Consider the following 47,456-nt stretch of genomic DNA (forward strand, 5'->3'; position numbering starts at 1 on the left):
CTGCGCCTCGATGCCGATCTTGCCGACCTCGAAGCCCATGGTCTTCTCGATCTGGGTGAGCAGCAGGTCCAGGGCGACGACCTGCTGGGCCGTCTGGACCTTCGGCAGCATGATGCAGTCGAGGTTCTGGCCGGCGCCCTCGACGACCGTGACGACGTCACGGTACGTCCACTCGGTCGTCCAGTCGTTGACCCGGACCACGCGCGTCTTGCCGGTCCAGTCGCCCTCGTTGAGGAACTTGACGATGGTGTGCCGCGCCTCGGGCTTGGCGAGCGGCGCGCACGCGTCCTCCAGGTCGAGGAAGACCTGGTCCGCCGGGAGACCCTGCGCCTTCTCCAGGAAGCGGGGGTTCGAACCGGGTACTGCCAGGCACGAGCGCCGCGGGCGGAGACGGTTGACGGTCATGCGGGGACCTCCAGGGGGTCGAGCTTGTTCGCTTTCCGGATCTCGTCGACGATGCGGCCGATGATTCCGGTGATGTCGAAGTCCTTCGGGGTGAAGACCGCGGCCACTCCGGCTTCCCTGAGCTTCGCGGCATCTCCATTCGGGATGATGCCACCGGCGATCACCGGTATATCTGTGGCACCGGCCACACGGAGTCGTTCCAGGACGTCCGGGACCAGCTGGGCGTGCGACCCGGAGAGGATCGACAGACCGACCGCGTGCACGTCCTCGGCGAGGGCGGCGTCCACGATCTGCTCGGGCGTCAGCCGGATGCCCTGGTAGACCACCTCGAAGCCGGCGTCACGCGCGCGCACGGCGATCTGCTCGGCGCCGTTGGAGTGCCCGTCAAGACCGGGCTTGCCGACGAGAAACCTCAACTTGCCGGAGCCCAGGTCGCGGGCGGTCGCGTCCACCTTGTCGCGTACCTCGGCGAGCGCCGAGCCCGGCTCGACGGGGACCGTTATGGGAGCCGAGGAGACCCCGGTGGGTGCCCGGAACTCGCCGAACACCTCGCGCAGCGCCCCGGCCCACTCACCGGTCGTCACGCCCGCGCGGGCGCACTCGAGGGTGGCCTCCATGAGGTTGTCGGTGCCCTTGGCGGCCACCTTCAGCCGCTCCAGGGCCTTGCAGGGCCGCGGGTGGTTGAACGGCGGCTGGTAGCGCGTGTCGCGCCAGTGCCCGATCGCCGCCACGACCCGGGCCTCGACCGCCGGGTCGACCGTCTGGATCGCGGTGTCCAGGTCGGCGGTCAGCGGGTTCGGCTCGGTCGTCTCGAAGATGTTGACGCCGACGATCTTCTCCTGGCCGGACTCGATCCGGGCCCGCCGCTCCGCGTGGGACGAAACCAGCTGCGACTTCAGGTAGCCGGACTCGACGGCGGCCATCGCGCCGCCCATCTCCTGGATCCGGTCCATCTCCGCCAGCGAGTCCTCGACCAGCTGGGCCACCTTCGCCTCGACGACGTGCGAGCCCTCGAAGATGTCCTCGTACTCCAGCAGGTCGCTCTCATGGGCGAGCACCTGCTGGATACGCAGCGACCACTGCTGGTCCCAGGGCGTCGGCAGGCCAAGGGCCTCGTTCCACGCGGGCAACTGCACGGCACGCGCGCGTGCGTCCTTCGACAGCGTCACGGCGAGCATCTCGAGGACGATCCGCTGGACGTTGTTCTCCGGCTGCGCCTCGGTCAGGCCGAGGGAGTTGACCTGGACGCCGTACCGGAAGCGCCGCTGCTTGGGGTTCTCGATGCCGTACCGCTCGCGGGTGACCTTGTCCCAGATGCGGCCGAACGCCCGCATCTTGCACATCTCCTCGACGAACCGGACGCCCGCGTTCACGAAGAAGGAGATACGGGCGACGACGTCACCCATGCGCTCCTGCGGCACCTGGCCGCTGTCGCGCACCGCGTCGAGGACGGCGATGGCGGTGGACATCGCGTACGCGATCTCCTGGACCGGCGTGGCGCCCGCCTCCTGCAGGTGGTAGCTGCAGATGTTGATCGGGTTCCACTTCGGGATGTGGGAGACCGTGTACGCGATCATGTCCGTCGTCAGGCGGAGGCTCGGTCCAGGGGGGAAGACGTGCGTCCCCCGGGACAGGTACTCCTTGACGATGTCGTTCTGGGTCGTGCCCTGGAGCTGGGTGATGTCCGCGCCCTGCTCCTCCGCGACCACCTGGTAGAGCGCCAGCAGCCACATGGCGGTGGCGTTGATCGTCATCGAGGTGTTCATCTGTTCCAGGGGGATGTCCTGGAAAAGCCGGCGCATGTCACCGAGGTGCGAGACGGGCACGCCCACCCGGCCGACCTCGCCGCGGGCGAGGATGTGGTCGGGGTCGTAACCGGTCTGCGTCGGCAGGTCGAACGCCACCGACAGGCCGGTCTGGCCCTTGGCGAGGTTGCGCCGGTACAGCTCGTTGGACGCCTCGGCCGTGGAGTGTCCGGCGTACGTGCGCATGAGCCACGGCCGGTCCTTCTCCCGCTTGCCTTCGGCGATCTGACGCTCAGTCATCTATGACCTCGGGTGTCTCAGATGTTGCGGAAGCGGTTGATGGCGTCGAGGTGCTTGGCACGCATCTCCTCGTCGCGCACGCCGAGGCCCTCCTCGGGGGCGAGGCAGAGCACGCCGACCTTGCCCTGGTGGAGGTTGCGGTGCACGTCGTACGCGGCCTGGCCGGTCTCCTCCAGGGAGTAGACCTTCGACAGGGTGGGGTGGATCTTGCCCTTCGCGATCAGCCGGTTGGCCTCCCAGGCCTCGCGGTAGTTGGCGAAGTGCGAGCCGATGATCCGCTTCAGGGACATCCACAGGTAGCGGTTGTCGTACTCGTGGTTGTAGCCGGAGGTGGAGGCGCAGGTGACGATCGTGCCGCCCTTGCGGGTCACGTAGACCGAGGCGCCGAAGGTCTCGCGGCCGGGGTGCTCGAAGACGATGTCGACGTCCTCGCCGCCGGTCAGCTCACGGATGCGCTTGCCGAAGCGCTTCCATTCCCTCGGATCCTGCTCGTGCTCGTTCTTCCAGAACCTGTAGCCCTCGGCGTTGCGGTCGATGATCGCCTCGGCGCCCATGGCCCGGCAGATCTCCGCCTTCTGCGGCGAGGACACGACACAGATCGGGTTGGCGCCGCCGGCCAGCGCGAACTGGGTGGCGTACGAGCCGAGACCGCCGCTCGCGCCCCAGATCAGCACGTTGTCGCCCTGCTTCATGCCGGCGCCGTTGCGGGAGACCAGCTGCCGGTAGGCGGTGGAGTTCACCAGGCCGGGGGCGGCGGCCTCCTCCCAGCTGAGATGGTTCGGCTTCGGCATCAGCTGGTTGGACTTGACCAGCGCGATCTCGGCGAGGCCGCCGAAGTTGGTCTCGAAGCCCCAGATCCGCTGCTCGGGGTCGAGCATGGTGTCGTTGTGGCCGTCGGACGACTCCAGCTCCACGCTCAGGCAGTGCGCGACGACCTCGTCACCGGGCTTCCAGGCGTTGACGCCGGGGCCGGTGCGAAGGACGACGCCCGCGAGGTCGGAGCCGATGACGTGGTAGGGCAGGTCGTGCCGCTTGGTCAGCTCGCTGAGGCGGCCGTAGCGCTCCAGGAAACCGAAGGTCGACAGCGGCTCGAAGATCGAGGTCCACACCGAGTTGTAGTTGACACTCGATGCCATGACGGCGACCAGGGCCTCGCCCGGGCCGAGCTCGGGCAGGGGGACCTCGTCGAGGTGGATCGACTTGCGCGGGTCCTTGTCGCGGGTCTCCAGACCCGCGAACATGTCCGTCTCGTCCTTGTGCACGGTGATCGCGCGGTACGACTCGGGAAGCGGCAGGGCGGCGAAGTCGGCCGGCGTCGATTCCGGCGACTGGATCGCGTCCAGAATGGCCTGAGTGGTCACGGTGTTGCCTCCGGCGATGCGCGCCCCCGAGGGAAGGGGCGCTGAGGGTTACGTCGGTGCTGCTGAGGGTTTTGGGAAAGATGCCGTCGGTTCGGCGGGGGTGGTGCTTCGGCAGCGCTTTGTGGCGCGGGAGGTTGCCTGTGACGCAGGCGTCCGGCGGGCGAACTGGTGGGTTCGCCGGGACAGGCCGGACACCATCAACGTATGACACCGCGTGTCAGGTGGCAAGGCACTGAGTGCCAGGAATCGCTCTCAGATGAAATCTTTACGTAACAAATGAGCGATGATCGATCAAACCTACTGACGAGTAGGGGAAAATGGACCGTCTTGCGGGAGACGTCCGGATGCCGGTGACGGGGCGCGAGGCGTGGATCACACAGGGCGCGGGCGTAGAAGATCCAGCCCGTCCGGCGTTTGAGGACGAGCGGCGGAGCCGCGGTGCTGTCACCGCAGCCCGGCCACTACCGTCGCTTTACGACCGCTCCTTCAGCGCCTGCTCAATCGTGCGCATCACCTCGTCCAGCGGCGCATCCGTGCGCGCCACCGTCACCAGCACTTCACCCTGCGAGGCGACCGAGGCCGACGCCGGGCGAGGCGCGGCCTCCCGGCCCGCCCCGATCCCGTTCCCGAACGTCTTGCGGACGATCGCGAAGGCGTGGTCCAGCTGGGTCTCCACGTCCCCCTGCCCGCCGGCCCGCAGCCAGCGCCGCAGCACGTGGTTGTGGGCGGTGACCACCGCCGACGCCGCGACCTCGGCCAGCAACGGGTCGTCGTTCGCGTCGTCCGCGTGGGCGTGCTCGTCGAAGTGGCCGAGGAGGTAGCGGGTGAAGAGCCGCTCGTAACGGGCCACCGACGCGATCTCGGCCTCGCGGAGGGTGGGCACCTCGCGGGTGAGCTTGTAGCGGGCGACCGAGATCTCCGGCCGGGCCGCGTACATCTTCATGACTTCCTTGATGCCACGGCACACCGTGTCGAGCGGATGCTCATGGGCCGGGGCGGCGTTCAGCACGGCCTCGGCGCGGATCAGCGTGTCGTCGTGGTCGGGGAAGATCGCCTCTTCCTTGGAGCGGAAGTGACGGAAGAAGGTGCGGCGGGCGACCCCGGCCGCGGCCGCGATCTCGTCGACGGTGGTCGCCTCGTACCCCTTCGTCGCGAAGAGCTCCATCGCGGCTGCCGCCAGCTCCCGGCGCATCTTGAGCCGCTGGGCCGCCGCACGGCTGCCCGCGGCACTCTCCGGCGCGTCGGACGTGGCGGCGGTACGTGAGGACTTCGCGGGCTGGGGCATGACCCGAACGTACTGCATGTGCGCAGCTTGATGCGCATGTCCGGGGTTTCCCCCGCCCGCGAAGGGCGGGGGGCCGGCGGCGGGGTCGAGCAGCCCGCCCCACTCCTTCTCGTCCCGGAACCAGTCGCCGACGCCGTCAGCGGCGGGCATATTCGCGGAAGCCACGGCCGGTCTTGCGGCCGAGGCAGCCCGCGGCCACCAGGTGCTCCAGGAGCGGCGCGGGCGCGAGGCCCGGGTCGCGGAACTCCCGGTGCAGCACCTTCTCGATGGCGAGCGAGACGTCCAGGCCGACCACGTCGAGGAGCTCGAACGGACCCATCGGATAGCCGCCGCCGAGCTTCATCGCCGCGTCGATGTCGTCGAGGGACGCGTAGTGCTCCTCGACCATCTTGATCGCGTTGTTCAGATACGGGAACAGCAGCGCGTTGACGATGAACCCGGCCCGGTCGCCGCAGTCGACCGCGTGCTTGCGGATCTTCGCGCAGACCTCGCGGACGGTGGCGTGGACGTCCTCCGCCGTCAGCACGGTACGGACGACCTCGACCAGCTTCATGGCCGGCGCCGGGTTGAAGAAGTGCATGCCGATCACGTCCTGCGGACGCGAGGTGGCGCGGGCGCAGGCGACGACCGGCAGCGAGGAGGTGGTGGTGGCGAGCACCGCGCCCGGCTTGCAGACCTTGTCCAGGGTCGCGAACAGCTGCCGCTTGACCTCCAGGTCCTCGGCGACCGCCTCCACGGCCAGGTCGACGTCCGCGAAGGCGTCGTACGAGCCTGCCGGGGTGATCAGGTCCAGGGTCTGCGCGGCCGCGTCGGCGGTCATCCGGCCCTTGCCGACGGAGCGGTCCAGCGACTTGCCGATGCGGGCCTTCGCCGCCTGTGCCTTCTCCTCGCTGCGGGCGGCGAGGACGACCTCGTACCCGGCCTTGGCGAAGACCTCGGCGATGCCGGAGGCCATGGTGCCGGAGCCGGCGACGCCGACCGAGCGGACCGTACGGCCCGGGGTGAGCGCGGCGCCGTCCAGCGGGGTGAGGGCGTCCCGGACGACGGTGGCGCTGCCCGCGGCCTCGTAGGTGTAGAAGCCGCGGCCCGACTTGCGGCCGGTCAGGCCCGCCTCGCTGAGCTGCTTGAGGATGGGCGCCGGGGCGTGCAGGCGGTCGCGGGACTCGGCGTACATGGCCTCCAGGACCGTACGCGCCGTGTCGATGCCGATCAGGTCGAGCAGGGCCAGCGGGCCCATCGGCAGGCCGCAGCCGAGCCGCATGGCCGCGTCGATGTCCTCGCGGGAGGCGTACTTCGCCTCGTACATCGCGGCGGCCTGGTTGAGGTAGCCGAACAGCAGGCCGTCCGCGACGAACCCGGGGCGGTCGCCGACCGCGACCGGCTCCTTGCCCAGCTCGATCGCCAGGTCGGTGACGGCGGCGACGGCGCCCGGCGCGGTGAGGACCGAGGAGACGACCTCGACCAGCTTCATCGCCGGGGCCGGGTTGAAGAAGTGCAGGCCGAGGACGCGCTCGGGGCGGGCCGAGTCGGCGGCCAGCCGGGTCACGGAGAGCGCGTTGGTGCCGGTCGCCAGGATGGTCTCGGGGCGGACGATGCGGTCCAGCTCCCGGAGCACCTGGTGCTTGACGTCGTACGACTCCGGGACCACCTCGATGACGAGGTCGGCGTCGGCCGCCGCCGACAGGTCGGTGCCGGTGCGGACCCGGCCGAGGACGTCGGCGCGCTCCTGCTCGGTGAGCCTGCCGCGCGCCACGGCACGGGCGGTGGAGGTCTCCAGCGCGGCGACGGACCTGGCGGCCTGGGCCTCGCTGACGTCGATGCCGATCACCTCGCGGCCGGCCTTCGCCAGGACCTCGGTGATACCGGTGCCCATGGTGCCGAGGCCGACGACGGCGATCGTCTTGAGCGGGGACAGAGAAGGGTCGGACTGGGGAGTGGCCATCGCGGGACTCCAGGAATGAGGGTGACGACTGGAAACGCGCCCGGGTGCGCCGAGGGGGCGCACCGAGTGCGGAGAGAGCTGCGTGAATGCGGGTGTCGCCGGGCTGCGAGCGCACACGCCCGGTGCTGCTGCCGCGGGCGTGCACACGCCCGGGAGCGGCGGATTCCGACCGGCCCTGTCCCAAAGCCGGGTCGTACTGCGGTACCGAGGTACCGAACCGACCTGATACTCACGCGGCTGCGTCACCAAACCGGCGTGAGCGTTACTGCGAGTGGGTGACTCGCTCGATTGAGCTTAACCGGCGGGTAACGAGCGCGCCAGCCCCCCGACTTTGTGATGTACGTCCCCCCGCCCCCGCGACCCCTGTTAGAGCCTGTCCGGCGGATCCTGCCGCAGACGCGGGGTGTGGTGCGCACATCTGCCGCGTTGTCGTCACTCGCCGAAGCTCCGCTTCGACTCCCTCCTCCGCCTTGCAACTGCACGCACCACACCCCGCTCACCGGTGTTCGATTGCCTCAGTTTCTTTACTGCGACCTGATCCGCCGGACAGGCTCTACGCTGGGCTTCGTGGACGAAGAGTTGCGATCACTCACGGAGCGTTTGCGGCAGGAGTCGCAGGGAACGGCCGCCTACGACCGGCTCCTGGCCACCGAGGACCATGACGAACTGGCGGAGGTGCTCACCGCCGCCGGGCAGCCCCTGTGGGCCCGGGAGCTGGCGGCGTTCCGGCTGGGGTCGGCCGGTGACCGGCGGGCCTTCGAGACCCTGGTGCTTCTGCTCAACCACCGTGACCCGCCCCGCTGCGCCTCCGCCGCCTGCGCCCTGGCCCGGCTGCACGACCCGCGCACCGCCCGCGCGGCCGCCGCCCTCGCCACCAACGAACTCCGCGTCGCCTACGCCCTGCACCCCGTCCGCCTCCTGGTCCAACTCCGGGCCCCGGAGTCCGTCCCCGCCCTGATCACCACCCTGGAACGCCGCCTGCGCCCGCACGATCCCTACCGCAAGGTCGCCCTCGCCTGCGTGGACGGCCTCGGCTCCCTCGGTGACACCCGCGCCCGCCGCGTCCTGAACGAGGCCCTGGCCCACCCCACCCTCGCCGAAGCGGCGGTCCAGGCCCTGGCCCGCATCCCTAGGCCGAGGTGACGCCGGGCTCCTTGACGTACCGCATCTCGGGCACCGCCACCCCGCCGACCTCGTACGGCTCCTCGGTGCCGTCGGCCGCGAAGCCCGCGATCTCGTAGAACCGCCGGGCGCGCGCATTGCCCTTCAGCACCCACAGGTACACGCGCGCGTACCCGGCGCACTGCTCAAGCACCGTCGCGAGCAGCGCCCGCCCGGCGCCGGTGCCCAGGTGCGCCGCGGCCACGTAGACGGCGTACAACTCGGCGTCGCCGGTGCGCACTTCGCCGTCCCGGTACGGCCCGTGCGCCGCCCACCCCACGATCGTCCCGCCCCGCTCGGCGACCAGCTCCGTCACCCCGTCGCCGCCGTCCAGGAACCGGGCCCGGCGCCGCTCGGCGTCCCGCTCGACACTGAGCCCGTCCAGGAACGGCTGAGGCATGAGGCCCCGGTAGGCGTACTGCCAGCCCCGGACGCGTATCTCCGAGACCCGGTCGCAGTCGTCGAGCGTCATCGGGCGGACACGGAGGGAGGAGCCGTCGGGGGAGGGGTCGTGGAGCGGGTTTTCGGCGTTCATGACGGCACCCTAGGGAGCGGACGGCTGCCCCCGCCCGGATTTCGCGTCAGCCGGCCACCACCGCCAGGGCCTCGATCTCCGTCAGGAACTGCGGGATCAGGAACCGCGGGCCGACCGGCGCGGCCACCTGGACGGCGGAGGAGGCCGGGAGGCGGTCGTCGGGTACGGCGCCCCCGACGGGACGTCAGGACCGGCTCAGCCGCGGAAGCCCAGCAGGCCGTGGAGGGTCGAGCCGCGGGACGACGTCGAGGCCGCCTTGGTGGTGAGGGGCTTGGGGTCGGGGGTCTTGCGGCAGACCGCGTCCGCGGTGCCGTCGCCGTGCGGGACCTTGCCGTCGGTCAGGTAGGCGGCGAGGTACTTGTCCAGGCAGGTGTTGCCGCTGAGGGTGATGCCGTGGTTGCCGCCGCCCTGCTCCACGACCAGGCCGGAGCCGGCCAGCAGCCGGTGGACCGTGACGCCGCCCTGGTAGGGCGTGGCCGCGTCGTCCGTCGCCTGGAAGAGGAGCGCCGGCGGGAGCTTGCCGTTGGCGATGTTCGGCGCCTTCAGCGTCTTCGTCGGCCAGTACGCGCACGCCGCGTTGTACCAGGCGTTGTTCCAGACCATGAACGGCGCCTTCTCGTACGCCGCCCAGTTGTCCTTGCGCCACTGGTCCCAGTCCCGCGGCCAGGAGGAGTCCCGGCACTGGACGGCCGCGTAGACGCTGTAGCCGTTGTCGCCGGACGCGTCGACGGCGGCGAAGTTCTCGTACGCCTCGACCAGCGCCGCCGTCTTCTTGCCGTTGACGTAGGCGGAGAACGCGTCGGCCAGGTAGGGCCAGTAGCCGTTGTAGTAGCCGCCCGGGATGAAGGTGTCCTCCAGTTCGGAGGCGCCCACCTTGCCGCCCGCCGGCTTCTTCGCCAGCGCGGCCCGCATCGCGTACCACGCGGCCTCGACCTTCTCCGGGTCGGTGCCGAGCTTGTACGTCGAGTTGTACTTCGCGATCCACGCCATCAGGGCGCGCTGGCGCTCGTTGAACGCGTAGTCCTGGCTCAGGTTGTCCTCGTACCAGACGCCCGTGGGGTCGACGATCGAGTCCAGGACCAGGCGGCGGACCCGGTCCGGGTGCAGCTTCGCGTAGACCGCGCCCAGGTAGGTGCCGTAGGAGTAGCCGAAGTAGCTGATCTGCCGGGCCCCGAGGGCCTGGCGGACCGAGTCCATGTCCTGTGCGGCGCTGACCGTGTCGAGGTACGGCAGCACGCTCGCGTACTTCTTGCCGCAGGCCGCCGCGAACGACTGCACCCGCTTGAGGTTCGCCTGTTCGAGAGCGGGGGTGGCCGGGACCGAGTCGGGGCGCACCGGCTTGAAGTAGCCGGGTGCGCAGTCGATCGCCGGGCTGCTCCTTCCGACCCCGCGCGGGTCGAAGCCGATGATGTCGTACTGGGCCGCCACCTTCTTGGGCAGCGCGGACGCCACGAAGCCGGCGAGGGCCAGCCCGCTGCCGCCGGGGCCGCCCGGGTTGACCAGCAGCGGGCCCTGAGAGGCCGACGCGGTGTGCGGGACGCGGGCGAGGGCGAGGGCGATCTGCTTCCCGCGCGGGTTCCGGTGGTCGAGGGGCACCTTGACCGAGCCGCACTGGAGCGTCGGGTAGTCGGTGGTGCCGCACTTCTTCCAGGTCACCGGGGACACCTGGACGGGGGCTCGGGCGGCGGCGCTCGCGGGCAGGGCGGTGACCGAACCGGCCACGACAGCGGCGGCGGCGCACAGCACGGCTGCGCGTGTTCGCATGGGGTCCTCCCAGGACGGAGGGTCGCGGACCGCACGTGTCACGGTCCTCGCCGCATCGTCCCGGAAACAGGACCCGGAAGAACCCATTCTGACGATTAATGACCCAATTGGTCCGAGGCTTGCGCCCGAACGCCCCCTGCCGCGAACGCTCTCCGGACCGGCCGCGCTCAGAGCAGCGTGAGCTGGGTCGGCTCCGGCAGCGCGGGCTCCTCGGCCGCCGCCGGTGCCGGGATCCGGCGGGGGGTGCCCGCGCGGTTCGGCCCGATGCCGTACTCCTGGGCCAGCTCGTGCACCTGACGGGTGATCCGGCGCTGGTACCACTTGGGCGCGTAGGCACCCTCCGCGTACAGCCGCTCGTAGCGCCGCACCAGATGCGGGTGATGCGCCGCGAGCCAGCTCATGAACCACTCGCGGGCGCCGGGCCGCAGATGCAGCACCAGGGGCGTCACCGAGGTGGCCCCGGCCGCCGCGATCGCCCGTACGGTGGCCCGGAGCTGGGCCGGGTGGTCGCCGAGGAAGGGGATCACCGGAGCCATCAGGACCCCGCAGCCGATGCCGGCCTCGGCGAGGGCGCGTACGACGTCCAGTCGGCGCTCGGGGGCCGGGGTGCCCGGCTCCACCGTGCGCCACAGCTCGGGGTCGACGAAGCCGACCGAGACCGAGATGCCGACGTCCGTGACGTCCGCCGCCCGGCGCAGCAGGTCGAGGTCGCGCAGGATCAGGGTGCCCTTGGTCAGGATCGAGAACGGATTCGCGTGCTCGGTGAGGGCGGACAGGATCCCCGGCATCAGCCGGTAGCGGCCCTCGGCGCGCTGGTAGCAGTCGACGTTGGTGCCCATCGCGATGTGGTCGCCGAGCCAGCGACGTGAGCCCAGCTGGCGGCGGAGCAGCTCCGGCGCGTTCACCTTGACCACGATCTGGCTGTCGAAGCCGATCCCGGTGTCCAGGTCCAGATAGCTGTGGGTCTTGCGGGCGAAGCAGTACACGCACGCGTGCGTGCAGCCCCGGTACGGGTTCACCGTCCACTCGAACGGCATCCGCGAGGCGCCCGGCACCTGGTTGATGATCGACCGCGCCCGCACCTCGTGAAAGGTGATTCCGCGAAATTCAGGCGTGTCGAAGGTCCGGGTCGTGACCACGTCCGCGCCGAACAGCGCGGTGCCGGCCCGGCCGGGTCCGGTCTCCTCGGTGAGGTTCTCCCAGCGCATGACACCTCCTCGGTAGCACTGCCCAGAGAATAGAACATCTGTTCCCATGATCGTGCGAACGATCTGTGGAGACCGCGCGGACGCCGATTCCGATCGCTTCCGGCACCCCGATTTGGGCGGCCGGGTGCCGGGGTGATTGGCTTGGCGCAATCCCGAGAACTCAGGTGCTGGAGGAAAGCGATGGCGCAGGTCGAGGCCACTACGGAACGGGTCGTCGCCGCGGACGCGGAGACGGTGTTCGACGCGATCGCCGACTACAGCGGCACGCGCGCGAAGCTGCTGCCCGAGCACTTCAGCGAGTACGAGGTGCGCGAGGGCGGCGACGGCGAGGGCACCCTGGTCCACTGGAAGCTCCAGGCCACCAGCAAGCGCGTCCGCGACTGCCTCCTGGAGGTCAGCGAGCCCACGGACGGCGAGCTGGTCGAGAAGGACCGCAACTCCTCCATGGTCACCACCTGGCGCGTCACCCCGGCCGGCGAGGGCCGGTCCAAGGTCGTCGTGCACACCACCTGGCAGGGTGCCGGCGGTATCGGCGGCTTCTTCGAGAAGACCTTCGCGCCCAAGGGCCTCGGCCGGATCTACGACGAGGTGCTCGACAAGCTTGCTGCCGAGGTCGGGAAGTAACCTCCCGGGGATCCAGGCCTGTTGGCCCCTCACCGGTTCGAGTGGATCTCCGGCTCGGCCGTTCTCGTGCCGTAACTCGTCGTGCTTGCTCGCAGTTGTCGCCCTATGGGAAATAAGGCGGCAATTGTGCGCAGGCGCGACGAGGGGAGCGGTACGTGGGCGGAACGACGCTGGTGCAGTACGAGGAACCGGCCGCGGCGCCCGCGGACGCCCCCGTGCCGGAACCCGCCCCGGCCTCCGGACTCGGGCCGCGCCGCACCCGGTTGGTGTTCTGCGGGCTGATGCTCGCCCTGCTCCTCGCCGCGCTGGACCAGATGATCGTGGCCACCGCGCTGCCGAAGATCGTCGGCGAGCTGCACGGCCTGGACAAGATGTCCTGGGCGATCACCGCCTACCTGCTCACCGCCACCGTCGGCCTCCCCGTCTACGGCAAACTCGGCGACCTCATCGGCCGCAAGGGCGTCTTCCAGTTCGCGATCCTGGTCTTCGCCGTCGGCTCCGCGCTGGCCGGACGGGCGCAGAGCATGGACCAGCTGATCGCCTTCCGCGCCGTCCAGGGCATCGGCGCGGGCGGGTTGATGATCGGGGTGCAGGCGATCATCGCCGACATCGTGCCGCCCCGGCAGCGCGGCCGCTTCATGGGCCTGATCGGCGCCGCCTTCGGCCTCGCCTCCGTCGCCGGGCCGCTGCTCGGCGGCTACTTCACCGACCACCTCTCCTGGCGCTGGTGCTTCTACGTCAACGTGCCCTTCGGGCTCGTCACCCTGGCCGTCATCACCGTCGTACTGAAGCTGCCGAAGCCCCGGCCCCGCGCCCGTTTCGACGTGCTCGGCGCCCTGTTGCTCGCCGCCGCCTCCACCTGCCTTGTACTGCTGACCAGTTGGGGAGGCACGGAGTACGCGTGGGGCTCGCGCGTCATCATCGGGCTGGGGGCCGGTGCGGTGGTCGCCGCCGGGCTGTTCCTCGTCGTCGAGCACCACGCGGTCGAACCCCTCATCCCGCTCCGGCTGTTCCGGGACTCCGTCTTCAACGTGAGCGGTCTGGTGGGACTGGTCGTCGGCGTCGCCCTGTTCGGTGCCGCCAGCTATCTGCCGACCTTCCTGCAGATGGTCGACGGCGCCTCGGCGACCGAGTCCGGGCTGCTGATGCTGCCCATGATGGGCGGGATCGTCGGCGCCTCGATCATCGCGGGGCAGCTCATCAGCCACACCGGGCACTACCGGATCCACCCGGTGCTCGGCGGGGGCCTGTCGGTGGTCGGCATGTGGCTCCTGTCCCGGCTCGAAGTCGGCACCCCGCGCTGGCAGTACAGCCTCTGGATGGCCGTGCTCGGCGCCGGGATCGGCATGGTGATGCCGGTGCTCGTCCTCGCCGTCCAGAACTCCGTACGGCCCGCCGACCTCGGCACCGCCACCAGCGCCAACAACTACTTCCGGCAGATCGGCGGCAGCGTCGGCGCCGCCGTCTTCGGCACCCTCTTCGCCGACCGGCTCACCGACGCCCTGCACAAACGTCTCCCCGCCCACGCCGGCGCCCGCCTGCCCGACCCCGAGTCCCTCACCCCGCAGCTCGTCCACGCGCTGCCCCCGGCGCTGCGCGACGCCTACATCCGCGCCTACGCCGACGCGATGCCCCGGATCTTCCTCTACCTGGTCCCGGTGCTCCTCCTCGGCCTGCTCATCGCCTGCTTCCTCAAGGAGAAACCGCTGGTGTCCCACCCCATCGCCGAAACGGAGTCCGGAGCCGTGAACGCTCCGATCCCGCAGGCCCGGTCGCCGCACACCGGCGCCGGGATCCCCGTCTGCGGCACGGTGCAGCATCCCGACGGGACCGTGGTGCCGCGCGCCGCGCTCACCCTCATCGACGCCGTCGGCCGGCAGGTCGGCCGGGGCGCCAGCGGCGAGGACGGCCGGTACGCCCTGGCCACGCCCGGCTCCGGGTCGTACGTCCTGATCGCCGCCGCCGGCGGGCACCAGCCGCAGGCCGTCACGGTGACCGTCGGCGAGCGGCCCGTCGAGCTGGACGTCGTCCTCGGCGGCGCCGGGCGGCTCGCGGGCAGCGTGCTCACCGCCGACGGCACACCGGTACGGGACGCCACCGTCACCCTCACCAACGTGCACGGCGAGGTCGTCGCCAGTGTGCGCAGCGGACGAGAGGGCGGCTATGTCATGAGCGAGCTGGTGGCCGGCGAGTACACCCTCGCCGCCAGCGCCCCCGCCTTCCGCCCGGCCGCTCTCCCGGTCACCGTCCAGGCCTCCCGGGAGACCCGGCAGAACGTCGAACTCGCGGGCGGCGCCGTGCTGAAGGGCACCGTCCGGGCCGGCGGAGGCCGACCCGTGGAGGACGCGCGGGTGACCTTGCTCGACGCCGCCGGGAACGTCGTGGACACCCACACCACCGGCGCCGACGGAACGTTCCGGTTCGTGGACCTGTCCTCCGGCGAGTACACGGTCATCGCCGCCGGTTACCCGCCGGTCGCCACCGTGCTCCAGGTCGCGGGCGGCGGCCGCACGGAACGAGATCTCCAGCTCGGCCACGAGGACTGAGCGAGGACTGAGCGAGGGCTGAGCGGGAGGACCGGGTGCGGACCGGGCGCTGATGCGGCGAACCCGGTTCGCGCACCGCACAGGGGCGCGGACCTGCGCGTCGGTGCGATCCGGTGAAACCAATTCCAGGATTGCCACACATCGCAACCGGCGGCCACCGTACGGTAGTGACGGGCGGCACAGATCTTTTGCGGAGCCGTGGGGAGAGAGGGCCTGGGCCATGGACCATGGCAGCGAGCGGGACGCACATCCCAGCCTCGATGCTGGGGACGGCGCTCCGGGCCGCATCCCCCTGGCCGTTGTCGTCGTCGACCGTGACGGCCAGGTCTCCCACTGGAGCACCGGCGCCCGGCGGCTCTTCGGCGCCGCCAAGGAGGACGCCATCGGCCGTTCCGTCCTCGACCTGCTGCCCGTCTCCGGCGCGCTCCCCGATGACGACGAGATCACCCCGTACGGCGCCTACGCGGCCTACGACGGACTCGGCCCCGACCTGGAGTCCTCCCTCGACGGCAGGCTGAACTTCCCGGCCGCCGGCCGCGCCCGGCTCACCGTCCCCGACCGCGACCGCGCCGATGTGCTCTGGTGGGCGTATCCCCTGGTCGGCCCCGGGAACGAGCGGCTGCTGGTGCTCGCCGCCGACGCCGAGCGCCTGCGCCGGTCCGAGCGCGACGAGGGCATCGCCTTCGAGCGCATCGCGCCCGGCTTCGCCCTGCACACCGACTTCCCCGGCGCCGAGGAGCTGGCCCGCAGGCTCCCCGAGATCCTGCCCAGCATGAGCGTCGACGAGAGCGCCCGGATCGTCGCCCAGGTCCTCGAACTCGGCTACCCCATCCTTGAGTTCAGCCAGAACGACCGGGTGCCCGTGACCCCCGACTGGGGCGTCGCCCGGCGCACCGAGCGGATGGCCCGCCGCGAGCGTGCCGCACAGGTGGCCGCCCAGGGACTGCCGGTGCCCGTCGAACTCGCCGACGACGAGGGCGAGGACCTGGAGTACGCGGCCGTCCGGGAGCGCCTCGAATTCCTCAACGAGGTCAGCGGGAAGATCGGCACCTCGCTCGACCTGTCCCGCACCATCGTCGAGGTCAGCAGAGCCGTCGTACCCCGCTTCACCGATGTCGCCGGCACCTATCTGCGCGAACAGGTCGTGGCCGGCGAGGAGTTCCCGGACGGCGTCCCGGACACCACCACCATGTGGCACCGGGTCGCCGTCGAGCACACCGACGAACCCGGCCGCTGGGACGACGTCATCCCGGTCGGCGAGGCCATGCCGTTCCCGGCGCACACCCCGTTCTTCCAGTGCATGACCACCGGCCAGCCGGTCCTGGTGCCGCGGATCAGCGAGGAGATGGGCCACGCCATCGCCTCCCAGTTCGAGAAGCGCGACATCCGGCCGCTGATCACCGGCCGCTCGATGCTGGTCGTACCGCTCAAGGCGCGCACGGTCGTGCTCGGCTTCATGATCCTGCTGCGCCATCCCGAGCGCGAGATGTTCAACGACATGGACCGGGTCACCGGCGCCGAACTCGCCGCCCGCGCCGGACTCGTGCTCGACAACGCCCGCATGTACACCTTCCAGGAGAGCGTCGCCGAGACCCTCCAGGACAGCATGCTGCCGCACATCCCGCCGCGCATGGCGGGCTGCGACATCGCCACCCGGTACCTGCCGGGCACCCTGCTCGGCCGCGTCGGCGGCGACTGGTTCGACTCCGTGAAACTCCCCGGCGCCCGCACCGCCCTGGTCGTCGGCGACGTGATGGGCCACGGCCTCAACTCGGCCGCGATGATGGGCCAGTTGCGGACCGCCGTCCAGACGATGGCGGCCATGGACCTGCCGCCCGCCCAGCTCCTGCGCAACCTCGACGACCTGGCGCAACGCCTCGGCGACAGCTACCTCGCCACCTGCCTCTACGCCGTCTACGACCCGATCGAGGGCGAACTGCACCTCGCCAACGCCGGCCACATCCCCCCGGTGCTGGTGCGGGCGGTCGACGGGCGCAGCGAACTCCTCGACCTGCCCACCGGGGCGCCCATAGGCGTCGGCGGGGTCGCCTTCGAGTCGCTGCGGGTGCGTGTCGACCCCGGCGACCGGCTGGTGATGTGCACCGACGGACTGGTCGAGATGCGCGGCGAGGACATCGGCGTCGGCCTCGCCACCCTCTGCGAGTCCGCCGCCCACCCGGCCGCCTCCATGGACGACGCCTGCGACACCATCATCCGCGCCCTCAACACCCGCGGCGGCCGCAAGGACGACGTCGCCCTGCTGATGGCCCGCCTCAACGGCATCGAGCCGGAGGACGTCGCCGAATGGCGGCTCGCCCTCGACCCGGCCGAGGTCCGCCGCGCCCGCGCCGCCGTCCGCGAGCAACTCCACGACTGGGGCCTGGCCCGGCTCGCCGACCCCGCCGAACTCATGGTCAGCGAACTCGTCACCAACGCCGTACGGCACTCCCACAGCCGCCCCGTCCAGCTCCGGCTGATCCGCGGCGAGACCCTGCTGTGCGAGGTCGATGACGACGACCACACCCTGCCGACCCTGCTCAGCACGGCACCCGGCGACGAGGCGGGACGCGGCCTGCGGGTGGTCTCCACCCTCGCCCGGGAGTGGGGCACCAGCCGTACGGCCGCCGGGAAGACCGTCTGGTTCGAACTCACCGCACGGCGCCGCTGACCCGGGTGCCGCCGACCCCGGCGTGCCGCAGGCCCAGGGGGGCGCACGTCCGTCGAACGCGGGGTGAAGAACGCGCCAGGCGCTTGTGGCCGTAACCGGCGCAGGGTAGACCGTACTGGCCCGTCACTTACGACGGGTCATATGCGGCTGCATCCTGGGGAGTTGGGCCATGAGCGTGACGAGTCGGTACCGCAATGCCTGGGAGAGTTTCTGGCGCGAGGCGTCCGACGAGCCGGGGGCGGTGTTCTGGGACGCCGAGCCGGCCGTCACCGCCGCCGTCCACGTCGCTCTCTTCGAACCCCACCTCACCGACCCCGGCCTGCCCCTGGTCGACCTCGGCTGCGGCAACGGCACCCAGACCCGCTTCCTCGCCGACCGCTTCCGGCACGTCCTGGGCGCCGACATCGCCGAGTCTGCCCTGGACCACGCCCGGCACGCCGACCCCGCCGGACAGGCCGGCTACCGGGTCCTCGACGCGGCCGAGAAGAGCGAGGCCGAGGCACTGCACGCGGAGCTCGGCGACGCCAACGTCTACATGCGGGGCGTCCTGCACCAGTGCGAACCCGACGACCGGCAGCCGGTGATCGACGCCGTCGCCACCCTCGTCGGCAGCCGCGGCCGGGCCTTCCTCGTCGAGCTCTCCGAGGCCGCCCGCCCCGTCCTCGGCGGCCTCGCCCAGAGCCCGTCGGGCCCGCCGCCCAAGCTCGCCCCGGTCTTCCGGCACGGCATCGCCCCCGGCGAGGTCCCGGACGCCGCGGTCCCGGAGTACCTGCGCAACGCCGGCCTCACGGTCCTCGCGAGCGGTGAGCTTCCCCTGACCACGACCGAGTCCACGCCGGACGGCGAACTGATCGTGCTGCCGTCGAGGTGGGTGCTGGCAGGGCGGGAGAGCTGAGGGACAGCACCGGACGGCGGCCGACCCGCCGGGCGCACGGTGGCCCAGGCATGACCTCGCCCTTCTTGACGTGCACCTGTTGGCCGGCCGTCCTACGCTGAGGAGGGGAGACTTTACTGGAGGTCGGGATGACCAACGGGAAAGCCTTCACGGGTTCGGAAAGCACGAAAAAGCCCAGAGGGAGCGTCGCTGTTTTCATACTCGTGTGGATCGCTTCGCTCATGCTCAAGCGCGCGCCGACGCCAGACGGATCGAAGTGCGATCACCCCTGCGAGCCGACCCGAAGAAAGAACGTGGCTCAGCTTCCCAGATTGCCCAAGGAACTGTTCAGGGCTCATAGAACAGCCTGGCGCGAGCGAGCTGCCGCGCGCGTTCTGTTTCTGGAACAGCAGGCAGACCGTGAGAGGTGCCGAGGGGTTGCGGACCGGGCTGAGCAATGTCGGCGAGAAAAGACACTGGAGGGGATCGCGCGGCAACTGAAGGAGGCAGGGCGCGCCATCTCCGCACGGCGCCGCCTCTTCTCCGGGGCCGCAGCCCTGGAGAGGACCTGGGCCAATGTGCGCGCGACCGACGTGATGCTGCTCACGCTGTGTGCGGAAGAAGACCTGCCTGGCCGAAGCGCCGACGTACTGAGCCACGTTGAACAGCATCTGCGCCCGGTCGACCCGCTTCGGATACAGGTGAGTGCGGCCGCGGAGCGCATGGGGACGAAAGGACCGCTGCCGGGCGACCGCGGGCTCCTCGCCCTCGCTCTGAGCGCCTCGTACGACGCGCTGGACGCCGAATACAGCAGAGTTCGCAGCCTCAGCATCATTCTGCGGGTTGCGACCTTCTTCGTTCTCCTCGGCGCGGCTGGGCTCGCAGTCTGGGGCTGGTACTGTCCCGATTCGCTGAACATGTGCTTCCTCCCCGGGGGGAAGAATTTCGCCGCATGCCCGTCCGGGGAGGTTCCCCTGAAGCAGGGAAACGTTCCGAGCGACTACGCACAGCGAGTCGACGTGCTCGTCACCGAGGCGGCAGGACTGGCTGGTGCAGCCCTCACGGTCATTGCGTCCCTACGCCGGATTCAGGGGACGAGCAGTCCTTATATGCTGCCGCTTTCGGCGGCCCTGCTGAAATTCCCCACCGGGGCTCTGACCGCGTTCATAGGAGTGCTGCTCATCAGGGGTGCGTTCATTCCAGGTCTGAGCGATCTGGATTCCAGCCCGCAAATAATGGCCTGGGCCGTCATTTTCGGCGCTGCCCAGCATCTCGTGACCCGCTTCGTCGACGAACGGGCCCGCGAGACGCTGTCGGACGTGGGACGCCCGCCCGCCGACCCGGAACCGGACGGCCCGAAGACCGCGAAGCCGTGAAGCCGGCGCGAAGCCGTGAAGCCGGCGTGGGCCCCCACCGGCGACGGATCGGCAGGCTCAGCCGCCTAGGTGGCTGCCGATCGACCGGGCGACCTCGGCGTGGGCGAGGTACTCGACGATGCTGTGCGCCCGGTCGCGGGCGTTGACGACGGCGAGGTCGGACAGTCCGTCCGCCCAGTCGTCGCCCAGCGGGCATCCGATGGCCACCGCGTCGGTCGGGCACCAGGCGTTGAACCAGTCCGCCACGATGTCCGGACGCTTCGGCCCGCCGACGAGCAGTCTGCTGTACACGCTGTCCAGGCCGAGGGGACTGCCCGCCGTGGTCAGATGGACGCAGTTCACTCCGGGGGACAGCCGGGTGACGAGATCCATGCCGACGACCGTGCCGAGGCTGTGGCTGACGAGCACAACTTCCCCGGCGTCCGGCATCGTCTCCAGTACGCAGTCCAGGACCTCGTCCCGGATGCGCCGGTCGTCGAGATACGCGGCCACGTCACGGAAGACCAGGGCGATGGCCCAGGCATCGAGGTCGCTCCTGGCGGCCAGCCAGCCCAGCCGCTTGTGCAGGGCCCCGACCACGTCGTCCAGGCCGATACTTTCGGTGGCCAGCCGGCCCTCCTGCGGCATGTCCCACTTCCTGGCCGCCTCGCCGATGATCTCCTCGTACACCGCGCGGGCGGTGGGGGTGGCGGGCGCGACCGCCTCCGCCGCCCTGGCGGTCGGCGCCTCGGTGAGGCGGGGGACGGCCTCGTGCGTGGTCAGGGCCTGCACCAACCGGTCGCCGTAGTAGGGGAACCAGACGTCCGCCGGGTCGACCGGAGGGAGCCCGGCGCGGACGAGCCCCTGGTTGAGTCCGGCCGCCCATTCGCGGCGCAGGTTCTCGGGCTCCTTGCCCTGCTGGGAGCGACCGTGCAGAAAGACCAGATGCCGTGCGCCGCCGAAGGCCCCGTCCCGGGCGCGCAGGCCCGCAGGCGCGGTGGCCTTCTCGACGGCCGGGCCCGCCGCCACGACGGCGGGAGCCGGGGCCGTCACCGGGCCGGCGGCGGGAGCCGGAGCCGCAACCGGACCGGCGGCGGCCTCCGCGAGGCGCAGTCCCGACTCCGGACCCATCTCGGCCAGCAGCTCCCGCTGCCGGGGGGTGAGGGGCAGGGCTGCGAGGTGTTTCAGGATGGAACTGACGCGTACGCCCTCGTTGGACACCCAGTCGATGGCGTCGTCGCCGTCACCGGGCTGCCAGACCTGTCCGTCACGGCGCAGGGTACGGCCCTGTTCGTCGGTCCTGGGCACCCCGCTGTGATGGAGCGCGACGACCTCCCACTGGTCGTTGAAGACGGGAGAGCCGGAATTGCCCGGCTCGGTGTCCGTCTTGTAGTGGAGGAAGTCGTCGAGGCGCACCTGGAGCATGTTGTCGCGTACGGCGATCTCCTTGAGGCGTCCCATCGGATGGCCGACGACGTTGACCGGTTCGCCGATCACCAGCTTTCCCGGCTGGGCGCTGAGCCGGTTCCAGCCGAACGTGTCCCCCGCGGGCCGCGGGTCCGGGCCGGGGGCGACCAGCACCAGGGCGAAGTCGAGCCGTTCGTCCGTGACGAAGAACCCGTCCGGGTCGAGTTCCAGCCGCGTCGGCGGCTGGGCCGTGTTGTCGACGGTGACCTGGGCGTCGAACTCCAGGAAGCACTGCCGGGCGGCCTCCGGGTCGGTGAGCACGTGATGGTTGGTCATCAGCAGGCTCGGCGACACCAGGAAGCCGGTGCCGAGAGGCAGCTCACGGCCGTTCTCCCGCACCGAGATCCGGGCGACGGTACGTGCCGCGCGGGCGCCGCGCGGCAGGAAACTCCATGCCTGGAGGTCCTTGGACACCCCGAGGATGCGTTCGTACGCGGCGGTCGGGGCCAGCGGTTCCGCCCGGACGGCCTCCACCACCATGGCGGCGGGCACCGCCTGCCGGTCGAGCAGCCGGGCCGCGCGCGCCGCGAGTGCCTCCTCCGAATCCGGGAAGGCGACCCCGGCGTCCTGCTGCTCCTCGACCGCCCGCCGCTCGTCGCCGGTCTCGTCGTACCGCGCGGCGGCCGCCGCGACCTGGCGCTCCCGTTCCTCGCGGAACCTGTCCGTCGCTGCCATGTCAGGTCACCGTCCTTCCGGCGGTGTGCCACGGCACGAAGGCGTTCGTCAGCCCCGAAAGAGCCGTACGCAGCTCGGGGTGGTGGCGCAGCAGCACCGTGATCATGCTGTTGTCGTCGATCCAGGCCATACCGGCCTTGGAGTACACCTCGGGGGTGTAGTACTCGGTGAAGAAGCGGTCGCTGTTCAGCCGGCGTGAGGCCATCAGGATGAAGATGCGGAACGCCGTGTCGCTGAAGGCGAATCCGGCCGGCAGCTTCTCCGCGTACAGCCCGACCGTGAGGTCGACCTTCTCGATGTCGCCGTCGTAGAGCCACTGGATCTGCTCGGCCCAGGCCCGGTTCTCGGTCAGTTCCAGGAAGTTCGCCGCGGGCTTCAGCCGCAGCAGCCGCCGGAACTCGTTGTAACGGGGGACACCGAATTCCCGGGAGCGCAGGATGTCGGTGGCGGCGAGGTCCTGAAGCTGCCCGTCGGGGCGCTCGAACTCCTGCAGGAACCTGGGGAAGTTGCGCAGGGTGACCAGTCCGGGGTGGAGCGTGCCGAAACTGTAGAGCAGATCGGCCATCCCGGTGGTCTCCATGACCTTCAGCGCCCCGGGGCCCGCGATGTCGCGGAGAGTGCAGTGGCGCAGGCTCGTGTCGTCGGCGGCGGAGCGCAGATGCCACTCGTCGCGGATGAGCGGGTGCATGCGGTAGACGGCCACGAACTCCTCGGTGAGGGAGTACGGGATGCCGTAGTGGTCCGTCTCGCCGCCGGGGATTCCGCTGACGACCTCGCTGTCGCTGATCCGGCCGAAGAGGTCGTGGACGCGCTCGCCCGCGATGCCCCACCAGTTGGCACGCAGTGCCTTGACGGTGGTGGGGTGGCTGATCACGGCCGGTGTCCACTCCACGGTGTGGATCTTGGCGAGGAGCGCGGCGTTGACGAGCCGGGCGCGCTGGAAGAGTTCCTCGTCGTGCCAGGACGGGTACGCGCCGTGCAGGTGATCGCAGATCGCGTTGTGCTCACGGGCGAACAGGTCGTGCATCATGGCGAGGCCCAGCCAGAAGCCGGGGATGTGCGAGGGGTCCTTGGAGGGGTCCGAGGGGACCGGGGACTGCTCGTCGTCCCACAGATGCAGCTTGCCCAGCTTGCCGGCGCGCAGCAGGCGTTGCTCGGTCTCGTTCGTGCCGTAGATCTGCGACGCGTCCCACCAGTGGGAGGACACGTTGACGCGGGTGTCGGGCGTTCCGGCCGGCGCCTGCGGGTCGCGGGTCGGGTCGTCCGGTGTCCGCATGATCCGCATGGGGTGTTCCGGCCACGGGTCGTCGTCCATGAGGGGCACTTCCCAGGGCCGATCCGTGGGGCTGGTCCCGTGGCTGAACCAGTCGCGGACCATGAACTGAAGCCAGGCGGCGACCAGCGAGTTGACCGATTCGGCGGGGATGAGCTCGTCGCGGGTGAGCACCGCGCGGCTGACCTCGCGCGGGTTCGGCGTGGACAGTACGTCCTCGGGTGCGGTCGGTGCGATCCGGTCCAGCGGGATGTTCCGGCCGAAGCGGGTGCCCGCCATGCCCATGCGAGGCTCGGCGAGGTCGTTGTGGCTGCCGTCGGCGGTCCGGTTGACCTTCTGGGTCTCGGAGGGGGGCGCGGGATCGGGCAGATTGACCGAGGGCAGTCGGCCGGTGTCGTGGAGGTTCTTCTGCCGAAGCCTGATGCGCAGTCCGAGGAGCGTCAGCAGGCCAGGAATGACGGGCAGTCTGTCCCAGCCGATGCGCCGGTCCACGTATTCGGCGCCGGCGGTGATGATCCGCCAGGGCAGTGACGTACGGTATCCGGCTGCGGAACCTCGTGCGTCGCGTCGTTGTCTGCTCATCGCGATACTCCTTGGGCGGTGGCTCTGTGGGCGGTCGCGAGGATGACGTCGCTCGCCTTCTCGCTGATCATGTAGATGGGTGCGGCGACGAAGAATCCGGGAATGCGGGGGAAGACCGAGGCGTCGACGATGCGCAGGCGGTCCACTCCGCGCACCCGGAACTCGCTGTCGACGACGGCCGAAGGGTCGTCCGCCCGTCCCATCCGGCAGGTGCAGGACGCGTGGTGGCCCCAGGCCTCGTCCTGTACGAAACGGCGAACGCCGTCGTGGCCGTCGATGTCGTTGCCGGGCCACAACTCCTCCAGAATCACGGAGCCGGCTCTGCGGTTCATCTGGCGCACGAACTCGACGGCACCGGCCATGGCTTCGAGATCCACGGCGTCCTTGTCCGTGCCCTCGCCGAAGTAGTGGAAGTTCACCAGCGGGGTGTCCCGGGGGTCGGTGGAGCGCAGCCGCACCCGGCCCCCGGTGTTGTGGGTGCGGCTCTTGAGGATGGCCCAGGTGAAACGGTCCTTGTGGAGTGTCAGGTCGAGCGAGTAGCCGGGCCGGTAGCCCCGGAAGTCGAAGGGGCCGCCGAAGATGAACAGGTCGGGTGCGTCCAGCTCCGGACGGGACTTGCGGGTGACACCGACGACGGCGCCGTTGGTCGTGTAAAGACCTTCGCCGCGCTGCCAGGCCCGGTAGCAGGGGTCCGGTTCGGTCCCGGGTCGCGGCGCGTGGAAGTCGCAGTCCCTGAGGACCGGGAACTCGCGGTCCATCCGGCTGACCACGCCGACCTCGTACCGGTCCTGGAGATTCGCGCCCACACCCTGGAGGTCGACCCGTACGGGGATGCCGTGCCGTCCCAGCTCCTCACGCGGTCCGATGCCCGAAAGCATCAGCAGCTGGGGTGTGTTGAAGGCACCCGCGGCCAGGATCACCTCACGGGAGGCGAGGACCCGGCGCAGGACCGGCGGCCCGGCGTCCGGCCGGCTCGCGGGGTCGGCCCGGTAGGCGTGCGCGCCGTCCAGGTAGTCGACTCCGGCCGCGGCTCCGTTCCCGTCCAGTACGACGCGGGCCGCCAGCGCGTTGGTCCGGACCACCAGGTCGTCCGGACGGCTTCGCTGTACGGCCTGGACCCGCTCGCGAACGGCGCTGCGCCGTCCGTTCGCCGTGGAGAGGGGGATCTGCCACAGCCCTTGCAGGGCGCGGGTCTGCGCCCGCCAGTCGTTGGGGTCGACGAAGGAGCCGAACCCCTCCAGCGGGGACAGCGGCCGGTCGAGGAAGTCGGCCAGCGCGTCCTCCGCGGCCGAGAGGATGACCTTCAGCAACTGCTTGTCCTGGACGGCCAGTTCAGGGTCGGCGAGGGCGGTCGGCAGCCAGCCGTCGAATCCGTGGCGTGCTTCGTTGCGGTACCGAGCGCCCGTGAAGGGCAGGACCTTCAGCAGCGCGGCCAGCAGCGGATTGGCGGGCGGCTCCTTGGGCCTCGGCCGGTAGGTGCAGCGTTCCAGCCGCTCGAAGTACCGGCGCATGGCCGTGCTCTGCCACGAGGCGTCGCCGGTCTCCTCCGCGATCGCGTCCCAGTCGCGGTTGTACGGATAGACGGTGATCAGCGCGTGATGCGCGGTACAGCCGCCGACCGTTCCGGCACGCGGGTAGAGGATGCCCCGGTCCGGGACGAGTTTGCCGTCGCGCTGTTGCTGCTGCTCGTCGGCATAGTGCCGGACGAAGTAGTGCCAGCACTGGACGGGGTCCTCGGAGGCGTCCGCGTGGAAGGCGGGCACCAGGTAGTTGTCGTTCTCCGGGGCGCCGCCCGCGTCGAGCAGCAGGGTGCGCATGCCCGCGGCGGCGAGGTTGGCCGCCAGCGGTCCACCGCCCGCCCCGGCGCCGACGACGATGTAGTCGAAACCCGTCTCGGCCGGGGAGTCGGCACCTGGCCCTCCCGTCACTTCCGCTTGCCCTTCACCGAGTTGGCGAGCGAAGTGGCGGCCAGGACCGTGTTGGCGGCCGAGATGAGGGTGGTCAGCGCCGCGGTACGCGGGGGAAGCCGACCGCTCAGGCCCAGCGTGGCCGCCGTCGCGGTGTCACTGCCGTGGATCAGGACGCCGTCGCGCAGGTCCTCCCGCAGCCGCTCGTCGCGGTTGGTCAGCAGATCGAGGCCGAGCAGGATCGTACGGATCCCGAAGAGCCGGAAGGCGTACACGGCCGCCGGACTGGGCGGCTCACGACCGGGGTCGAGGCGCCGGATGAGCAGGTCGGGGGCGAGCAGTCCGGTGACTCCGTTGAAGAGCCGGATGCCGGCGAGTGCGTAGACCGAGACAGCGCGAGGCCCGGCTTTTTGGGTGGCCATCATGTCTCCTGACGGTGCTGCGATTCTTGCGGTGACGGGAACCACCGCCGAACCCCCCGACGAGGGAGAAGACACCCCGGAAACACTCCGATTACCACATTATGGTCATCCCGCCTCCCCTGCACCTCGAGTCCCGGGGCTTCAAGGGGGTCTCCGGCGTGTCTCACGCGCTGTAGCGTGACGAGACACGCCAGCGGGCCGCCCGGTCGGTCCCGGTGGATGTCGGCCAGGTCGTCCAAGGGCCTTCGGCCGGCCACTGCGTGAGCAAGAACGCCTTGGCCTTCAACTCACCTCGCTCGACGAAGGAGATGACCTTCCAGAACTCACGGGGGATCTTCACGTCCCGGTAGGCGCGGTCGTCGTCCTGTTCGGAACCTCCCTGATCCCGGGACTGCTCGGCGGCTGGGTGCGCTCCCTCTGGGCGTCTGACCCGCGCTCTTGCGGTGCCTGGCGGTGGGTCGGGTGTGTTGGGGAACGTATGTGGGACTCCAGGTCTGTGGTCTCCGCGGTGCCGAGGTCCGGCAGAGGGCTCAACCCCCTCTCCGCCTTGTAGGAAGTTCCCTCGCCGACGCGTAACGTGGAGCAGCATGAAGATCCCCGTCACTGCTGCATGCTGTCGGAGACTGTTGTCACCAGCCGGACAACAAGTCTCTGACCTGCGAGGGGACGGTCCTGCATGAAGATCCTCATCAGCGCCGACATGGAGGGCGCCACCGGGGTGACCTGGCCCGGCGACGTGCTGCCCGGCGCGCCGCAGTGGGAGCGGTGCCGGCCGATGTTCACCTCCGACGTCAACGCCGCCGTCCTCGGCTTCTACGACGGCGGCGCCGACGAGGTCCTCATCAACGAGGCCCACTGGAGCATGCGCAACCTGCTCCTGGAGCAGCTCGACGACCGCGCCGAGATGATCACCGGCCGCCACAAGACGCTGTCCATGGTCGAGGGCGTCCAGCACGGTGACGTCGACGGCATCGCCTTCGTCGGCTACCACACCGGCGCCGGCATGGAGGGCGTCCTCGCCCACACCTACCTTCCCAACTCCGTCACCGGCGTCTGGCTGAACGACGTCCGCGCCAGCGAGGGCCTGCTCAACGCGCACGTCGTCGCCGAGTACGGCGTCCCGGTCGTCCTCGTCACCGGCGACGACCTGGCCTGCGAGGACGCCCTCGGATACGCTCCCGAGGCCCTCAAGGTCGCCGTCAAGGACCACGTGTCGAGGTACGCGGCCGTGTGCCGGACGCCCGCCCGGACCGCCGCCGACATCCGCGCCGCCGCCAAGGACGCGGCCGGGCTCGCGGTGCGCCACGAACCGGTGACCGGCGGACCGTTCACCATCGCCCTGGAGGTCGACGCCGAGCACCTCGCCCTGGCCGCCACCGTCGTCCCCGGCGTGGAGCAGGTCGGCGAGCGGAAGGTGGCGTACACCGAGGGGACCATGTACGACGGCATCCGCACCTTCAAGGCGGTCACCACGATCGTCTCGGCCGCGGTGGAGGAGCAGTATGGCTGACCAGCAGGCACGGGACGAGGTCGTCCGGTTCACCTCCGAGCTGATCCGGATCGACACCAGCAACTTCGGCGGCGGCGACTGCCGGGAGCGGCCCGCCGCCGAGTACGCGGCCGAGCGGCTCGCCGAGGCGGGTCTGGAGCCGATCCTTCTCGAGCGGACCGCGGAGCGTACCAACGTCGTCGCCCGCATCGAGGGCACCGACCCCGCTGCCGACGCGCTGCTTGTCCACGGCCACCTCGACGTCGTACCCGCACAGGCCGCCGACTGGAGCGTCGACCCGTTCTCCGGGGAGATCCGCGACGGGGTCGTGTGGGGGCGGGGAGCCGTCGACATGAAGAACATGGACGCGATGATCCTGGCGGTGGTGCGGGACTGGGCCCGGGAAGGGGTACGGCCGCGGCGGGACATCGTCGTCGCGTTCACCGCCGACGAGGAGGCCAGCGCGGTCGACGGCTCCGGGTTCCTCGCCGACCACCACCCCGAGCTGTTCGAGGGATGTACCGAGGGCGTCGGCGAGTCCGGCGCCTTCACCTTCCACGACGGCACCGGACGGCACCTCTACCCGGTCGCCGCCGGGGAGCGAGGCACCGCCTGGCTCAAGCTCACCGCGCGCGGCCGGGCCGGACACGGCTCCAAGGTCAACATGGAGAACGCGGTCACCCGCCTCGCCGCCGCCGTCACCCGCATCGGCGAGCACCAGTGGCCGCTCCGGCTCACCCCCACGGTCTCCGCCGCCCTCACCGAACTCGCCGCCCTCTACGGCGTCGAACCCGACCTCACCGAGGTCGACCTGCTCCTGGACAAGCTCGGCCCGGCCGCCAGACTGGTCGAGGCCACCGTCCGCAACAGTGCCAACCCGACCATGCTGAACGCCGGTTACAAGGTCAACGTCATCCCCGGCGAGGCCGTCGCCTTCGTCGACGGACGCTATCTGTACGGCACCGAGGACGAGTTCCGCGCCACCCTCGACCGTCTCACCGGCCCCGACGTCGACTGGGAGTTCCACCACCGCGAGGTCGCCCTCCAGGCACCGCTGGACTCACCGACGTACGCCCGGATGCGGGCCGCCGTCGAGGAGTTCGCCCCCGAGGGGCACGTGGTGCCGTACTGCATGTCGGGCGGCACCGACGCCAAGCAGTTCTCCCGGCTCGGCATCACCGGCTACGGCTTCGCCCCGCTCAAGCTCCCCGAGGACCTGGACTACCAGGCCCTGTTCCACGGCGTCGACGAACGCGTCCCCGTCGAGGCCCTGCACTTCGGCGTCCAGGTCCTGGACCGCTTCCTGCGCACGGCATAGCACGGCACAGCACGGAGTAGCACGGCACAGGCGAGGAGGAGAGAACGTGGAGACGAAGGCGTACGGTTCGTGGCCCTCACCCATCGACGCGGCCCTGGCCGCGGCGCACGACGGCTTCGCCGAATGGGTGGGCTTCGCCGGCGGCGAGCCCTGGTGGACGGAACCCCGTCCGGCGGAGGGCGGCCGCAGGACCCTGGTACGCGGCAGCACCGGGGAGTCCGTGCTGCCCGCGCCGTGGAACGTCCGCAGCCGGGTCATCGAGTACGGCGGACGCCCCTGGGCCGGTGCCGTACCCGAGGACGGCGGTCAACCACTTCTGGTCTTCGTCCACTTCGACGACCAGCGGCTGTACCTGTACCGGCCCGGTGCGGCACCCCGCCCGCTGACCCCGCCCGGACCCCGTTGGGCCGACCCGCAGTTGCTGCTGGACCGGGGCGAAGTCTGGTGTGTCCTTGAGGAGTTCACAGGAGCCGCACCCACCGACGTACGGCGGGTGCTCGCCGCCGTACCGCTGGACGGCTCGGCCGCCGACGACCGGGCCGCCGTTCGCGAACTCACCGACGGCCGACACCGGTTCGTCACCGGGCCGCGCCTGACGCACGACGGGCGCCGGGCCGCCTGGCTCGCCTGGGACCATCCGCGGATGCCGTGGGACGGCACGGAACTGCTGGTCGGCGAGGTCGGCGCCGACGGAGTCCTGCACACGGTCCGCACCGTGGCCGGCGGTCCCACCGAGGCCGTCGCGCAGGCGGAGTGGTCCTCGGACGACCGGCTGCTGTACACCAGCGACCGCAGCGGCTGGTGGAACCTGTACCGCGACGACGTACCCCTGTGCCCGCGCGAGGAGGAGTTCGCGGGGCCGCTCTGGCGGCTCGGCCAGAACTGGTTCGCGCCGCTGGACAACGGGCTGATCGCCGTCCTGCACGGCCGCGGGCCGCTGGCGCTCGGGATACTCGATCCGGAGACCGGCGAGATCGCCGACGCCGCCGGACCGTGGACCGAGTACTCCGCCACCCTCGCCGTGCACGGCACCCGCGTGCTCGCGGTCGGCGCCGGCCCGCGCACCGCCCATGAGGTCGTCGAACTCGACGTCGCCTCCGGCCGCACCCGGGTCGTCGGCACCCCGCACCGGGACCCGGTGGACCCCGCCTACTACCCCGAGCCGCAGGTCCGCACCTTCGCCGGACCCGGCGGCCGCGAGGTGCACGCCCACATCCACCCGCCCCACCACCCAGGCCACACCGCCCCCGAGGGCGAGCTGCCGCCGTACGTCGTCTGGGCGCACGGCGGCCCCACCGGCAGGACACCGCTGGTCCTCGACCTCGCGATCGCCTACTTCACCTCCCGGGGCATCGGCGTCGCCGAGGTCAACTACGGCGGCTCCACCGGATACGGGCGGGAGTACCGGGAGCGGCTGCGCGAGCAGTGGGGCGTCGTCGACGTCGAGGACTGCGCGGCCGTCGCGCTCGCCCTCGCCGAGGAGGGCGCCGCCGACCGCGCCCGGCTCGCGATCCGCGGCGGCAGCGCCGGCGGCTGGACCGCCGCCGCCTCCCTGACCGGCACCGACGTCTACGCCTGCGGCACCATCTCCTACCCTGTCCTCGACCTCACCAGCTGGGGTGCGGGGGAGACCCACGACTTCGAGTCCCAGTACCTGGAATCCCTGATCGGCCCGCTGGCCGAGGTCCCCGGGCGGTACGTGGAGCGGTCGCCCAGCGAGCACGTCGACCGGCTCACCGCGCCCTTCCTGCTGCTCCAGGGGCTGGACGACGTGATCTGCCCGCCCGCGCAGTGCGAGCGTTTCCTCGCCCGGCTCGACGGCCGCCCGGTGCCGCACGCGTACCTCACCTTCGCAGGCGAGGGACACGGCTTCCGGCGCGCGGACACCCTGGTCCGTGCCCTGGAGTCCGAGCTCGCCCTCTACGCTCAGGTGTTCGGGCTGGACGTGCCCGGAATTCCCGAGCTGGAACTGGTGAAGTGACCGAAGTGGCCGAAGTGACCGAAGTGGCGGAACTGACCAGGCCGTCGAGGCTCTCCGCCGGATCGCGGGTCGCCGTCGTGGCGCCGAGCGGGCCGGTGGTGGAGGAGCGGCTCCAGGCGGGCCTCGACATCCTGCGCGGCTGGGACCTCGACCCGGTCGTGGCACCCCATGTGCTCGCCAGTGACGCCGAGCTGGGGTACCTCGCGGGCTCCGACGCCGACCGTGCGGCCGACCTCCAGCAGGCCTGGTGCGACCCGTCCGTGTCCGCCGTGCTCTGCGCGCGCGGCGGCTACGGCGCACAGCGCCTCGTCGACCTGCTCGACTGGGAGGCGATGCGGGCGGCCGGCCCGAAGGTGTTCGTCGGCTTCAGCGACGCGACCGTGCTGCACGAGGCGTTCGCGACCCGGCTCGGGCTCGCCGGCCTGTACGGGCCGGTGGCCGCGGGCGCCGACTTCGTCAAGAGCACCGAGGCGCAGGACCATCTGCGGGCCACCCTCTTCGCCCCGGAGACGGTCCGCACGATCCCCTCCCGGGGCGCCGCGCTGGTGGGCGGCCGGGCCAGGGGCGTCACCGTCGGCGGCTGCCTGCGGCTGCTCGCGGCCGGCCTCGGCACCCCGCTCACCCACCCCGGCGCCCGCGGCGGACTGCTCGTCCTGGAGGACGTCGGCGAGCGGCCGTACAGCCTCGACCGGAGCATCACCCAGCTGCTGCGGTCCGGCTGGCTCGACGGCGTCGCCGGGATCGTGCTCGGCTCCTGGGACCGGTGCGGGCCCTACGAGGAGGTGCGGCCGATGCTCGTCGACCGGCTCGGCGGCCTCGGCGTGCCGGTGGTGGAGGAGTTCGGGTTCGGGCACTGCGAGGCGGCCCTGACCATCCCGCTCGGGGTGGCCGCGGAGCTGGACGCGGACGCGGGCACGCTGACCCTGCGGGAACCGGCCCTGCGCTGAGAGCTCACCCGGAGGGCCGCGCCCGGCGGGCGGGGCGGGGCCCTGCGGACCACCCTGGTCGCATGAGCCCGAAGACCTCGGTGAAGCGGGACCGGACCGGCGGCCGGCACGGCGTGCTGCTGACCCCCGGCAGGATCGCCGTACTGCTGCTCGGCGTCCTCGGCCTGGTCTTCGTCTTCGAGAACACCCGCGCCACCGAGATCCGGTTCCTGGTTCCCGTGGTCACCACACCCCTGTGGATCGCCCTGCTCGCCACCGGGCTCATCGGCGCCCTCTGCGGAGCGTATTTCATGAAACGCCGGAGCTAGCTCCGCGTAGGGTGACCCGATGCCGCACACCGCTTCCCGCTATCTCGCCGAAGGCCCCCGCGTGGGCATCCGCCACTACACCTACGAGGACGGCGCCGAGTTCATCGCCCGCGCCCGGGAGAGCAAGGACCTCCACCAGCCCTGGCTGTTCCCGCCCACCACGGACGCGGCCTACGCCGGCTACGCGGGGCGGCTGATCGAGGACCGCAGCAAGGCCGGGTTCCTGGTGTGCGAGAAGGGGGCCGGGGAGAGCGACGGGGCGATCGCCGGGTTCATCAACATCAACAACATCGTCGAGGGCGGCTTCCAGTGCGGTGCGCTCGGCTACGGCGTGTTCGCGCACGCGGCCGGGCGCGGGCTGATGCGGGAGGCGATGGGGCTCGTCGTGGACCACGCCTTCGGGCCGATGCGGCTGCACCGGCTGGAGATCAACGTGCAGCCCGGCAACGCCGCGTCCATCGCACTCGCGCGCGGTGCCGGGTTCCGGCTGGAGGGCTTCTCGCCGAACATGATCTACATCGACGGGGCCTGGCGTGACCACGAACGCTGGGCGATCACCGCGGAGATGCGGACCACCGGCTGACCTCCGCACCGCCCGGCCTCCGCACCGCCCGGCCTCCGCACCGCCCGGCCTCCGCACCGCCCGGCCTTTGCGCAATCCTGACCGGCAGCTCCCCTGGTCAGCTCATCCGGTGCCGGGTTCCATGGTGATCGTGACGAGGATCCGACGTGAGGTACTGACCCTGCCCGCGGCGGAGTTGGGCCCGGACAACCCGCTGCCGCCGCTCCGCCCCCTCGAAGACGGGGGCACCGCCCACGCCCTTCAGGCAGTGGGGGACCACCGCGTGGACGAGCGTGACCGGGAGGACCTGCCACGGGACATGGCCCGGCAACTCGGCTACGAACCACTGCGCAGCCTCCTCCCGGTACGGGTCCGCGACGGCTACGGCAGAACGCGCACACCCCGCGCGATCGACGCCCTCGTGATCGAGAACGACCGGCTGCGCGCCACCGTCCTGCCCGGCCTCGGCGGCCGCGTCGCCTCCCTCGTGCAGCTGCCCACCGGCCGTGAACTCCTCCACCGCAACCCGGTGTTCCAGCCCGCCAACCTCGCCCTCAACGGCGCCTGGTACGCCGGCGGCATCGAGTGGAACATCGGCGCCACCGGGCACACCACCCTCTCCTGCGCCCCGCTCCACGCGGCCCGCGTCCCCGCCCCCGACGGCGGGGAGATGCTCCGGCTGTGGGAGTGGGAGCGGCTGCGCGACCTGCCCTTCCAGGTCGACCTGTGGCTGCCGGACGGTTCCGACTTCCTGTACGCCGGCGTCCGCGTCCGCAACCCGCACGAACACCCGGTGCCGTGCTACTGGTGGTCCAACACGGCCGTACCCGAGGACCGCCGGATCGTGGTTCCGGCCGAGGAGGCCTGGGAGTTCGGGCCCGAGCGCAGACTGCACCGGGTGCCCGTTCCGGCGTACGACGCCCAACACCCTTACCCGGCCGACTGGTTCTACGACATCCCGGACGGGCGGCGCCGCTGGATCGCCGCGCTCGACGCCGACGGCCACGGTCTGGTGCAGACCTCCACCGACGAACTGCGCGGCCGGAAGCAGTTCGTGTGGGGCTCGGGGCCCGGTGGCCGGCGCTGGCAGGAGTGGCTCGGCGGCCCCGGCACCGGCGGCTACCGCGAGATCCAGGCCGGACTGGCCCGCACCCAGCTGGAGCACGTCCGCCTCGACGCGGAGAGCGAGGTCTCCTGGCTGGAGGCGTACGGCCCGCTGTCCGCGGCGCCGCAGGACGTCACGGAGCGACTCGAACTCGCCCTGCCACGTACCGAGTTCGAGGCGGCCCACGCCGCCTGGAAGCCGTACGCCGACACCGAACCCGGCGAACTCCTCGCCACCGGCTCCGGCTGGGGCGCCCTCGAAGTGCTGCGCGCCGACTGGAAGCTGCCCGGGACACCGTTCGCGGAGCCGACGCTGACCGACGAACAGGCTCCCTGGCGGGAGCTGCTGCGCACCGGCACGCTGCCCGAACCCCGCCGGGTGCGGCCGCCCGGACCGACCCTGGTCGCCCCGCACTGGCGCGACATGCTGGAGACGGCCCCCGCCACCCCGCACACCGAGTACCACCTCGGCGTAGCCCAGTGGCACGCCGGCGACCGCGCCCAGGCCGTCCGCAGCTGGGAACGCGCTCTTCAACTCGCGCCGTCCCTCTGGCCGTTGCTGCGCTGTCTCGCCGTCGCCGACCAGGAGTACGGGCACCACGAGCGGGCCGCCGAGCGGTACGCCGACGCCTTCGACGACCTGTGCCGGGAGCGCCGCGACGACGGCGAGGCATGGACCGCCGCCTGCGCGGCGCTCGGCCGCGAGGCCGTCGAGGCACTGCTGCGGGTACGGCGGGTCGCGGACGCCCGCGCCGTGTGGGAGGCGCTGCTGCCCGCGACCCGGGAGCGCGGCCGCTTCCGGCTCCTGGAGGCGGAGCTGCTCCTCGCGGAGGGCGACCGGACGGCGGCCCGGGCCGTGTTCGAGGCCGGGTTCGAGGTCGCCGACCTGCGGGAGGGGTCGGAGGCGATCGGCCGGCTGTGGGCGCGACTCGGTGACGAGCCGCTGCCCGCCCGGTACGACTTCCGGATGCGGCCGCAGGACTTTTGATCAGTCCTGGTGCTGGTCGACGTACTCGAACACCGAGCCGTCCGGGTGCATCGCGATCAGATTGCGGCCGACGGGCGTGGCCACCGGCCCCGCGATGATCCGGGCGCCGAGGTCGTCCAGCAGCCGGTGGGCCGCGTCGACGTCCTTCACCGCGATCGTGGCGGCCACCTTGCGCAGCACCTCCAGCTCGTCCTCCGGTCCGCTCATCAGCAGGAAGGAGCCGACCGCGGCGACCTGGACGCCGCCGCGTTCGAAACGGAGGGCTCTGCCGCCGGAGAGGCGTTCGTAGAACGGGATCGCGGCTTCGAGGTCGTCGACGCAGATGCGCAGGGAGGCGCCCAGAATCTCCATGCCCACGAGCCTAGTTGCCGCGGGCCGGGATGGCGTCATGTCCGGTGATCTCCTGCTATGCCGGTGGCGCAGGACGCCGCAGCCTGCTGCGGGGCGGTGGGGGCTGGTCGCGCCCACGTGGCGGCAGTCGCATATGGACACAGCCCCGCGCCCCCGTGGGGCGCGCTCGCGCGGGGCGCGCTTCGACGCGCGGTGTTTGAGGGCCCCGCCTAGGGTTACCTGGTACGGGCTGGATCTCGCCGTGCCTTCGGAGGCGCACCGTGAGGGGCCGACCCCGGAACGTGACCGCGCCGAGATCGCCCTGCCGACCCCACCGGCCGCCCCGGTGCCCCCGATCCGGCACGGACCGTCCCCCGGGAAGGAGCCTCATGAACACCGCCGAACTCGTCGAACTCGCCCAGCAGTTGCGCGTGGACAGCGTGCGGGCGGCCGCCGCGGCCGAGTCCGGGCATCCCACCTCGTCGATGTCCGCCGCCGATCTGATGGCGGTCCTGCTCGCCCGCCATCTGCGCTACGACTTCGAGCGGCCCGACCACCCCGGCAACGACCGCTTCGTCCTCTCCAAGGGCCACGCCTCGCCGCTGCTGTACGCCGCCTACAAGGCGGCCGGTGCCCTCGACGACGCCGAACTGCTCACCTTCCGGCAGCTCGGCAGCCATCTGGAGGGGCACCCGACCCCGCGCCGGCTGCCGTGGGTGGATACCGCCACCGGCTCCCTCGGCCAGGGCCTGCCGGTCGGTGTCGGCATCGCGCTGTCCGGGAAGCGGCTGGAGCACGGCCGCTACCGGGTCTGGGTGCTGTGCGGGGACAGCGAGCTGGCCGAGGGCTCCGTGTGGGAGGCCGTCGAGCACGCCGGGTACGAGCACCTGGACAACCTCACCGCGATCGTGGACGTCAACCGGCTCGGCCAGCGCGGACCCACCCGGCACGGCCACGACCTCGATGCCTACGCCCGCCGCTTCCAGGCCTTCGGCTGGCACACCGTGGAGATCGACGGGCACGACGTGGACGCCGTCGACCGCGCCTGCGGCGAGGCCCGGGCCACCGCCGGACAGCCCACCGTGATCCTCGCCCGTACCCGCAAGGGCAGGGGCGTCGCGGCCGTCGAGGACCGCGAGGGTATGCACGGCAAGCCGCTGCCGCACCCGGAGGCGGCCGTCGCCGAACTCGGCGGAGTGCGGGAGCTGCACGTTCACGTGCAGGAGCCGCCGGCGGCCCGTGCGCTGCACTCCGTGCCCACGGGACCGATCGAACTCCCGCGCTACGACAGGGGAGACGAGGTCCCCACCCGCGATGCCTTCGGGAAGGCGCTCGTCGCGCTCGGCCACGCCCGCGCCGACGTCGTCGCGCTGGACGGCGAGGTCGGCGACTCCACCCGCACCGAGCTCTTCGGCAAGGAACACCCCGACCGCTACTTCGAGTTCTACATCGCCGAACAGCAACTCGTGGCCGCCGCCGTCGGCATGGCCATCAGGGGCTGGGTGCCGTACGCCGCCACCTTCGCCGCCTTCCTCACCCGCGCCTACGACTTCGTCCGCATGGCCGCCGTCAGCGGCAGCGGGATCAACCTGGTCGGCTCGCACGCGGGCGTGGCCATCGGGCAGGACGGGCCGTCCCAGATGGGCCTGGAGGACCTGGCGATGTTCCGCGCGGTGTACGGCTCGACCGTGCTCTACCCGTGCGACGCCAACCAGACCGCCAAGCTCGTCGCGGCCATGGCCGGGCTCGACGGCATCCGCTATCTGCGCACCTCGCGCGGCGCGAGCCCGGTGATCTACGGTCCGGACGAGGAGTTCCCGGTGGGCGGCAGCAAGGTGCTGCGCTCCTCCGAGGAGGACCGGCTGACCGTGGTCGCCGCCGGGGTCACCCTGCACGAGGCGCTGAAGGCCGCCGACCTGCTCGCCGAGGACGACATCCGGATCCGGGTCGTCGACCTGTACTCCGTCAAGCCCGTCGACCGGCGGACGCTGCGCCGCGCCGCCGAGGAGACCGGCTGTCTGCTCACCGTGGAGGACCACCATGAGGAGGGCGGGCTCGGCGACGCGGTCGCGGAGGCCTTCACCGACGGCAGGCCCGTACCGCGGCTGGTCCGGCTCGCCGTGCGCACCATGCCGGGTTCGGCCGCGCCCGACCAGCAGCTGCACGCCGCCGGGATCGACGCCGACGCGATCGCGGCGGCCGGGCGGCTGCTGGTCGGGGAGGCGGTCGTGCGCTGAGACGCGGACCCCGGCCGTGCCCGGTGCCAGGCTGAGGACCATGAGCGGGGCAGGAGGAGGACAGATGACAGCACAGGGCGGACTCCGGTACGTGTACGCCGTCTGCCGTCCGTTCGCGGCGGCCCTTCAGGCTCAGCTCACCGGCGTGGCCGGCGCCCCGCCGGGACTCCTCAGGCACCACGGCCTGGTCGCCGTCGTCAGTACCGTCCCGGCGGGGGACTTCGCCGACGAGCCGCTGCGGGACCATCTGGAGGACCCGGAGTGGCTGGCCGCGACCGCCCGTGCCCACCAGGGCGTGATCGACGCGCTCACCACGGTCACCACGCCGCTGCCGCTCCGGCCGGCCATGGTCTTCCGGGACGACAGCGGCGTACGGACCATGATGGAGGCCCGCGAGGCCTACTTCCTGCAGACCCTCGACCGGCTCGAAGGGCGGGTCGAGTGGAGTGTGCGGGTCCACATCCCCGTCGGCCCGCCCGAGAAGGCGCGGGCCGCCGAGGAAATGGCCCGCATTCTGCACGAGCGGCTTTCCGGGCGTGCCGAGGATTCCAGGCTTTTCGGGACGTCCGAGCAGAGACTGCTCGACGCTGCTTATCTGGTGCGGCGCGCGGACTCCGAGGAATTCGTGGAACTGGTCGACCGCACGAAGGACACGGCACCGGAAATACGGGTGGAACTCACCGGGCCCTGGGCGGCCTATTCCTTCACGGAACCGACCGCCGAGTCGACGGGACCGGCAGCGCGTGGCTGATTCCGGCCCCGTCGGACGGTGGTGTCACCACCGGTACCAGCGGCTTCGGCCGCCGGCGCCGGTCGTACCGCGGACCAGGAATCCGAGGAGCCACAGCACGAGCACGACGAGCGCGATCCACCAGAGCAGTTTCACCGCGAATCCGGCACCGAAGAGAATGAGAACGAGAAGCAGTACCAGCAGGATGGGAACCATGGTGTGAACCTCCTGCAGAGCGGGTTTCCCGAAATCCGCGGATCAGGCTCACTTACGGCAGAGAATTTCTCCGTGCAGTACGGCGAACCAGCCGTCCTCCTGCACCGCCCACTTCCGCCAGGCCGCCGCGACCGCCGCCAGCTGCTCCGTGGTCGCATGGCCGCCCTCGGTGGCCCGCTCGGCGTAGGACGAGGCGACCGTGCGGTCCGCCCACAGCCCGCCCCACCAGGCCCGCTCCTCGGCCGTGCTGTACGTCCAGGTGCCCGAGGTGGCCGTGATGTCGGTGAGCCCCGCCGCCAGCGCCCAGGACTTCAGCCGCCGCCCGGCGTCCGGCTCGCCCCCGTTGGCGCGGGCCACCCGCCGGTACAGGTCCAGCCAGTCGTCCAGCCCCGGCACCGCCGGGTACCAGGTCATCGCCGCGTAGTCCCCGTCGCGTGCGGCGATGAAGCCGCCCGGTTTGGTGACCCGCCGCATCTCGCGCAGCGCCTGCACCGGGTCGCCCACGTGCTGGAGCACCTGGTGGGCGTGGACCACGCAGAACGTGTCGTCCGGGTAGTCCAGTGCGTGTACGTCGGCGACCGCGAAGTCCACGTTCGTCAGCCCGCGCCCGGCGGCGGTCGCCCGGGCCTGCTCCAGGATGCCGGGCGCGTAGTCGACGCCGGTCACCTGGCCGTCCGGGACCAGTTCCGCCAGGTCCGCGGTGATGGTGCCCGGACCGCAGCCGATGTCCAGGATCTTCATGTGGGGTTTGAGCGAACCCGCCAGATAGGCGGCCGAGTTGGCGACGGTTCGCGAGGTGTGGGAACGGAGCACCGACTCGTGGTGCCCGTGCGTGTAGACAGCGGTCTCCTGCGGCTTCGACATGGCTCGACCCCTTCGCGTCACACCTGCGGACGGCGCCGGACGACCCCGTCCCGCGGTGTCCGCAACGCTACGCCCGCATGCCGAATGATGAGACCTGCGTTTCGCGATATGGACTGACGGTTCGTCACGACGGGAGGGGAGTGTCAGCACGGCGGCCGGTGCACGGTCAGTGCCTCCGGCAGCTTCTCCACGGTCATCTCGCCGCCCACCTCGGTGACTTCGCCGTCGTACGCGAGCGGTGTGCCCGCCGCGATGCCGGTCAGGCGCAGCCGGCTCACCCGGGCCTCGGCGTGGGCCGGGGAGCGGATCAGCGGGCCGGCCAGGGCGGCGGAGAGCAGGCGGAGCGCGGGGTGCCGGCCGCCGTGCACCACGCGTACGTCGAGCTGCCCGTCCGCCAGGTCGGTGCGGCGGCCCGGGGGCAGGGCCGGCCGGTGGTGGAGGTTGAGGGTGCCGCCGGTCTACCCGCCAGGCAGCAGTCGAACCGGTAGGCCTCAAACGATGCCGATCTGCCCTGGTCAGCTGCTCCCGCACAGCGGGGGACCCTGACTGAACCAGTCAGGGTCCAGGGAGTTCCGCCGAGGCGTCCCGGCTGGCCAGGGCGGCCTGGCGGGCCTGGAAGAGGGCCCGGAGCGCCTCCTGTGCGCCGCCGCGGTCCAGTTCGGGCTCCTGGGCGAGGAGGAGACGGGCCTTGGCCTCGACGTCGCCCCAGGCACGGCGGCTGCGCCGGTTGGCCGTGCACCTTACGTCGCTGCGGAGGAAGCCCGCGCCGGCCGCGAGCCCGGCCGAGACCAGCGCCAGCAGGGCCGCGGGGACGCGGGCTTGCGCCGACGCGAGTCCGGCGGCCCCGGAGACGCCGGCGAGGACGGCAGCCGGGAAGCCGAGCCCGATGTCGACGACGGTCCAGAAGCCCACGCGCCGGTCGGCGCTGCGCAGTTCGCGCCGCGCTTCCTCCAGGAGGCGCTCCGCCTCGGCCCGCAGGCGTGTCGGCGCGCCCGGTGGGACCCCGTTCTGCTGCGGCATGTCGGCATCGGTCACTACCCAAGGATTCCAGCCGGGCGGCCGGTGCGGCAGCCGAACATCATTCCCTCGGGGGAACGGAACACCTCCACCGGCGCCACCGCCGCGCCCCATGCCGGGGACTCCAGGGCGCCCCTGGTCGCGAAGGCGGCCGCCGACGCGGCGTGCCCGGCGCTCCGGCTCAGCCGGGGCAGCACCGGCTCGGCGTACGGCCGGTTCCGTGCGGCGGCCATCTCGAACAGCCGGCAGTCGAGGGCGAGCAGCCGGTCGCGCAGCGCGTGCCGGCCGGGTTTCGGGACGGTGAGGTCGACGTCTGGGCTCATGCGGGTGCGGTTTACCCTGAAGTGGCACTTTCCTGCCGGCACGCGGTGCGGTCGAGTGAGAGGAACCCTGGATGCGCCTGCTCCTCATACGTCACGGGCAGACCCCGACCAACGTCGACTTCCTGCTCGACACCGCGGTACCGGGTCCCGGTCTGACCGTCCTCGGCGAGCAGCAGGCGGCGGCCCTCCCCGGGGCTCTCGCCGGCGAGGACATCGCGGCCCTCTACGTCTCCACCCTCACCCGCACCCAGCTCACCGCCGCCCCGCTGGCCGCCGCCCGCGGTCTCGACCCGGTCGTCCGCGACGGCATCCGGGAGGTCTCCGCCGGCGACCTGGAGCTGCTGCCCGGCCACTCCGAGCGGGGTCAGGAGTACATGCGGACCGTGTTCGCCTGGGCGGCCGGGGACACGGCGCTGCGCATGCCCGGCGGGGAGACCGGGGACGAGGCCCTGGGCCGCTACGACGCGGTGATCGCCGAGGCCGCCGCGAGCGGCGCCGGCACGGTCGCCGTGATCAGCCACGGCGCCGCGATCCGCCTCTGGACCGCGGCCCGCGCCGACAACGTCGACGTCCCCTACGCGGCCTCCCGTCCCCTCGACAACACCGGTGTGGTGATCCTGGAGGGCTCTCCGGCCGACGGCTGGAAGGCCCTGTCCTGGGAGGGTGCGGTGGTGGCCCCTGCGGGGGCGAGCGGGCCGACGGGGGAGCCGTTGCAGTAGGGCCGCCCATATGTTCGGCTGCGGGTGCGTCGTGGTTGCTCGCGCCCACGCGGCGGAGCCGCATGTCGATACAGCCCCGCGCCCCTGAAGGGGCGCTACCGCAACGCGCCCCAAAGGGGCGCGGGGAACTGCGCGACCAGCCCCCACCGGGTCCGCAGCCGAAGACCTCGGGTCGATAACGGTTTGCCCCCGGCCGGGAACAAACCGCAGAATCCCTGACCATGGGACATCTGGAAGCCGCGCATCTCGAGTACTACCTCCCCGACGGGAGGGCGCTGCTCGGCGATGTGTCGTTCCGGGTGGGCGAGGGGGCCGCCGTCGCCCTCGTCGGACCCAACGGCGCCGGCAAGACCACCCTCCTGCGGCTGATCTCCGGCGAGCTGAAACCGCACGGCGGGACGGTGGCCGTGAGCGGCGGTCTCGGGGTGATGCGCCAGTTCGTGGGTTCCGTACGGGACGAGACGACCGTGCGTGACCTGCTGGTGTCCGTCGCACCGCCCGGGATCCGGGAGGCCGCGCAGACCGTGGACCGGGCCGAGCACGCCATCATGACCGTCGACGACGAGGCGGCCCAGCTGCGGTACGCGCAGGCCCTCGCCGACTGGGCCGAGGTGCGCGGGTACGAGCACGAGACCCTCTGGGACATGTGCACCACGGCCGCGCTCGGGGTGCCGTACGAGAAGGCCCAGTGGCGGCAGGTGCGCACCCTCTCCGGCGGTGAGCAGAAGCGGCTGGTGCTGGAGGCGCTGTTCCGGGGCACCGACCAGGTGCTGCTGCTCGACGAGCCGGACAACTACCTGGACGTGCCTGGCAAGCGCTGGCTGGAACAGCAGCTGAAGGAGACCCGTAAGACGGTCCTGTTCGTCTCCCACGACCGCGAACTCCTCGCCCGCTCCGCCGAGAAGATCATCTCCGTGGAGCCCTCGCCGACCGGCGCCGACGCCTGGGTGCACGGCGGCGGCTTCGCCACCTACCACGAGGCCCGGCGCGAACGCTTCGCCCGCTTCGAGGAGTTGCGCCGCCGCTGGGACGAGAAGCACGCCCAGTTGAAGAAGCTGGTGCTGAGCCTCCGTCAGGCCGCCTCCATCTCCCACGAGTTGGCGTCCCGGTACGCGGCCGCCCAGACCCGCCTGCGCAAGTTCGAGGAGGCCGGCCCGCCGCCCGAGCCGCCGCGCGAGCAGGACATCAGGATGCGCATCAAGGGCGGCCGTACCGGCGTACGCGCCGTCACCTGCGCGCAGCTCGAACTCACCGGCCTGATGAAACCCTTCGACCTGGAGGTCTTCTACGGCGAACGGGTCGCCGTCCTCGGCTCCAACGGCTCCGGCAAGTCGCACTTCCTGCGGCTGCTGGCCGGCGGGGACGTGGCGCACACCGGGGAGTGGAAGCTGGGCGCGCGGGTGGTGCCCGGGCACTTCGCGCAGACCCACGCCCACCCCGAACTGGAGGGGCGCGCGCTGCTGGACATCCTGTGGACGGAGCACTCCCAGGACCGCGGCGCGGCGATGTCCCGGCTGCGCCGCTACGAACTCACCCAGCAGTCCGAACAGAACTTCGATCGGCTGTCGGGCGGCCAGCAGGCCCGGTTCCAGATCCTCTTGCTGGAGCTACAGGGTGTGACGGCACTGCTCCTGGACGAGCCGACCGACAACCTCGACCTGGAGTCCGCCGAGGCCCTCCAGGAGGGTCTGGAGGCGTTCGACGGCACGGTGCTCGCCGTCACCCACGACCGCTGGTTCGCCCGCTCCTTCGACCGCTACCTGGTCTTCGGCAGCGACGGCCGGGTCCGTGAGACCCCGGAGCCGGTGTGGGACGAGCGCCGGGTGGAGCGGGCGCGGTAGAGCGGCGGAGAGACGCGGCAGGGGAGCGCGGCAGGGGAGCGCGGCAGGGAGGCCCGGTAGGGAGGCCCGCACGCCCGGATGTTCGTACAGTGGAGGCAGGAATCCGGACCGCCGGGACCCACACGACGAGCGGGGTACCACCATGACCGGAGTCGACCCCAGCCGGCTGGACGACCAGCAGCTCATGAAGGAGCTGGAGACCATCCACCGGACGCGCCACGACACCCTGCTGTACGGCTCGAACGACGCGCTGCGGGCCCACAACGAGCGCATGGCCCAGCTGGAGGGCGAGTACCTGCGCCGCCATCCGCGCCGTCTCGTCGCCGCCGGCCGGACCCGGGAGGGCGCCCGCGAGCGGAACTGCGCCGAGGCGGTCGCGCCGGGCGCCGCCGCGAGCTGAGGCCCGCGGTACCGGAGTCCCGAACGACTCCGAGGACGTCTCGCCGACCACCTCGTGCACCGGTGTGCTCTCCGCCTTGCCCGGCGCCGTTCCGGCATGCCGGAACCGGGTCATGGCGTCACTCGAAAGAGGACGCATGTCCTGCGAATGGGGTCCGGCCGCGCGCGACCGGACGTGGGGCGGGCTGTGATGACTGCGGGGGTACGGGCCCCGTGCCTCCGAGTCGTCCGTGCAAGGAGCTCCTCCCATGTGCCGCACCGTTCGCGCCCTGTCCGTCGCCGTCCTGGCGGGTGCCGCGTTCGGCGCCACCGGTACGGCCGTCGCGGCCGCCGGCCCCGCCGCCGAGATCAGCCCCGGCAGCGCCCGGCCGGGCGCCACCGTCATCGTCTCCGTGACCTGCGAGAAGGCCGACGGACGGGGTACTGGGCAAGCGCCCTCGGTCATCGACGCCACGTCCTCGGCGTTCGCCGGGCGCACCGTGCGGCTGGCCAGGGTCGACCAGGGCGGCGGGCTCGTCTACCGGGGCACCGCGCAGGTCGTCTCAGGGGACGGGCCGGTGAGCTATACGGAGGGGGACGCGGCGACGGGAGACGTGGTCGGGGGCGCGGCGAGTGCCGGGCACGCCGGCACCTGGACCGTCGACGGAACCTGCCCGGCGGTCAGCCAAGCGCAGGCGCGGCCGTGGACCGCGCACCTCGCGGTCGCCCCCGTCGACGGTGGCACGGCTTCCGCAGGAGACGGCGGGACGGTTCTCCAAGGCGGCGGTGGCGCCATGCCGGAGGTCGGCGGTGGCGTCGTGCCGCAGGTCGACGGTGGCACGGTCTTCCAGGGGGACGGGGGAACGGCCCCTCACGGGGACGCCGGCGTGATCACCGGCGGGGACGACGGCACGGCCTCGCGCGGAGACGACGGCATGTTCACCCGTGGTGACGGGGGCGGCACGGCTCCTCGCGGTGACGAGGGCACCGCGGCTCGCGGGGACGACGGCGCGGCCTCCCGCGGGGACGACGGCCAGGCCTCCCGCGGGGACGACGGAACTGCCTCGCGCGGGGACGACGGCGCGGTCTTCCGTGGTGACGGGGACGCGGGGCGGCCCTGCACCGGGGGACAGCAGTCGTGCGGTGGCGGCGACCGGCAGGAGTGCGGCGGCGGGGCGCACGGCGGTGACGGCTCCTGCGCCGTGGCGGGGGTGCAGCACGGGGTGGAGGCAGGGGACGGGGGCGCCTACGACACATCCGTGGCGGCCTTGGTCGCGGGCGGGATGCTGATCGCGGCCGCCTGCTGCGGCGCCGCCTACCGGGTGTGGGGCGGCAGGCCGTACCGGCTGTGGAGCGGGAGGTCCGGCGCGGACGGGTGACCGGGCCGCCACCGGGTACCCCCGGGCGACCACTCCGGCACCGTACGCACGACCCGACGACGGAACACGGCTCGGCCCGGACCGGACAGCACACGGCACCACGGACTGCGCGGAGGCGGACATGCGGCGGACGGATCCCGGGGGCCACCGACCGGCGAACGGCACCTCCCCGGAGGAGAGCGAGCCGGCGCCGCCCGAGGGCCACGGACCCGTCCGCTATGGGCCGCCCCTGCCCGACGACGGACTGCCCGTCCTGCCCGAGCTCTCCGCCGTACTGGCCGCCGCGGCGAACCGGGGCGCGGAGGAGCCCGTCGGCGGCGGACCGGCACTGCTGGACGCGGCCTGCGGCTACTGGCAACGCCGCGGTCTGCCCGCCCCGCCCGACCGGGTGACCGCGGGACCCGGTGCCCCCGCCCTGCTGCTGGCGCTCACCGCCGCGCTCGGCGGCGACGTCCTGGTGCCGCGCCCCTGCGCCGCCTGGTGGGCGCCGTACGCCAGGCTCCTCGGCCGGCCCGTCTTCCACGTGGCCACCCCGGCCGAGTCCGGAGGCGCGCCCGACCCGTACGCGCTGCTGGAGACCGTGCGCCGGGTCCGGGACGAGGGCGGCGACCCCCGGCTGCTCGTGCTCTCCGTCGCCGACGACCCCACCGCCACCGTCGCCCCACCCGAACTGCTGCACGAGACCGTGGAGGCCGCGACCGGCGCGGGACTGCACCTGGTCAGCGACGAGACCTGGCGCGACACCCTGCACGCCCCGGACGCCACCGTGCTGCTCAGCCCCGCCGAGATGCTCCCGGACCGGGTCACCGTCGTCACCGACCTGGCCGGTGCCCTGCTGCCGGCCGGCTGGCCCGCAGCCGTCGCCCGGTTCCCGGAGGGTGCCACCGGTACGACCCTGCACGCGCGCGTGCTCGACATCCTCACGGCGCTGGGCGCCCGCCTCGCCGGACCGGTCGCGGTCGCCGCGCGCCACGCGCTCGACGAGCCCGGGCCCGTCACCGCCCGCCGGGAGGCCGTCGTACGGCTGCACGCGCGCGTGGCCGCCGCCGCGCACACCGCGGTCGTCGCCGGCGGTGCCCTGGCCCGGCCCCCGCAGGCCGGCCGTCACCTGTACGCCGACCTGGAGCCGCTGCGTGCCGCGCTCGGCACCCACGGGGTCGGCGACGCACAGGAGTTGGAGGACTTCCTGACCGCCCGGCTCGGCATGCCCGCACCCGGCGGCCATCGCTTCGGCGACGACCTCGGCGCGCTGCGCGTCCGGCTCGCCACCGGGCCGCTGCTGGGCGACACCGACGCGGAACGCCTGGAATGCCTCACGTCACCCGCACCGTTGGAACTGCCACACGTGCAACGCGCGTTGATGTCCTTGAGGTCCGTACTCGACGATCTCCGCGACGACGCTCAGCGATGGGAGCCTCCTCGATGACGCAGCAGACGCATGAGTCAGGGTCCGCGACGACGACTGCCACCACAACGCCCGACCTCACGCCGCCTGTCATGACGACCGGTGAAACCGATGCCGCCACCTCCGCGGCCCCGACCGCCTACGCGCCCCCGTTCCCGCCGCTCGCCGAACCCCGCCCGCTGGGCGAACTCCGGGTCTGGCCGCGGACCTTCCACGACCGCCTGACCGCCCCCCTGCCCGGCCTCAAGGCCATGGCCCGGTTCGCCCGGGAGGGCTCCGTCCGCCCCGGCCGAGAGGGCCTCGCCGACGTCCGCCGGCTGCCCTTCGAACCCGGCCCGCTGCCCCGCGCGGACGCCGGCACCGTCTCCGTCACCTGGGCGGGACACGCCAGTTGGGTCCTCCGGATCGGCGGCCTGACCGTCCTCACCGACCCGGTCTGGTCCCGCCGTATCCTCGGCACACCCGCCCGCGTCACCCCGGTCGGCGTCCCCTGGGAGACCCTGCCACGCGTCGACGCGGTCGTCATCAGCCACAACCACTACGACCACCTCGACGCCCCCACCCTGCGCCGCCTCCCGCGCGACACCCCGGTGTTCGTGCCGGCCGGGCTCGGCCGCTGGTTCCGGCGCCGCCGATTCACCACCGTCACCGAGCTGGACTGGTGGGAGGCGGCCCAACTGTCCGGCGTCCGCTTCGACTTCGTTCCCGCCCACCACTGGTCCAAGCGCACCCTCACCGACACCTGCCACAGCCTCTGGGGCGGCTGGGTCCTCACCGCCCCCGACGGCGGACGCGTCTACTTCGCCGGCGACACGGGCTACGGTCACTGGTTCTCCCGCATCGGCCGCCGCTACCCCGGTATCGACCTCGCCCTGATGCCCATCGGCGCCTACGACCCCCGCTGGTGGCTCAGCGACGTCCACCTGGATCCGGACGAGGCGGTACGGGCGACGGAGGACGTGGGCGCGAGGCGCATGGCCCCCATGCACTGGGGCACCTTCATCCTCTCGGCGGAGCCGGTCCTTGAACCGTTGACGCGGGTGCGGACGGCCTGGGAGCGGGCGGGGCGGGACCGGGAGGACCTTTGGGATCTGCCGGTAGGAGCTTCAAAGGCGCTTGAGTGGAGCGCCCCGTAAGGGGCGCGGGGAACTGCGCGACCAGCCCCCCCCCCCCCCCCCCCAACCCCCCCCCCCCCCCCCCCCCAACCCCCCCCCCCCCCAC

The 47,456-nt window shown here is 71.9% G+C and carries 38 protein-coding genes and 1 pseudogene (1 of these 39 only partly in view); 21 read left to right on the forward strand and 18 right to left on the reverse strand.

Going from position 1 to position 47,456, the window contains the following annotated elements; all coding sequences use genetic code 11:
* The 5 genes from ACFWPS_RS01565 to ACFWPS_RS01585 form a co-directional block, all read right to left on the reverse strand.
* Positions 1 to 405, reverse strand: the 5' portion of a protein-coding gene (locus ACFWPS_RS01565; protein WP_383699635.1) for an HpcH/HpaI aldolase/citrate lyase family protein. The gene continues 555 nt to the left of window position 1, outside the view; the window shows 405 of its 960 coding nt (coding positions 1-405); its start codon is at positions 403 to 405; its stop codon lies off the left edge, out of view.
* Entirely contained in the window at positions 402 to 2,450 is a 2,049-nt protein-coding gene (locus ACFWPS_RS01570) for a protein meaA (protein WP_383699637.1), read from the reverse strand. The genes ACFWPS_RS01565 and ACFWPS_RS01570 overlap by 4 nt, the downstream gene beginning before the upstream one ends.
* A gap of 17 nt (positions 2,451 to 2,467) precedes the next feature.
* Complete coding sequence (ccrA, locus tag ACFWPS_RS01575; protein ID WP_383699639.1) at positions 2,468 to 3,811, reverse strand: crotonyl-CoA carboxylase/reductase; 1,344 nt, start codon at positions 3,809 to 3,811, stop codon at positions 2,468 to 2,470.
* A gap of 472 nt (positions 3,812 to 4,283) precedes the next feature.
* Positions 4,284 to 5,114: a TetR family transcriptional regulator gene (locus ACFWPS_RS01580; protein ID WP_383699809.1), complete on the reverse strand. Its 831-nt coding sequence runs from the start codon at positions 5,112 to 5,114 to the stop codon at positions 4,284 to 4,286.
* 118 nt (positions 5,115 to 5,232) lie between these two features.
* Positions 5,233 to 7,038, reverse strand: a complete 1,806-nt coding sequence (locus ACFWPS_RS01585) for a 3-hydroxyacyl-CoA dehydrogenase family protein (RefSeq protein ID WP_383699641.1) — start codon at positions 7,036 to 7,038, stop codon at positions 5,233 to 5,235.
* A gap of 567 nt (positions 7,039 to 7,605) precedes the next feature.
* On the opposite strand from ACFWPS_RS01585, the gene ACFWPS_RS01590 reads away from it, so the two are divergent.
* Complete coding sequence (locus ACFWPS_RS01590; protein WP_383699643.1) at positions 7,606 to 8,181, forward strand: adenylosuccinate lyase; 576 nt, start codon at positions 7,606 to 7,608, stop codon at positions 8,179 to 8,181.
* Here ACFWPS_RS01590 and ACFWPS_RS01595 read toward each other — a convergent pair.
* The 3 genes from ACFWPS_RS01595 to ACFWPS_RS01605 all read right to left on the reverse strand — a co-directional run bounded on the left by ACFWPS_RS01595 (position 8,168) and on the right by ACFWPS_RS01605 (position 11,706).
* Positions 8,168 to 8,734: a GNAT family N-acetyltransferase gene (locus ACFWPS_RS01595; RefSeq protein ID WP_383699645.1), complete on the reverse strand. Its 567-nt coding sequence runs from the start codon at positions 8,732 to 8,734 to the stop codon at positions 8,168 to 8,170. The two genes, ACFWPS_RS01590 and ACFWPS_RS01595, sit on opposite strands and share 14 nt — an antisense overlap.
* Before the next feature lie 195 nt (positions 8,735 to 8,929).
* On the reverse strand, positions 8,930 to 10,498 hold the full coding sequence (locus tag ACFWPS_RS01600) for an alpha/beta hydrolase (RefSeq protein ID WP_383699647.1): 1,569 nt from the start codon (positions 10,496 to 10,498) through the stop codon (positions 8,930 to 8,932).
* A gap of 167 nt (positions 10,499 to 10,665) precedes the next feature.
* Positions 10,666 to 11,706 (reverse strand): Rv2578c family radical SAM protein, encoded by a 1,041-nt coding sequence (locus tag ACFWPS_RS01605; protein WP_383699649.1) that lies wholly within the window; start codon positions 11,704 to 11,706, stop codon positions 10,666 to 10,668.
* Between the two features lie 180 nt (positions 11,707 to 11,886).
* Between ACFWPS_RS01605 and ACFWPS_RS01610 the strand changes: the two genes are divergently transcribed.
* From ACFWPS_RS01610 to ACFWPS_RS01630, 5 genes are all read left to right on the forward strand, one after another.
* A complete protein-coding gene (locus tag ACFWPS_RS01610; RefSeq protein ID WP_383699651.1) occupies positions 11,887 to 12,330 on the forward strand; it encodes an SRPBCC family protein in 444 nt (147 codons plus the stop codon).
* Positions 12,331 to 12,485: 155 nt separating this feature from the next.
* Positions 12,486 to 14,876 carry an MFS transporter gene (locus ACFWPS_RS01615; RefSeq protein ID WP_383699653.1) on the forward strand — a complete coding sequence of 797 codons (2,391 nt, stop codon included), beginning with the start codon at positions 12,486 to 12,488 and terminating at the stop codon, positions 14,874 to 14,876.
* Positions 14,877 to 15,096: 220 nt separating this feature from the next.
* Positions 15,097 to 17,544: a SpoIIE family protein phosphatase gene (locus ACFWPS_RS01620; protein WP_383699655.1), complete on the forward strand. Its 2,448-nt coding sequence runs from the start codon at positions 15,097 to 15,099 to the stop codon at positions 17,542 to 17,544.
* A gap of 169 nt (positions 17,545 to 17,713) precedes the next feature.
* Positions 17,714 to 18,439 carry a class I SAM-dependent methyltransferase gene (locus tag ACFWPS_RS01625; protein WP_383699657.1) on the forward strand — a complete coding sequence of 242 codons (726 nt, stop codon included), beginning with the start codon at positions 17,714 to 17,716 and terminating at the stop codon, positions 18,437 to 18,439.
* A gap of 128 nt (positions 18,440 to 18,567) precedes the next feature.
* A complete protein-coding gene (locus ACFWPS_RS01630) occupies positions 18,568 to 19,794 on the forward strand; it encodes a hypothetical protein (protein ID WP_383699659.1) in 1,227 nt (408 codons plus the stop codon).
* A gap of 57 nt (positions 19,795 to 19,851) precedes the next feature.
* Here ACFWPS_RS01630 and ACFWPS_RS01635 read toward each other — a convergent pair whose 3' ends face one another.
* Genes ACFWPS_RS01635 through ACFWPS_RS01650 form a run of 4 tightly spaced genes read right to left on the reverse strand, consistent with a single transcriptional unit; the run spans position 19,852 to position 26,099 of the window.
* Complete coding sequence (locus tag ACFWPS_RS01635; protein WP_383699661.1) at positions 19,852 to 21,915, reverse strand: trypsin-like peptidase domain-containing protein; 2,064 nt, start codon at positions 21,913 to 21,915, stop codon at positions 19,852 to 19,854.
* A 1-nt stretch (position 21,916) separates the two neighbouring features.
* The gene (locus ACFWPS_RS01640) at positions 21,917 to 23,770 is read right to left on the reverse strand and encodes a peroxidase family protein (protein WP_383699663.1); all 1,854 of its coding nucleotides are present in this window, start codon (positions 23,768 to 23,770) and stop codon (positions 21,917 to 21,919) included.
* Complete coding sequence (locus ACFWPS_RS01645) at positions 23,767 to 25,698, reverse strand: GMC family oxidoreductase (RefSeq protein ID WP_383699665.1); 1,932 nt, start codon at positions 25,696 to 25,698, stop codon at positions 23,767 to 23,769. Before ACFWPS_RS01645 ends, ACFWPS_RS01640 begins: the two co-directional genes overlap by 4 nt.
* Positions 25,695 to 26,099 carry a hypothetical protein gene (locus tag ACFWPS_RS01650; RefSeq protein ID WP_383699667.1) on the reverse strand — a complete coding sequence of 135 codons (405 nt, stop codon included), beginning with the start codon at positions 26,097 to 26,099 and terminating at the stop codon, positions 25,695 to 25,697. Before ACFWPS_RS01650 ends, ACFWPS_RS01645 begins: the two co-directional genes overlap by 4 nt.
* Before the next feature lie 676 nt (positions 26,100 to 26,775).
* Between ACFWPS_RS01650 and ACFWPS_RS01655 the strand changes: the two genes are divergently transcribed.
* The 7 genes from ACFWPS_RS01655 to ACFWPS_RS01685 all read left to right on the forward strand — a co-directional run bounded on the left by ACFWPS_RS01655 (position 26,776) and on the right by ACFWPS_RS01685 (position 34,796).
* Entirely contained in the window at positions 26,776 to 27,609 is an 834-nt protein-coding gene (locus ACFWPS_RS01655; RefSeq protein WP_383699669.1) for a M55 family metallopeptidase, read from the forward strand.
* The gene (locus ACFWPS_RS01660) at positions 27,602 to 28,906 is read left to right on the forward strand and encodes a M20/M25/M40 family metallo-hydrolase (RefSeq protein WP_383699671.1); all 1,305 of its coding nucleotides are present in this window, start codon (positions 27,602 to 27,604) and stop codon (positions 28,904 to 28,906) included. The genes ACFWPS_RS01655 and ACFWPS_RS01660 overlap by 8 nt, the downstream gene beginning before the upstream one ends.
* 46 nt (positions 28,907 to 28,952) lie before the next feature.
* Positions 28,953 to 30,887 carry a prolyl oligopeptidase family serine peptidase gene (locus ACFWPS_RS01665; RefSeq protein ID WP_383699673.1) on the forward strand — a complete coding sequence of 645 codons (1,935 nt, stop codon included), beginning with the start codon at positions 28,953 to 28,955 and terminating at the stop codon, positions 30,885 to 30,887.
* Between the two features lie 23 nt (positions 30,888 to 30,910).
* Complete coding sequence (locus ACFWPS_RS01670) at positions 30,911 to 31,834, forward strand: LD-carboxypeptidase (RefSeq protein ID WP_383699811.1); 924 nt, start codon at positions 30,911 to 30,913, stop codon at positions 31,832 to 31,834.
* A gap of 62 nt (positions 31,835 to 31,896) precedes the next feature.
* Positions 31,897 to 32,142 carry a LapA family protein gene (locus tag ACFWPS_RS01675; protein ID WP_383699675.1) on the forward strand — a complete coding sequence of 82 codons (246 nt, stop codon included), beginning with the start codon at positions 31,897 to 31,899 and terminating at the stop codon, positions 32,140 to 32,142.
* Between the two features lie 19 nt (positions 32,143 to 32,161).
* Positions 32,162 to 32,725: a GNAT family N-acetyltransferase gene (locus ACFWPS_RS01680; protein WP_383699677.1), complete on the forward strand. Its 564-nt coding sequence runs from the start codon at positions 32,162 to 32,164 to the stop codon at positions 32,723 to 32,725.
* 121 nt (positions 32,726 to 32,846) lie between these two features.
* On the forward strand, positions 32,847 to 34,796 hold the full coding sequence (locus ACFWPS_RS01685; protein WP_383699679.1) for a DUF5107 domain-containing protein: 1,950 nt from the start codon (positions 32,847 to 32,849) through the stop codon (positions 34,794 to 34,796).
* On the opposite strand, the gene ACFWPS_RS01690 is transcribed toward ACFWPS_RS01685, so the two are convergent.
* Positions 34,797 to 35,147, reverse strand: coding sequence for a VOC family protein (locus ACFWPS_RS01690; protein WP_383699681.1), 351 nt, complete (start codon positions 35,145 to 35,147; stop codon positions 34,797 to 34,799).
* 368 nt (positions 35,148 to 35,515) lie between these two features.
* Between ACFWPS_RS01690 and ACFWPS_RS01695 the strand changes: the two genes are divergently transcribed.
* Both ACFWPS_RS01695 and ACFWPS_RS01700 read left to right on the forward strand, forming a co-directional pair.
* Positions 35,516 to 37,363 carry a transketolase gene (locus ACFWPS_RS01695; protein WP_383699683.1) on the forward strand — a complete coding sequence of 616 codons (1,848 nt, stop codon included), beginning with the start codon at positions 35,516 to 35,518 and terminating at the stop codon, positions 37,361 to 37,363.
* A gap of 64 nt (positions 37,364 to 37,427) precedes the next feature.
* Positions 37,428 to 38,114: a GvpL/GvpF family gas vesicle protein gene (locus tag ACFWPS_RS01700; RefSeq protein ID WP_383699685.1), complete on the forward strand. Its 687-nt coding sequence runs from the start codon at positions 37,428 to 37,430 to the stop codon at positions 38,112 to 38,114.
* Between the two features lie 24 nt (positions 38,115 to 38,138).
* Here the strand turns inward: ACFWPS_RS01700 and ACFWPS_RS01705 are convergent, their stop codons facing one another.
* The 5 genes and pseudogenes from ACFWPS_RS01705 to ACFWPS_RS01725 form a co-directional block, all read right to left on the reverse strand.
* Positions 38,139 to 38,309: a hydrophobic protein gene (locus ACFWPS_RS01705; RefSeq protein ID WP_383699687.1), complete on the reverse strand. Its 171-nt coding sequence runs from the start codon at positions 38,307 to 38,309 to the stop codon at positions 38,139 to 38,141.
* A 48-nt stretch (positions 38,310 to 38,357) separates the two neighbouring features.
* The gene (locus tag ACFWPS_RS01710) at positions 38,358 to 39,173 is read right to left on the reverse strand and encodes a class I SAM-dependent methyltransferase (RefSeq protein ID WP_383699689.1); all 816 of its coding nucleotides are present in this window, start codon (positions 39,171 to 39,173) and stop codon (positions 38,358 to 38,360) included.
* A 143-nt stretch (positions 39,174 to 39,316) separates the two neighbouring features.
* Positions 39,317 to 39,610, reverse strand: a pseudogene (locus ACFWPS_RS01715) (phosphoesterase); the annotation flags it as partial.
* A 118-nt stretch (positions 39,611 to 39,728) separates the two neighbouring features.
* Positions 39,729 to 40,208 (reverse strand): hypothetical protein, encoded by a 480-nt coding sequence (locus tag ACFWPS_RS01720; RefSeq protein WP_383699691.1) that lies wholly within the window; start codon positions 40,206 to 40,208, stop codon positions 39,729 to 39,731.
* The gene (locus tag ACFWPS_RS01725; RefSeq protein ID WP_383699693.1) at positions 40,208 to 40,513 is read right to left on the reverse strand and encodes a hypothetical protein; all 306 of its coding nucleotides are present in this window, start codon (positions 40,511 to 40,513) and stop codon (positions 40,208 to 40,210) included. The genes ACFWPS_RS01720 and ACFWPS_RS01725 overlap by 1 nt, the downstream gene beginning before the upstream one ends.
* 71 nt (positions 40,514 to 40,584) lie before the next feature.
* Here ACFWPS_RS01725 and ACFWPS_RS01730 point away from each other — a divergent pair, with 71 nt between their 5' ends.
* The 6 genes from ACFWPS_RS01730 (at position 40,585) to ACFWPS_RS01755 (ending at position 47,371) form a co-directional block, all read left to right on the forward strand.
* Positions 40,585 to 41,232 (forward strand): histidine phosphatase family protein, encoded by a 648-nt coding sequence (locus ACFWPS_RS01730; protein WP_383699694.1) that lies wholly within the window; start codon positions 40,585 to 40,587, stop codon positions 41,230 to 41,232.
* Between the two features lie 221 nt (positions 41,233 to 41,453).
* Positions 41,454 to 43,073, forward strand: a complete 1,620-nt coding sequence (locus ACFWPS_RS01735) for an ABC-F family ATP-binding cassette domain-containing protein (RefSeq protein ID WP_383699696.1) — start codon at positions 41,454 to 41,456, stop codon at positions 43,071 to 43,073.
* Between the two features lie 142 nt (positions 43,074 to 43,215).
* Positions 43,216 to 43,473: a DUF6158 family protein gene (locus ACFWPS_RS01740; RefSeq protein WP_383699698.1), complete on the forward strand. Its 258-nt coding sequence runs from the start codon at positions 43,216 to 43,218 to the stop codon at positions 43,471 to 43,473.
* Positions 43,474 to 43,720: 247 nt separating this feature from the next.
* Positions 43,721 to 44,830: a hypothetical protein gene (locus tag ACFWPS_RS01745; protein WP_383699700.1), complete on the forward strand. Its 1,110-nt coding sequence runs from the start codon at positions 43,721 to 43,723 to the stop codon at positions 44,828 to 44,830.
* Positions 44,831 to 44,951: 121 nt separating this feature from the next.
* Positions 44,952 to 46,256 carry an aminotransferase class I/II-fold pyridoxal phosphate-dependent enzyme gene (locus ACFWPS_RS01750; RefSeq protein WP_383699702.1) on the forward strand — a complete coding sequence of 435 codons (1,305 nt, stop codon included), beginning with the start codon at positions 44,952 to 44,954 and terminating at the stop codon, positions 46,254 to 46,256.
* Positions 46,253 to 47,371: an MBL fold metallo-hydrolase gene (locus ACFWPS_RS01755; RefSeq protein WP_383699705.1), complete on the forward strand. Its 1,119-nt coding sequence runs from the start codon at positions 46,253 to 46,255 to the stop codon at positions 47,369 to 47,371. The genes ACFWPS_RS01750 and ACFWPS_RS01755 overlap by 4 nt, the downstream gene beginning before the upstream one ends.
* The last annotated feature ends 85 nt before the right edge of the window (positions 47,372 to 47,456 follow it).

This window comes from Streptomyces sp. NPDC058457, assembly GCF_042720695.1.
Lineage (GTDB): Bacteria > Actinomycetota > Actinomycetes > Streptomycetales > Streptomycetaceae > Streptomyces.

Excerpts from the sequence above, each read along its gene's own strand:
- ACFWPS_RS01570 (WP_383699637.1), bottom strand. The coding sequence starts at position 2,450 with ATGACTGAGCGTCAGATCGCCGAAGGCAAGCGGGAGAAGGACCGGCCG.
- ACFWPS_RS01580 (WP_383699809.1), bottom strand. The coding sequence starts at position 5,114 with ATGCAGTACGTTCGGGTCATGCCCCAGCCCGCGAAGTCCTCACGTACC.
- ACFWPS_RS01585 (WP_383699641.1), bottom strand. The coding sequence starts at position 7,038 with ATGGCCACTCCCCAGTCCGACCCTTCTCTGTCCCCGCTCAAGACGATC.
- ACFWPS_RS01595 (WP_383699645.1), bottom strand. The coding sequence starts at position 8,734 with ATGAACGCCGAAAACCCGCTCCACGACCCCTCCCCCGACGGCTCCTCC.
- ACFWPS_RS01600 (WP_383699647.1), bottom strand. The coding sequence starts at position 10,498 with ATGCGAACACGCGCAGCCGTGCTGTGCGCCGCCGCCGCTGTCGTGGCC.
- ACFWPS_RS01605 (WP_383699649.1), bottom strand. The coding sequence starts at position 11,706 with ATGCGCTGGGAGAACCTCACCGAGGAGACCGGACCCGGCCGGGCCGGC.
- ACFWPS_RS01610 (WP_383699651.1), top strand. The coding sequence starts at position 11,887 with ATGGCGCAGGTCGAGGCCACTACGGAACGGGTCGTCGCCGCGGACGCG.
- ACFWPS_RS01620 (WP_383699655.1), top strand. The coding sequence starts at position 15,097 with ATGGACCATGGCAGCGAGCGGGACGCACATCCCAGCCTCGATGCTGGG.
- ACFWPS_RS01625 (WP_383699657.1), top strand. The coding sequence starts at position 17,714 with ATGAGCGTGACGAGTCGGTACCGCAATGCCTGGGAGAGTTTCTGGCGC.
- ACFWPS_RS01630 (WP_383699659.1), top strand. The coding sequence starts at position 18,568 with ATGACCAACGGGAAAGCCTTCACGGGTTCGGAAAGCACGAAAAAGCCC.
- ACFWPS_RS01635 (WP_383699661.1), bottom strand. The coding sequence starts at position 21,915 with ATGGCAGCGACGGACAGGTTCCGCGAGGAACGGGAGCGCCAGGTCGCG.
- ACFWPS_RS01640 (WP_383699663.1), bottom strand. The coding sequence starts at position 23,770 with ATGAGCAGACAACGACGCGACGCACGAGGTTCCGCAGCCGGATACCGT.
- ACFWPS_RS01650 (WP_383699667.1), bottom strand. The coding sequence starts at position 26,099 with ATGGCCACCCAAAAAGCCGGGCCTCGCGCTGTCTCGGTCTACGCACTC.
- ACFWPS_RS01655 (WP_383699669.1), top strand. The coding sequence starts at position 26,776 with ATGAAGATCCTCATCAGCGCCGACATGGAGGGCGCCACCGGGGTGACC.
- ACFWPS_RS01660 (WP_383699671.1), top strand. The coding sequence starts at position 27,602 with ATGGCTGACCAGCAGGCACGGGACGAGGTCGTCCGGTTCACCTCCGAG.
- ACFWPS_RS01675 (WP_383699675.1), top strand. The coding sequence starts at position 31,897 with ATGAGCCCGAAGACCTCGGTGAAGCGGGACCGGACCGGCGGCCGGCAC.
- ACFWPS_RS01680 (WP_383699677.1), top strand. The coding sequence starts at position 32,162 with ATGCCGCACACCGCTTCCCGCTATCTCGCCGAAGGCCCCCGCGTGGGC.
- ACFWPS_RS01685 (WP_383699679.1), top strand. The coding sequence starts at position 32,847 with ATGGTGATCGTGACGAGGATCCGACGTGAGGTACTGACCCTGCCCGCG.
- ACFWPS_RS01690 (WP_383699681.1), bottom strand. The coding sequence starts at position 35,147 with ATGGAGATTCTGGGCGCCTCCCTGCGCATCTGCGTCGACGACCTCGAA.
- ACFWPS_RS01695 (WP_383699683.1), top strand. The coding sequence starts at position 35,516 with ATGAACACCGCCGAACTCGTCGAACTCGCCCAGCAGTTGCGCGTGGAC.
- ACFWPS_RS01700 (WP_383699685.1), top strand. The coding sequence starts at position 37,428 with ATGACAGCACAGGGCGGACTCCGGTACGTGTACGCCGTCTGCCGTCCG.
- ACFWPS_RS01705 (WP_383699687.1), bottom strand. The coding sequence starts at position 38,309 with ATGGTTCCCATCCTGCTGGTACTGCTTCTCGTTCTCATTCTCTTCGGT.
- ACFWPS_RS01710 (WP_383699689.1), bottom strand. The coding sequence starts at position 39,173 with ATGTCGAAGCCGCAGGAGACCGCTGTCTACACGCACGGGCACCACGAG.
- ACFWPS_RS01725 (WP_383699693.1), bottom strand. The coding sequence starts at position 40,513 with ATGAGCCCAGACGTCGACCTCACCGTCCCGAAACCCGGCCGGCACGCG.
- ACFWPS_RS01730 (WP_383699694.1), top strand. The coding sequence starts at position 40,585 with ATGCGCCTGCTCCTCATACGTCACGGGCAGACCCCGACCAACGTCGAC.
- ACFWPS_RS01735 (WP_383699696.1), top strand. The coding sequence starts at position 41,454 with ATGGGACATCTGGAAGCCGCGCATCTCGAGTACTACCTCCCCGACGGG.
- ACFWPS_RS01740 (WP_383699698.1), top strand. The coding sequence starts at position 43,216 with ATGACCGGAGTCGACCCCAGCCGGCTGGACGACCAGCAGCTCATGAAG.
- ACFWPS_RS01745 (WP_383699700.1), top strand. The coding sequence starts at position 43,721 with ATGTGCCGCACCGTTCGCGCCCTGTCCGTCGCCGTCCTGGCGGGTGCC.
- ACFWPS_RS01750 (WP_383699702.1), top strand. The coding sequence starts at position 44,952 with ATGCGGCGGACGGATCCCGGGGGCCACCGACCGGCGAACGGCACCTCC.
- ACFWPS_RS01755 (WP_383699705.1), top strand. The coding sequence starts at position 46,253 with ATGACGCAGCAGACGCATGAGTCAGGGTCCGCGACGACGACTGCCACC.